The sequence below is a fragment of the Hymenobacter sp. BT188 genome, assembly GCF_014333585.1.
GTDB lineage: Bacteria > Bacteroidota > Bacteroidia > Cytophagales > Hymenobacteraceae > Hymenobacter.
Map to the genome: position 1 here is coordinate 1 of NZ_JACSCW010000003.1, position 57671 is coordinate 57671.

Genomic DNA, 57671 nt, shown 5'->3' on the forward strand with positions numbered 1-57671 from the left:
GGTGGGAGAGTCGGTCGCCGCCAACCTTACTACAACCGCAGCCCCCCAGCGTCCCTCCCCGGATGCGGGGGGCTGTTTGCGTTTATGACCACTTTGACCTATGGGCATGTGTAATAGCCTGGTAATGCAGTACCTCAACCTTTTTTGTTGTGTGGTCTCGTATGCTTTATCACTTAATGATCAAATTAGTGGCGCATAATAAAAGCCCCTGAATAATAGCTTCAGGGGCTTTTGTTATCTATTAATATACTGTAAGCTTTGGTTTTGCAGATATAAGAATTGAGGAAATCTTTATCCAATTGGTCCAGCCACAACTTCTATCATATGTTCGGGAGATAGGTATGTGTGAGCTAATTCCAATAAGTCATCTGAGCTGACTGAATTAACTTGTGTTAAGAACTCCGAATAGTAGGTGCTTGGCAAACCAAGTAATACGACTGTCTTATACTTATCACATTGCTCGAAAACTGTGCTTAGCTCGTTAGCAAACTTTCCAGCCATATACGTTTTCACTGTTTGTAATTCATCAAGTGGAACTGGCTCCTGCTGTAAGCGGCGTAATTCATTGTATACCTCTGCAATTGCTGCATCGGAACTTGCCGCATTCACATCAGTACCAATGACAAACATACTTGCATGCTCACGTGGAGCTACGCTTGAATAAATGCCATACGTAAACCCTTTATCCTCTCTAATATTTTTCATTAACCTGGACCCAAAATAGCCCCCCAGCACTTTGACTAATACTTGTAAGTGGTGCGCGTCAGGGTGGGTAGGGCTTGGCCACAGCCGCCCGATTCGTAGAGATGCCTGTAAGCTATGCGATACAGTAACATAATCGTGTTGAGCAACCGCCAAGAGTTTATGTTCAGCCTGCTCTACTGATTCTTGATGATTAGTGGAACCTTGGCCGAGGGTTTGAGCAACGAGTCGTTCATGCTGGTCTGAAATGTCGCCGCATAGGAATATTTCTGCGGAGCAAACCCTATAAGCCTCACGATAAAACGTTTTAACTTTCTCGGTAGTGAGCTTCTCAAATGAAGTTTCATCGAACGTTACCCCATAAGGATAGTCATTGCCAAACAGATTGTGAGAGAAACGCTCCGCAGCTAAATAACCGGTTTTTTGCCGCTCGATTCGTACGTTCTGAATAGTGCGTGACTTTAGTAACTCAAATTCTGTCGTTGGAAAAGTTGCCTCCGTAGCTACGTCCAATACAAGTGGTAAGAGCGCTTCAAGGTGGCGAGTGAGGCAATACAGAGTTAGCGTAGCTCGATCAAAGCCCTGCTCACACTCAAGCGAAGCACCATAGAAAGCTATAGTGTCGGCGATTTGACGAGCTGTGCGGCTTTTAGTACCTTCCAGTAGCATACGCGCAGCAAGGAGTGATACACCGGGTAATGGTTCATACCATTTTCCCGCCGGAAACACTATTTGCAACCGAATGACGGGTTGGGCATCGTTGCACAGTACGTGCAGACGGGCGCCATTGGGGAGTGAAAACACGTCAGCCGCGGGCAGTGTAACACTGGCCAGCGGCTGAACGGGAGGTGCGACTTGACGGTCGAGCATGGAAGCGGATTAGTTGACAGAGGAGGCGTCGTTGCCAAAAGCTTCCTCTAGCTTATTGAAGTTAAAGTGTAATGACACTCGAATAGTTTGTGCTAAAGGATTCGCACGGGAGTTTGGCACCAAGTAAGCACCATCAATTCCGAAAACTTGGAAGCGACCACCTAGACCTAAGCTTAAGTAGCGACGGTCACCTTTATCAGGGTTTTCGTAAAAGTATCCTACACGAGCCATCAGCAAATCTTTGTACGTGTACTCTAGACCAGCGGAAAGGTTAATTTCTTGAATTTCTTCTGAAAAGCCGCCTGGCGCATCGGTAAAGGAATTAATGATGCCACTAACAACACCTGCGCGTCTTCTCTCCTCGTTTTCAGCATCACGGCGCTCTAGGTACGCTTGCTGACTGGCAGCATCAGTGGCTACATTATCCTCGTAATAAGGGCTGGGCACCAATAGTTTAGTGCCATCGATGGTTAGCGTAAGCTTATTGTAAGGATCAAGCTCGCGGGTGAAGGCAGTACCTAGCTTAATACTCATAGGCAGGAAATCCGCCTGATTGGCATCGGTATAGGTCATCTTGTTGCCAATGTTAGCAATAGAGGCCCCCAGCGCCAAATTATACGCACCACCACCGATGCTAAGGTCGCGGTTATAATAGGTGCCTAAATCAACAGCGAGCGCATTGCCAGGCTTAGAGTCGCCACCGCTAGTAGGGCCGACAAGGTTGGAGCGAATGTAACGCGCTGTAACGCCCACCCCTAGGTATTCACTGAGCTTCTGTCCGTAGGATAAAGCAAAGGCATATTCCTTCGGGTTAAATTCTCCTTCTGGCTGATTAGCTGCCGAGCGCAGAGCAATGCTTCCTAAGTCGAAATACAGAAGTGAGGCCGAGATAGCCGCACGCTGGTTGAGTTTAGCATAGCCCGATAAGTAGGCCAAGCCCATATCATCGGTGATGGAGCGCAACCATGGCGTGTACGAGGGCGATACACTATATTGATTGGGTACAAAGCCCAGCTTGCCCGCATTGTAGTAAGCTGAGTTCGCGTCGGGTGAAGTTGCTACACCAGCTTCGCCAAGAGCAGCACCCCGTGAGTCGGGGCTGAGGGTGAGAACTGGAACTGCGGTAGTAATGACTTTCGAGTTAGTGATTTGGGCCGTAGCCGCAATTGACAAACCCAGCAAACCGGGGAGAAGCGCATAGCGCAGTGGCAGCTTCGACAAGAGCATATAATCGGGAAAAGATGGGCTGAAAGATAAACGTGAGGCCAGTAAGTTAATTCAGAAGAACTAGTTTTTCGTATTTCGAAGCAGTAGAGCCATCACGTGGAGAACGTACGCTGACTCGGTAGACGTACACACCGCGGGCTAATTGATCATTGAATTCATCCCGACCGTCCCAAATAACATCGCTAAGGTGCGAGCTACTGCCGATAGCTGTTGTGCGCAAAGTGCGAACCAATTTGCCCGACACCGTAAAGATCTGTACCTGAATGTCCAGATCATCGCCGGTGCGATTGTGATCAAAGTGAAACGTAGTGGCGCTTGAAAACGGGTTAGGGTAATTTAATACATGATTGAGCGCTAACTTTTCGGTACGGGCCGCAATAAATTCGATTTCTTTTTCAGCAGAATTATTAAACGTATCCCAAGCCTTAACGCGCAGCAAATGAGGACCGGGAGTTAGGTCTTTGAATAAATAACGAACCCGCCCGACCTGAAAGCTATCAACCTCGGCTGTATAGTAATCGTTTAGAACGACGAGTTTACTTACATCGTTATCCAGGGTAGCCGTTATTTCGTGGCCAATGCCTGAACCCGCCGTATTAATACCGTTATCGTCGCGCAAACGACTTATAAGCGTGGTGGAGGTACTGGTAAGTCCGCCAAACACAAATGACTCGGTATCCATGAACAGACGTATGTCTGGTGGGATTGTGTCAGCGGCCGCGTTATCTAAAACGCCCCCCACAACTAGGTTCGTGGCACCGCTGGCATCGGCTCGCCGAACGGTGTCGGCGGCATAAAGGCTGATTTTACCTTGGCCGAAGCTGTAGTTAATATCCTTCGGTACGACAAAAGTGAGCTTGAACTCCCCGTTGCGCACGCTGGCTTGGCCATCATAAATAATATCACGCTGCACAGCTATCGTGGGTCGGCCATCATTTATTTCATTGCCAAGCAGCGTAATGGTAGAAGGCTTCTCAAATACTGTGACCTGCACTTTGCCACTAAAACCAGCGTCGATAGTGCCAGCGGCTGTTGTTACGTCGCCGGTCAGGTCTACGCGGGAGAGTGCGCGGAGGGTATCGTTGGCTGTAGCAATGGGTTTTCCATTCAGCTGACGAATAGCCGCCGACTGCTCGGGGTAAGCCAAGCGCGCAGACGGATCACCGAGAAGAGAGAAGTTTCGATTGTTATCGCCAGCTTGACTACTGTTTTTGGTAAGCGCCATCACATCGCCCAAACGAGGCATACGACCATTTACAGGCGCAAAAACAACGGCAAAGAAACGCTCATTCAAAAAGCGGTTGAACGTGGAGATAACCACACGGGTAGTCGTCAGCAAGCCGATAGCGCCACCCGTTACATTGGTGAGCGCAACTTCCCCAGCCGAATCGAATTCGGGGTCATCGTAAGTGCTAAAGTCACAGGTAGCCGTGAGCATGAAGGTCGGCCGCGTCACGTTTTCTAAATTTAGAACGTCAGATTTCGTGAAAATTTGTTCATCGGTCCAGCCGCGCACCCCGCCGTGGCCCGCATAATTGACGATAAGCGACCCTTGCTCAATAGCTTCATCGATGGTGCGGCTGGCGCCGGGCGAATTTTGCCCCCCAGCACCGGCTACCTGCGGATACATGTCGAGGTACACTTTGTGCACGTTGTATGCTGGTCGGCGCGTGATTAAGTCATTCGCCAACGGCTCCGTAGAGGACAACACGTGCTCATTCGCGTCGCCATCGTCGGCAACGAACGTGACGCGGTTGCGCCATTTGCCATACGCGGCCGGCGAATCATAAGTAATAAGCTTATCAACAACCAGCTTGGCCTGGGCAGTAGAGCGGGGCTGGTCGGTGGGCGTGCGCACGGGCAAACGACCAATACCAATATCGAGACCTTCACTAGTAGGGCGACCGCCTTCATCCCAGCGGCCTTCGTCGTCATCTAGAAGGCCGAAATAATCGTCGGAAGAGTAGGAGAGAGCCGGGGCGCCAGGACGAGGGAATACGCGGTTGAATGACTCGCGCGACTCATATACCGGTACGAAGTTCTGATTGATTCTGTCGATGTCAGGCGAGCCGCTTTCGGACAGTCGCCGCTGTTTCCACCAAGCCGGAACTTTGGTCAGATCATTTGTGGGGTCTGATTTATAATCGTAGGAAGCGTCGCCGAAGAGCAGAAGCATGGTGCGTTTGCCAGCCGGGGTGCGGTCATAAATCATTTTCATGAAGTCGCGGATGGCTGTTACATCCTGACCGCCAGAGCTGAATTCGTTATATATCTGCTCAGTCGTGACCACCGCTACGTTCAGCTTGTCGACGGAGCGGGCAGGGTTTCGCCGATAATCAGCCAAGCGCTCAGCCTCGGCCCGAAACAACGGGTGCGTAACGATGACAAAGTCAAGTCGGCCATCAAGATTCAGAGCGTGCAGATTTTGAGGTGCTATCCGACCAAAGTTGCGTGGGGCTTCAAAGCTGGACCCTGAGAAGGCAATGAATTCGCGCAGGGAATCGGTGGGGGCTACAAAAGCGCCCCCAGCATCAAGCGGGCGAGCTACCGGCCGACGCGGATTGGTGACATCCCACACGGTAACGCCAGTTGCATTCGCTACGGTGAATCGACTGACAGCATTCAAACCAATATTATCGAAGGAACGAAACTCGAGTTGAGGCGCTACGAAGCGCAACTGCCGTTGCGCATTCAGCTCCAAATAATCGAGGTAGCCGGCAGCGGAAGGACTATTAGCACTGTAGGTCAGCAAAACACGCAAATCAGCGGTGCCCGGCGCTGGCACTGCTGCTGTGAGCAGGCTGGTATTGGCTATCTCCGGGAAGAAATTTGAGCTGTAGCCGGCTACCGATTGGGAAACCACATTTTGCCCCCCAACACTTATTTGAAAATTAGAAGCACTACTTGACGCTGCCGCGACCAAAGAAGTAAGCTGCACCGCTGAGCCAGGTACGAGGTCGGGAATGGTAAAGGGAATTTCCAGACGAGTGCCTGACTCAAACTTCTCACCCAGCCATTGTCGCCCCGATTTTAGCAGGTTGATCAGATCAATTTCATGAAATTTTCGCTCTGCAAAGGTTGTAATGGTGGCTGAGGGAGATGCCGTTACGGCCGGCGCCGGGGCTATGCGCTTGCCCGCTGCGGTGCCAACTGTTAAAAAGTAGTAGGCTGTATCGGTGTACAGATGGTAGGAATGGCGAAAACGGTTGACTGTGGGCGCTTCTCGTTCCCACGTATGCGGGCCACGAGCGTAGAACAGCACATATTCGTTGTCGTTGAAGGTGGCATCGTTGTTATCGTTGGCCACAAACACGGCATTTTCAATCAGGTCATCGGGCCGATAAGTGCTGTTGGGCTGCGGTAGCATACCCGTGGCATTGCCGTAAAGTTGAAGGCGGCGCGGATCAAGGGTCTGTGGATTGAGGCCCATAGCTGTCAAAGCAGCTTTATCCAGCTTATATATTCCGCTGGTAGGCACGCCGATCTTAAACCAGTCGCCTTGCTGAAGTACCGAAGCGCTCGGATGAGGGCGACCGCCCCGAGCGGCCGTAGCGGGTGCCGCTACATAGGTGTATTCGAAGGATACCAATCGCTCAGCCTGCCCGCTCTGCGTATTGCGTCGTACAGGCTGGAGTGAAAGAAAACTCACGGGTGCACGCAACTCTGTAGTGGTGCGCAAGCTTAACGCGGGCTCGGGGGGCAAATTTGCCCCCACAAGAAGTGCAGCGTCGGTGGCAGGAAAAGGCTCATAGACGGCATTGCGAAGCTGGCCGCTAACTACCCTGCCATTAAGGCGCAACGTATAGGTGCCGACGCGGTCGGTAGGAATATAGGTGGCGCCTCGGAACGAGGGAGTCCGGCTGGCTTGCCCGGTGCGCGTGTACACAGTTTCGTAGCCCTGCCACTCCACGGAGGCTTGCACTGTTTGCTCGGTGGCCTGGGCTTGCGCAGTATTCGCAAATCCCGCCAACCCCCCAATGAGCAGCAGAAGCCAAAAAAAGCGCATAAACGTGTAAAGCGATAGAGAGCGGATAAGCGGGAGATAATAATCGGGAGCGCGCCGGCCAACTACATAACTACCAGCTGATACAAATATTGTGGTAAGGAATTGCGCGCCAGAAAATCACCCAAAAGACGGTCGGAACAAGGAAAGCAGCACGTACAGCAAAATGATAAGCGGAATGGCTGCTGCCTGCAAAACCAAAAGCAGAATCAGCGATACGATTAGAAACAGGAAACGCACCGAATTGTCCTGCCAGCTTAGGTTCTTAAACTTCAGAGCAAATAACGGCAGCTCCGCCACCAGCAAGCCTGACAGTAATAGGGTCAAGCCAAGCAGCACCCACGGGTTCAGAATAATTGACGTGAGATGGTAGGTGTCGTACGTTAGAATCAGAGGAAGTGAAGCCACAACTAGCGTGCAGGCCGGCGTGGGCAACCCGATAAAGGAGGTAGTCTGGCGGGTGTCATTGTTGAACTTCGCTAAGCGCAGTGCCGAGAATACAGTCAGGATGAAACCAGCGTAGGGAAGCCAGTCGGGTAGTGAATTTGCCCCCTGGCCCAGCAAATGATACAGCATAGCGCCCGGCACCACGCCAAATGAAACCATATCGGCCAGCGAATCGAGGTCTTTGCCAATAGGCGAACTGGCATGCAATGCGCGAGCTACCAAGCCATCGGCGAAGTCAAAAAGGGCAGCCAGACCTACTAGGTAGGATGCCAACTCCAGGCGTCCGGCAAAAACGCTGCAAATCGCCAGACAGCCTGCAAATAAATTGAGACAGGTAATCGCGTTGGGCAAATGATTCTTCATGAAGACGTAAAAACGACGTTAGCGCAAAAACGGATTGGAACGCCGTTCGGCCCCAATAGTAGTAGCGGGGCCATGCCCAGGATACACGGTTACCGAATCTGGGAGTGTAAGTAGTTGGGTGCGAATGCTTTCAATAAGCGTATCATAATTGCCCCCCGGCAAATCGGTGCGGCCGATGCTGCCCTGGAATAGTACGTCGCCACCAATGACGGTTTCGGTAGGTTCGTGGTAGAACACAACGTGGCCCGGCGCATGACCTGGCGCGAAGCGTACTTCTAAGGTGGTTTCACCAAAAGTGACGGGCTCACCGGGCGTCAAAAACCCAGTAGGCTCGGCTGGGTTATAGAGGGGAAAGCCGTAGCTGGGCGCGTAAGTTGGCACCGCGCGTAGTACGCTCAGGTCGGCTTCGTGAATCAGAAAAGGAACCTGATAGGTGTCAATAATAAACTGGTTGCCAAATACATGGTCGATGTGACAATGGGTGTTCAGTAGCAACACAACCTGTAGGCCTTCGGCTTCAATAAAAGCTTTCAGCGCTTGTTGCTCGGCCTTCTCATAGCAACCAGGGTCAATGACGACGCATTGCTTGGTGGCATCATGCAGCAGATAAGTGTTTTCGGAAAAAGCGTTGAAAGTGAAACCAGATACGGTCATAGAGCTACTAAATGGGAACCGGCACGAGCCGAATATAATTGGGATGGTAAGTTACGATGACTAGTTTGAAGTTGCGCGCGCACGGCAATAGACACTTGCTTTATACCGCTGCCATTTTCGCCTTACCTTGCCCCCAATGACCTCTTACGACTACCTTATTCTCGGTCACGGCCTGGCCGGCGCTACCTTCGCTTACGAACTGCGGCAGCGCGGACACTCAGTAGTAGTGCTCGACGAACCCCGTGCCGATTCGGCCTCCAACGTAGCCGCTGGCCTGATGAACCCCGTAACCGGTCAGCGTTTCGTTCTGACTTGGCTAGCCGACGAGCTGTTACCAGCGGCAGCCGAGTTTTACCGGAAGATTGAAGCTGAATTTAAACAGCAGTTTTTCTTCGAGACGCCTATTCTCAAGCTGTTTTCCTCCGTGAAGGAACAGAACTACATTCTCGCCCGCAGCGCAGATCAGCCTTGGGGGGCTTTTGTGGATGAAATATGCGCGGATTTACCACCCATAACCGGCGTGAAAACAGGACTGGGGGGCATTTTTATTCGTCGCTGTGGCTATGTAGCCGTGCGCGAAATGCTGGCTGCCCTAGCCGCCGATGGACTGCAAAATGGCTGGCTGCGGCACGAAACTTTTGCCTGGAATGACCTTGTTATCGGCCCGGCTGGCGTGATATATAAAGGCGCAATTCAAGCGCGCCATTTTGTGTGTTGCGAAGGCGCCGCCGCCATGCAAAATCCGTACTTTAACTGGCTGCCGATTACGGCCAACCAAGGGGAGGTGTTGGACGTGCAGTGCAATGGTTTATCGACAGAGCAGGTGCTGAACAAAGGTGGCTACGTGGTACCGCTCGGCGACGGGCAGTTTCGTGTAGGGGCTACCTACCGTTGGCCGCCGCTGCCGTTGGGCACCACTGCGGAGGCGCTTACGGAGCTTGGTCAGCGCTTTAGCGAAATGTCCGATCAGCCGTTTACAGTCGTTGATCAGCGGGCCGGTTTTCGGCCCGCCGTACGCGACCGAAAACCCGTGCTGGGCATGCATCCGGCTTGGCCAGTTTTGAGTATATTTAATGGCTTCGGTTCCAAGGGCGTCATGCTGGCTCCGCGGCTGGCAACCCATTTTGCCAACGTGCTGGAAGGCACCGAAGCTCTTTGGCCTGAGGTCAATATTTCGCGGTATCATTCGTTGTATATTTCCGTACCTACCGAGGTCGGCGTTTCCTCCTGATTTTCTGCCCTTTTGCTATCTATATGAAGCACTTATCCTTTTCTATAACGCGTCGGCTTTGGGTGGTTGGGGCGCTGCTGGGAGTACTGCTGGCGGCTGGTGAAGCCCAGGGCCAAACGGCCCAAGAGCAGTTTGGGCGCGTGCGGATCCAGTACAAGGACTTTGACTGGCAGTTGTTCAGCACCCAAAACTTCAACATTTACTACTACGCCAGCGGCGAAACCACTGCCCGCCGGGCCGCCGAGTACGCCGAAAAAGAGCTGCAGCGCGTTTCTTCCCTCATCGGTTACTATCCATACTCCAAGACTACGCTCATGCTCTACAACTCCGTGGGCGACCTGCGGCAGAGCAATATTGGCTTGTATAGCGACAAGTATCAAACCGGTGGCGAAACCTCGCTGCTGCGCATGAATAAGGTGCAAATAGCCTTTCAGGGTCAGCAAACGTTGTTTAAGCGTGATGTAAGCTCCCAAATTACCCGCGTGCTGCTTAACGATATGATGTATGGCGGCTCGCTGAAAGAAGTTATTCAGAGCACCTACTTATTACAGTTGCCCGAGTGGTTTATTGCCGGCGCATCCTCTTATGCAGCTGAAGGTTGGAGCGTGGAGATGGATGACTACATGCGCGACATGACTCAGCAGTATGAAGGCACCAAAACGGCTCCTTTCTTCCTGCGCAATCCGCAGTTGGCGGGCCAGAGCGTTTGGAATTACATCGCGGAGCGCTATGGCTACACCACCATCCAGAATATTCTCAACCTCACCCGCATTACCCGCGACGTAGAAGTAGGCATTAGCAGTTCGCTGAATGTGCCTTATAAAGTATTCCTGCGCGATTGGCTGGCTTATTACCGTCAGTTGAATGCGCAGCCGATAGTGCCATTGGTGCAGCCCGATGAGAAAAACCAGATAGTAAGCAATAACCGCAAAGCGGTATTGTATTCGCAGCCGGTGCTGAGTCCTAACGGGCAGCGGCTGGCATACGTGTCCCTCGACCGTGGCCGCTACCGCGTGATGACCGTCAATCGCAACGGCTCTGGCCGCAACACCATTCACAGAAGCGGCTACAAAACGCCTGACCAGCAGGTAGAAAACCGGCTGCCGGTGCTGGCCTGGCGCGGCAACGGGCAGGTAGCTGTAGCTGAGATGGATAAAGGCTATATGACGCTTCGCTTGCGCCCCGCCGATGCTGGTGTGGTGAATAGCGTGGTAACCAATCTGCGTGAAATCCTACCTTTCAGTAAAGGCGGCTCGTCTATTTTCAAACCGTTCTCCCAGGTGCTCGATCTGGCGTATTCACCCGATGGGAAGTCGTTGGTATTTAGTGGTACGCGTGGGGGGCAAAATGACCTGTATCTGCTGCGGGCCGGCAGCCGCACGCCCGAGCGCATCACCAACGATCTGTTCGACGACGTGCAGCCAACTTTTCTGCCCAACGGCGCGGGCATTGTATTCAGCTCCAACCGGTGGTCGGACGGCACGGCGGAAGGCAACTTTGCCAGCGTCGTGAATAACTACGATTTGTTTCTCTATCACCTCGATGGGCGCGAGCAGCCGGTGGAGTCGTTGGTGAGCACTATTTCCAATGAAGGCCGGCCCCGGGCCGTGTCCGACACCGAGATTCTGTACTTGGGCGAAGAAAGCGGCATCCGCAGCTTGTACCGCTACTCGCTCACTACTCGTCGGCGGACGGCCGCCAGTAACTTCTCAACCAACATTAAAGACTTTGATTTCAATACTGGTACCGGCACGCTGGGCTTTATAGCCGCCGACCGTGCCCGCGATATGGTGTATGTGTATCCCACGTATGCTCTGCCAGAGAATATGACGCTGGCTAAAACTGCACGTCAGGAAATTCTGGAAGAGAGGTCGGCGCCGCCGCCGCCAGCACCCGCCGCGCCAGCTCCGGTTCAAGAGCCCGTGCCTGCGCCGGTTGCTGACTCCACTTCTACTATTGTAGGGCAGCCTGGGGGGCAAATTACTACTGATTCGACGGCGACGCGGCCTCAGGTGGCTCAGAAGCAAACAGAGGAGCCCATCAATACCAGCAACTATGAGTTTGATGAGGATGCGCCCACGCGAACTAATGCGCGGCGACGCTCGGCTACGGCGGCTAACCTACCTACCGCTCCACCGGCCGATGCCTTCGCTTTGACTGGTCCATATCGTTATACTCCACAGTTCAGCATCGATAACGTCGTGTCGTCGCTGTACGTCGATCCGTTGTTGGGATTTGGCTTGATCGGGCAGGCCAACATGACCGATCTGTTTGAAAACCAACGCATACAGGCAGGTATTTTTGGTCTTACTGATTTAAAAACCAGCAGTATATACGCGGAGTACACCGACTTGCGCCGCCGCTACGACTGGAGCATACGTTACCAGAAACAGGCTTACTTCTTCGACCTGACCGGCTTGGGCCGTACCCGCTATGGGCGTCACGAGGTGGCTCCTACCATAGCTTACCCGCTTACGCACAACCTGAGCTTACGCGGTGGGCCACGCTTTGTGAACGTGAACCGGACGCTGATCAACGTGTTCGACGACTCGCTGGATATAAGCCGCAACTATCTGGGCCTAACCGGCGAGCTGGTATATGATAACTCCATTGCTACTGGGGTCAATATGCTGCAGGGTACGCGCATGAAAGTGGGGGTGATGAAGCTGAACAGCCTGAATGACAAGTCGCAGAACTTCGGTAAGATCTATGTGGACCTACGTCACTATCAGAAGATTCACCGGCAGATCATCTGGGCTAACCGCGCCAGCTATGGCCAGTTCTTCGGCGATACCCGGCAGCAGTTCCGCCTCGGTGGCATGGACAATTGGCTCAACAATGACTACCAGGACGACCAGCGCATTCTGCCCTCCACCTACGACCCCACGCAGATGTTCTACCAGGAGTTTGTGACCAACCTGCGTGGGTTCGACTACAGCAAGCGCATCGGTCCGAAATATGTGTTGTTCAACTCGGAGCTGCGGGTGCCTATTATCCAGTACCTCACGCGCAAACCCGTTGAGTCAGGCTTCTTCCGCAACCTGCAGCTGACCGCTTTTGCTGATGCTGGCTCGGCTTATTCCGGCCCGAACCCATTCAACGAAAACAACTCCTTTAATACCAACATAATAGGAGGAAATGGCAACTCTTTCTCGGCTACCGTTGTGAACTTTCGCAACCCCTTGCTCGTGGGCTACGGCTTCGGAATTCGGACAACCTTGCTGGGCTTCTACGGAAAAGGAGATATTGCCTGGGGTCAGGAAGACTTCGAACAACTGAGCCCTAAACTATACTTTACGCTCGGCTACGACTTCTAAAGTTTAGATCTAAAACCTCTTTTTGGGTCCGAAATCCATTGTGAAAAGCCCCCCGGGAAATATCCGGGGGGCTTTTTTATGGCTGGTATAGTTCAGCTGCCCTTAAAGCCTACACCTTAAACATCAGGCCCGAAGCAGTAAAAACCAACGGCCAGCGACTATCTTTGTGGTCCCATTCACTAGTCCCGTGGCCGTGTTGCTCCTTCGTGAGATTTGGTATTTAATGCAGAAGGATTTTCGTCTGGAATGGCGGCAGCGGGCAGCGCTGAATGGGATGTTGCTGTACGTAGGCAGCACCGTATTTGTGTGTTATCTCAGCTTTGCGCTACGTGGGGGGCAATTACCAGCGCCAGCCTGGAACGCGCTGTTTTGGATCATCCTGCTTTTTACTGCCGTAAATGCGGCTGCTAAAGGCTTTTTGCAGGAGAGTCGGGGGCGTTTGCTTTACTACTATACGCTGGTGCGGCCGCAGGCCGTAATTCTGGCCAAAATTGCCTACAACGCGGTGCTGTTGCTGGGCTTGGCGCTGGTTGGGTTTGCGCTGTATGCCGTAGTGCTGGGTAATCCGGTGCAGGATGTGCCGCTTTTTGTTGGCAACGTTGGTTTGGGCGCGGTAGGCTTTGCCACCACGCTTACACTGGTGTCGGGTATTGCGTCCAAAGCCACCAATAGCAGCACACTTATGGCCGTGCTCGGCTTCCCTATCATGATTCCGATGCTGTTGCTGCTCATCAAAGTTTCCAAAAATGCCCTTGATGGGCTGGAGTTTGAAGCGAGCAGCGGCTCTCTGCTGACGTTGTTGGCTCTCAATCTGATTGTGACGGCTGTGTCTTATTTGCTGTTTCCTTTTTTGTGGCGCGGCTAATTTTCAAAGCACCTGAAAATGAGTGATAAGAGTCAAGAAAAAGCCTCCCGCAAGTCGTCACAAATCACGGTGTCAGCTTGTTGTTTTGCAGAAGGATTAGTTGACAAGTCCTCGGGCTTGTTTTTCCATTCACCGTTTTGCTTCTCATGTCTATAAAAAGAAACTGGTGGAAAGTGCTCGCTATCGTGTTGGTATTGTACACGGTAGTAGCAGGGTTATTGGTGCCGGTGCCGCGGTTGGATATCGTGAACGAAAGCATTCGCAACCTCTATTTCCACGTGCCGATGTGGTTCGGCATGACCATCATTCTAACCACGTCCGTCGTTTATTCTATCCGGTACCTGCGCACGCCAACGGCTCGCCTGGACACCCTGGCGCACGAGTCAGCCAAGACTGGTATAGTGATGGGATTGCTGGGGCTAGCAACGGGCAGCATGTGGGCGCGCTATACCTGGGGCGCCTGGTGGACCTCCGACCCACGCCTTAATGGGGCCGCTATTGCGATGCTTATCTACGGAGCTTATATTGTACTACGCTCTTCTTTTACCGATGAGCAGCAGCGGGCGCGCATCAGCGCCGTGTACAATATCTTTGCATTCGCGGCGGCCATTCCGCTGCTTTTCGTGTTGCCGCGCCTCACCGATTCGCTGCATCCTGGTGCGGGCGGCAACCCCGGCTTTAGCAATTATGACCTGGATAGCAACATGCGCATGGTATTCTATCCCGCCGTCATTGGCTGGACGCTCATTGGCTTTTGGATTACCCAAGTGAGCAGCCGCCTCGAATTTCTCAAACAGAAGATTTATGAAAAACAGCTGGCGTAACGCCTTTTTGCTCCTGCTGACGCTGCTGGCCTCCATAGGGCAAGCCGTTGCGCAAACTGCCGACACTCCTGAAATGGCGGATGCTTTGCGCCAAAGCGGTAAGATCTACGTGGTCGTAGCCGTGATTTTGATTGTAGTCATTGGCCTGATCGGCTACCTCATTTCCCTCGACCGCAAAGTGAGCCGGTTGGAGAAAGAGATTCGCTAGCCGAAATACTCACCTAAAATTGCCCCCCAAGGATTTTTCAGTCCACTTTAGTTGTTCCGAATAACCGACCCGCACTCTTCGCAACATGAAAAAAACTCACGTTCTCGCCATCGCCGTTATTGCCATCGCCATTGGTATTATTATGAGCGCGGCCGGCGATGCCAGCGTCTATGTATCCTTTAAGGAAGCCCGCGAGCGTGCCGCCGAGGGCAACATGACCAAAGTACACGTGGTAGGTCGCCTGCCCCGCGACAATCAGAAGAACATTACGGGCCTGGAGTATAACCCCACGCTCGATCCTAACTACTTCGCTTTCACGCTAGTTGATACTAATCGGATTGCGCAGCGGGTTATCTACTTCAATCCGAAGCCTCAGGATTTTGACAAGTCAGAGCAGGTAGTAATTACCGGCGCCATGCGCAACGACATCTTCGTGGCCGACAAGATTCTGTTAAAGTGCCCCTCCAAGTACGTGGAGACCGAAGTGAAAGGCGCAACGGCTGCCGTTAACTAATAAGTAGTATCTCAACGAGCAGAAATGAAGAGTAGACGGCAATTTTCTGCATGCAGCATTGAGGCAAACAATTGCTTTAGGCTGTGGGGGTGCCGTTCTTTTTATCCTTTTTGCTCGGCTCTGGTTTATAAGCGGTGGCGTGAGTAGAAGGGGCTAAAGCTCATCTACTCACGCCGCAAGGCAAACTAAAGATTGGGCCCTGACAAGCCAATTCCTGTCAGTTGCCCCTACATTATACCCGATAAACATGCTTAATACTTTCATTGGCGACCTCGGACACTTAAGTGTCATTATAGCGTTTGTGGCCGCCATTGTTGCGGCGTATGCCTATTACATGGCTACCAACCGCCGCCCCTTAGGCGACGACGACGTGGCTTGGCGGCGCTTGGGCCGGGGGGCTTTTTTAGTGCACGGCGTGGCAGTGCTGTCCATTATCGGCTGCTTGTTTAGCCTGATTTATGGTCACCGATACGAGTATTACTACGTGTGGAGCCACTCCAGCAACCATTTGCCGGTGTACTACATGATTTCCTGCTTCTGGGAAGGGCAGGAGGGTAGCTTCTTGCTTTGGATATTCTGGCACGTAGTGTTGGGCTTAGCCATAATTCGCTACAATAAGAAGTGGGAAGCGCCTGTAATGACTGTGTTTGCCGGCGTGCAGCTTTTCCTGACCTCGATGATTCTGGGCGTTGTAATAGGAGAGCTGAAGATCGGTTCGTCGCCATTTATTCTGCTGCGCGATTTTCTGACTGATCTGCCCGTCTGGAAAACGGACCCCAACTTCGTTCCCAAAGACGGTACCGGCCTGAACCCCCTGCTCCAGAACTACTGGATGGTGATTCACCCCCCAACTCTCTTCCTTGGGTTTGCGCTTACCCTCGTGCCGTTTGCTTTTGCCATTGCTGGCCTTTGGAAAGGTGAGCTGAGCAAATGGGTAAAGCCTGCTCTGCCCTGGACGTTGCTTGGCGCGCTAGTGCTGGGCGTGGGGGTAATGATGGGTGCTTATTGGGCCTACGAAACCCTAAACTTTGGCGGCTATTGGAACTGGGACCCGGTTGAAAATGCCGTGTATATTCCTTGGCTGGTGCTGGTGGCTTCCATCCACGGCATGATCTTATGGAAGCGCAGCCGCTTGGGTTTGCGCACTTCCTTCGTGCTCGTTATTGCTTCGTTCCTGCTCATCCTATATGCTACCTTCCTGACCCGTAGTGGCGTGTTGGGCAATGCCTCGGTGCACTCGTTCACCGATTTGGGCCTGTCTGGTCAGCTACTGATTTACATGGGCTTCTTCTTTGTAGTCGCCATTAGCATGCTGGTGTGGCGCTGGAAGACGATTCCTATTTCCGAAAAAGAGCTGACTACTTACAATGCTGAACTGTGGGTATTTGTGGGCGCTACGGTGCTGTGCTTGGGGGCTTTCCAGGTGCTGGTAACTACCAGTATTCCGGTTTATAATGCTTTCCTAGGCTTCCTAGGTGTCAAATCCAATCTGGCGCTGCCTGCCGACCAGATTGCGCACTACACCAAAATCCAGCTTTATGTAGGCGTAGGTGTGGCCCTGCTCTCCGGCTTGGCGCAGGTGATGTGGTGGCAGAAGAACGACAAGCAAAGCTTGATGAACTCTCTGGCTGTGCCTGGCATCCTGACCTTGTTGGGTTCGGCGCTGGTTATTCTGCTGGTGCGATACAACAAGCTGCAAATGGAGCCGACATACATTCTGCTGCTCACGGCGGCGCTGTTTGGGGTGCTGGCCAATCTGGGCATGGTGCTCAGCCTGATCATGCGGCGCGTAAGCATATCAGGGGGCGGTGTGGCTCATATTGGTGTGGCGCTGATGCTGTTGGGTATTTTGGCTTCGGCTGGCTACTCCAATATTATTTCCGCAAACGTATCGGGTCTTGTGTATTCCCGCGAGTTTCCGGAGGAAATAAACCGCGACAACGTATTGCTCTGGCGCAACGAGATAGCGCCTATGGGCAAGTACGATGTGAGCTACACCGGCCAGTATTTTGAAGTGCCCGGCATGCCCGAGTACGTCAATAAAGAGCTTATCTATCGCACCGATGATGAGTATAAGGTAATTGCTCGGGGCGATATTAAAATTAAGGACAAGACTTATTATAAGGTGGGCGATACGCTCGAAATCCGGCCCGAGAACACCTACTACCGTGTTGAGTACAAAAACCGCGAGACGCAGGAAGCCTTCACGCTTTTCCCGCGGGCACAGGTGAACGAGGAGATGGGCTTGCTGGCTTCACCAGCTCTCAAGCAGTTCGTCGACCACGATATTTATTCTCACATCAGCACCGTGCCCGACCCGAGCAAGGAGAAGGACTGGACGGAAGTGAAGGAGCACGAGATTACCGTAGGCGACACCATTTTCCTGAATGATTACTTCGCGGTGCTGCGCGCCATTGAACCGGCTCATCAAACGGCTGGCTTGGGCCTAAAGCCCGGCGATTTAGCTATTCAAGGCGATTTCATTGTACATGGCGAGAAGAAAAAGTACCATGTACACCCCATGTTCGTGGTGCGCGACCGGCTTATCGGCCGTGTTCCCGATGAGGTAGAAGACTTGGGCTTGCGTCTGTCTTTCATAAACGTAGATCCTGAGAAGGGCAAATTTACCTTCGGCGTAAGCACCACAGCTAAGGATTATATCATCTTGAAAGCCGTGGAAAAACCCTTCATCAATCTGCTCTGGAGCGGCACACTGCTCATGACGATTGGGTTTGGAATGGCCTTCGCAAAGCGCCGCCGCGAGTTGCGCGAAAATGCTGTTCAACCTGCTCCCGCAGACACAAGCACCATTAGAAAGGCTCCGGCACCACGTCGCGCGGAATCAGTGGCTTAAAACATAGCTTGCCCACAAAAAAGCCCCCCAGAATCTATCTGGGGGCTTTTTTGTGATGCTAATTTGTTATTTCTGATTAATTATCCTCTTGACGCCTAATTGGCCGTCCATCAAGTTTAACTATCCTGTTAAGAGGGCGTTTTACCGGCGGCACGATAAAATCAGAGGATTAAGCACTTCCTTGCGCTCGATGAGATTACTCCAATCCACATTTGCCCCCCAGCGTATCGCCTTACTTGGCTCGGGCCGCGTAGCCTCTCAGCTAGGTCCCGCCCTGCTGAAAGCCGGTCATCAGGTTGTCTCGGTTTGGAGCCGGACCACAGCCAGCGCCCAAAGTTTAGCGGCCGAACTACCAAGTGCAGTGGTCAGTCCCAGCCTCAGTTTCGCCTCCCAACCGCCCGCTGATATATACATAATCTCGGTGCCTGATGCAGCTATAGAAGAAGTGTTGGCAGCCGCTCGTTTTCCGGTTGGTGCCTTAGTAGCTCACACAGCTGGTGCTTTGCCACTGAGTTTATTTGAGGCTTACCCTAAAGTGCGAGGCGGTGTTTTTTATCCGCTGCAAACTTTCAGTCCCGGCCGCATGATAGACTGGGCTACCGTGCCGCTCTGCATTGAAGCTGCTGATGAAACCGGGCAAGCAGTGTTGATGGCCTTGGGACATAGTCTGAGCAATTTGGTGCAGCCGGTGGCTACGCTTCAGCGCCAGCGCCTGCACGTAGCGGCCGTATTTGCCAGCAATTTTACCAATCACCTGTTGGGCATCAGCCATGCCCTACTATCAGAGGCGAATCTGCCCTTCGAGCTACTGGCGCCCTTACTGCGCGAAACCGTAGAAAAAGCCATAGCTGCCCCGCCCTTTAGTGTACAAACTGGGCCCGCCGCCCGCCGTGACGGGCCTACGCTGGCTCGCCATCAGGCGGAGCTAACCGCTCATCCGGCCTGGATGTCTTTATATAAGTCGTTGAGCGACAGTATCCAGCAACAATTGCCCCCCGTGGTGCCAAACAACGAGACAGGGTTGTAGCTTTGATTAGGGAGCGGTGGTGCGTACCTTCGTGCCCGCAATTGCCCCCCAGAACCCTACTTTGTGAATACCATTAACATCACCTTCCAGTTTCAGGATGGCCAGCCCGCGCAGACTCACGTAGCAGCCCAAGGCGAGTCGGTGCTGGACGTGGCCCTCAACAACGACATTCAGCTTCAGCACAACTGCGGCGGTGTGTGTGGTTGCAGTACCTGCCACGTGTACGTACTCCAGGGCGAAGATGAGCTACCCGAAATTTCTGATAAAGAGGAGGATTTCATCGACCGCGCCGTAAATCCACGCATCAACTCTCGTCTGGCCTGCCAATGCGTTGTGCAGGCTGAGGGCAATGATCTGGTTATCCTTATTCCACCCCAAGATTTCTTAGGTCACTAAGGCTCCGTTTGAAGTTCGGGAATGAAAGAGCCAGCAAGTGGAAAGCTGCAATATGTCAAGCGCAGCTAGCTTTTTCTCTTCTCAACTCGTAAACCCTCGCCATCAACCCTCTGAATTTTCCAACACCCAGATATGAATCATTTCGAGCCCCCCATTAAGTGGAGCGACCACGAGGATATCGCCATTGCACTCTACGAAAAGTTTGGCGATGATTTTACGGAGGCAAAAATTTATCGCATCCGCTTCACCGAACTGCTGGAATGGGTGCTCACATTGCCTAACTTCGAGGGCACCCGTGAACAAGCCAACGAAGGTCACCTGGAACAGATTCAGGCCAAATGGGTGTACGAATGGCGTGATAATCAATAAAGATTTCTACCAGGTTACGTGGTTGGATAAGTAAATGGCTGGTCGTTTTACGGATGCCATCTACCTATCCAACCATTCTTATTATACGATGGATACAACCATTATTCCTTCTAATTTGCTTGCTATTCAAGCTTTTATTCTTGACGTAGACGGCGTGCTTACCGACGGTACCATGCTGGCTCTGAACTCAGGCGAGCAGGCGCGGGCTTTCCACATCCGCGATGGCTACGCTATTCGCTATGCCTTGACAAAAGGCTATCGGATCGTGGTTATTTCGGGCCGCGAGGAAGAAGGCGTCCGCAAGCGGTTGGAGTCGTTGGACGTGCGCGACATCTATCTGGGTGTGGATGACAAGATGAAGATCTTTAACACCTACATCAATCTGCACCGCCTCGACCCGGCCCACATTGCCTACATGGGCGACGACCGCCCCGACGTGGAAGTGATGCGCCGGTGCGCCATTGCAGCCTGCCCCGCCGACGCCGCCACCGATGTGCGCGAGATCAGTAACTACGTGTCGGAACTGCCCGGTGGCCACGGCGCCGTCCGCGAGCTGATCGAAGCGGTGATGCGGGCTCAGCAAACTTGGTAGTGTCTGGTAATGCAGGCGTTACGGCTGAGTAAGCGGGCAGTTATTTAGTTTGGACTGTTGATGGGGACGAGTTGTGTTTTTCTAAAATCCATTTATATTTACCCCATCATCCATTCAACCCATTTTTTATTTTTTGCATGAAAACAGGAACCGTAAAATTCTTTAATGAGTCGAAGGGCTACGGCTTCATTACAGATGACAATACGAAGGAGGACTTCTTCGTACACATTACCGGTCTTAACGGGGGCCAAATCCAACAGAACGACCGCGTTGAGTTTGAAACGCAGGAAGGCCGCAAAGGAGTAAATGCGGTAAACGTAAAGCGCGTGTAGGTTTTCCTACTTGAATTTTACTTTCCAGAAAGCCTCTTCGTTTATGAAGAGGCTTTCTTTTTGGGTGCTTGGGGAAGATATTTGCCGGTTTACTTTGTGGGGGGCATTTTTACCATGCCTCTCTGTTTTTATAGCTATGCAGTCTTCCGCTGGGTCCGCCGCATTTGCAACCGCACCAGGGGCTACTGAGCCGCGTGGGTGGCGTCCGGTCATGCGGCTCGTGCGCTTGCCCAACCTGCTACTCATGGGGCTGTGTCTGCTGCTGGTGCGGGCCTGCCTGCTCCAGTCGCCGCTGCCGCTCCTTACGTCCTCGTTTGGCCTACTCATTCTGGCCTCTTTGTGCGTAGCGGCCGCTGGCTATATCATCAACGATTACTACGACGTCAAGATCGACAGCATCAACCGGCCGGGGCGCTTAGTGGTCGGGCGCGTCATCAACCGCCGTCATGCGATGATGGCCCACCTGGTGCTAACAGGAATCGGCGTGTTGGTGGCCGGGGCACTGTCTCCGCTATTGGGGCTGGTGCATCTGGGTTCGGCGCTGCTGCTGTGGGGCTATTCAGCTCGGTTTAAGCGGTTGCCACTGGTTGGCAATGTGAGCATTGCCACGCTTACAGGCGCTTTGGTGCTGCTACCAGAACTGCAACTACGCACTGGCCAATCGGCAGTGTGGGTGTACGCGTTGGCAGCTTTCTTACTCACAGTGGTGCGCGAAATCATTAAGGACGTGGAGGATATGCGCGGTGATGCTGCGCACAAATGCCTGACGCTTCCCATTGTGTGGGGGGTAGCGCGCACCAAGTGGGTAGCCGGGTTCTTTCTGCTCAACTTACTGGTGCTGATTGGCGCGGCCAGCGCACAGGCCTTGTTTTTAGGGCAAGCCCAATGGCTCGGTTCATGGTTGGTGCTCACTGTGTTTGTGCCATTGCTGGGGCTGGCGTGGCGCCTGTTGCGCGCTGATCGTAGGTTGCATTTTACTGCGCTAAGTGCTTGGTGTAAGTGGATTATGCTCGCGGGTGTGCTTTCTATGCTATGGGTGGCAGGTGGCATCTAAAACCGTTTGGCTAGCTAAACCGTTAGCGATGAAAACTGAATGACATTTACTACCTTTTTGGTGGGTTTGTGCTGGAGTTCGGTTTATCCATACTTTCTACCAAGCCATTTTATGCGCTTCCTCTATTCACTGCTGACTCTGAGTGTGTTGGCAGCCCCCAGCGCCTTCGCGCAAGTAACTCCCACAACCGATTCAACCACTACTACTGCTCCAGCGCCCGGCCTTAGTCAGCCGCGCAAACTAGCCAGCGACAAGCCCAGCTTTATTCCGGTGCCGATAGCGTTTTATCAGCAGGAAACCGGCTTTGCAGCCGGCGCAGCCATTTTGCCAGTGTGGCGCTTTGGCACCGATACCACGGTTCGCAAGTCTAATGCCCGCCTGATTGCTTGGTTTAGCCAGGAAAAGCAAAGTACTATTCAGCTTACCCACACCATCTTTACGCCCGGCGAAAAGCTGTTCTTATCAGGTGAGTTGAGCCGCTACGATCAGAAGCTGTTTTACTACGGTATTGGCAACGACAACAGCGAGGACGCCGAGTCGGATCTGGAGTTTAAGCTGATTGTGTTCGACGAAAAAGTAATGCCGCGCATCGCCCCCAATCTGTTCGTGGGCCTGCGCTACCGCCTCACCAGCCTAACCGATATATCAGCTTCTGATGGCGCCGAAGATGGTGGAGCCAATTACTTTCTGCGTGACCCGCGCATCGACCCACGCGAGCGGGAAAACACCGTTAGCTCCGGCATAGGCCCATCCTTGCTTTATGATGGTCGCGACAACGTGCTGGCCACCTATAGCGGCAACTTTATAGATGCCCACGTGCTGGTAAATGGTGGCGCCTTGGGTAGCGATTTTAAGTTTACACGCTACCAGCTGGATGCTCGCCACTTTCAGCCTTTGTTTGGCTCCAACAATACGATTCTGGCCCTACAATACCTCACCCAACTCCATACCGGCGACGTGCCGTTTCGGGAAATGGGCGGTCTGGGGGCCAATTTGGGCGGTGCTATCTACAACAACGCCAACCTGATGCGTGGTCTGTACGAGACCCGCTTCCGCGACCGGCAGATGATGACTTTCCAAGCGGAGATTCGTCAAAAACTGTTCTGGCGCATCGACGCTGCCGCTTTCCTGAGCGCCGGGCAGGTTGGGTATAAGCTTTCTGATTACACCTTCGATGGCACCAAGTTCGCTGGCGGCGGCGGCCTGCGCTTCCGCTTCAATCGTCGCGACCGCCTCAACGTCCGCCTCGATTATGCGGGCGGCACTGATACGGCACCGAGCATTTACTTCGCAGTGGGCGAAGCGTTCTAAGGTCTCTCTTTTGTTGAAAAAAAGCCCCCAGTCGTTATTTGGCTGGGGGCTTTTATGTGCCTTATAGATTTAATTAAAAGCAAAGTGCTACCACCCAATGAAGCTCGGCATAGAGTAAGTTTCGGCGCGAAATCCAGATTATTAATCCAACGCGTATCTTCCGACGCTGCGGCTTGCTCTGGCCGTTTTTTGTTCTGGATATGCGCTTTTTCTACGTCTGTTTGCTGGTCAGTCTTATTACCAGTTCCGCCACCGCCCAACCTACACCGGTGGCTCCCGATTCGGTTGTGGCCACCACTGAAAAAGCCCCCCAGCCCAAGCGCGACAAGCCTAGCTTCATACCTTTCCCCATCATTTTCTCTCAACCCGAAACCGGCCTTGGCTATGGAGCCGCCGTGTTACCGGTGTGGCGCTTCGGCTCCGATACCACCGTGCGCAAGTCCAACGCTCGCCTTATCGCTTGGCGCACCCAGAAGAAGCAGAGCTTGGTACAACTCTCCCAAACCATTTTTACGCCCGGCGAGCGGTTTTTGCTTAATGGCGAGCTAAGCTATTACTACAAGTTTCCCATTAACTACTACGGCTTTGGCCCTGCTACCGACATTGATGATGAGTCAGTTATTGAGTATAAGGTGTTGATTTTCAATCAGCGTGTACTCAAGAAAATAGCTCCCAACCTGTTTGTGGGCCTCCAATACCGTCTCACCGACCTGCGCGATATACAGGTGAATGCGGATATCAACGAGGGCAGCCCCACGGAGGAGCGCCCTAGCCGCCTGTATGAGCGCGATGCGCGCGAACGGCAGAACACGTTGAACTCTGGCCTCGGCCCATCCATCCTCTACGATGGGCGCGACAATGTGCTTAGCACGTTCCAGGGCAACTATTTGGAACTGAGCAGCTATTTCAACGGCGGCTTATTAAACAGCGACTTTCGCTTTAGCCGCTTCCTACTCGATGCTCGTCATTTTCAACCTCTCACCAAGGATAATAAAACCATTCTGGCTACCCAACTCGTGGGGCAGTTTCATGTCGGCCGCGTGCCATTCCGCGAGCTTGCCAACTTAGGAGGTGAGAAGATTTTGCGAGGCTATTATGAAGGCCGCTACCGTGACCGGCAACTAGTAGCCTTGCAGGCCGAAGTACGCCGTCATTTGTTTTGGCGCTTTAATGGGGTCGTATTTGGTGGCGTGGGGCAGGTCGGAAATACGCTTTCCTCATTCGACGAAGGCGGCCTAAAGGCAACGGGTGGGGCAGGGGTGCGCTTTCAGTTCAATCGCCAAGACCGCCTCAACGTCCGCTTCGATTATGGTGTAGGCAGTGGTGGCTCTTCCGGCTTCTATTTTAGCATTGGTGAGGCATTTTAATTCGCCTGACCAGGTTGACAAAATAGAATAGTTTGCTGTACTTTATTAATCTGACGGTGAGTTTGATACGTTAAAATAGTAGGTATTATGTAATTCAGTAAAACCGCATGTTGTCTGGCCCGTAAGCTCGACAGATGGAGCACAGTTCACCCGCCCGTTTTCACGCCGCCCAAGAGGCCACAGCCGCTCCTCCACTCATCCGGCTAGTAGCGGTGCCACCCACGTCTGAGCTATTCGTCTCGGTTATTATTCCGGCCAAAGACGAAGCGGAAAACCTGCCTTTGGCCTTGGCAGCGTTGGCAGACCAAATTGATTTGCAAGGCCGGCCCCTGCCGATGCGCAGCTATGAGGTTATTGTGCTGGCCAATAACTGCCACGACCAGACTGCAGCCGTAGCGCGGGCTTTTGCCCGGCTCCATCCCCAGTTTAACCTGCACGTAGTCACCGTAACGCTGCCACCGGCTCAAGCGCACGTGGGAGGCGCCCGTCGCCTGCTCATGGATGAAGCTTGCCACCGGCTGGAGGCCGTAGGGCAGCCAATGGGCCTAATTGCCAGCACCGACGCTGATACGCAAGTGAGTAAGACCTGGCTTGCGGCTATGATGGCCGAAGCCGCTGTCGGAGCCGAAGCAGTTGGGGGCCGTATTCTGACTACGCCTTCCGCAAGCCTTGAAGCCTCAGTACGCCGCTATCACTTGCGCGATGCTTCCTATCAGCTATTACGCACCCAGTTGGAGCATTTGCTTGATCCTGATGCGGCTGACCCTTGGCCGCGCCACCATCAGCACTTCGGCGCAAGCTTAGCGCTTACGGCTCGGGCGTACCGCCGCGTGGGCGGGCTGCCAGCTGTTAATTTTTTGGAAGATGAAGCCCTGGTGCGGGCCCTGCGCCGCCACGATATCAGCGTGCGCCACAGCCCGCAGGTGCGCGTGTTTACTTCTGATCGGCAGGATGGGCGGGTGGACGTGGGCCTTTCGTGGCAGCTGCGCGTGTGGGCCACGATGAGCGCAGAGCAGCATGAGCCCCTAGTTGAAAGCGGCTCCTACTTATTTACGCTATGGCAGGCCCGGCAAGCGTTACGCACTCATTGGCAGGCTAGCCGCACTAGTTTGCCCGCCGCTATTGGAAATCACGGCTTTAGCAATGAGTTGGCAACTACGCTCCACGTGCCGGTAGTTGGGTTGATAAAAGCGTTTTATCGGGTCTCCACCTTCGGAGAGCTATGGGAATGGGTGCAGATGCAGCAACACAAAACAGCACGCTGGACTCGCCGTTGGCCTTTGGTCCCCTTGAGCCAGGCCCGCATTGAGCTACGGCAGCTTATTGGGCAGCTGGGGGGCTAAATTTTCTCCAGCAAATCCAGCCGGTACTGCTCGTGGCGCTGGCCGTGTAGATGGTGCAAGGGGCCATTATTCGAGGATTTTTGCAGAAAGAAAGCGTGTACCTCATCTCCTGTGAGTGGGTAATCATGCACAGGTGGAGTCCAATGCACAAGCAATAATTGCCCCCCAGACGCTAAGCCAGCCACTATTTGGTCGGTGGCACGTGTCAGATCAGCTGATGACCAGTAGTAGCCGACTTCGGATACCACAATTAAATCGAACATGGACGGCGCTGGAAATTCTTCGGGTACACGCAGCAGCCGAAACTCTACCTGCGGCAAGTGCGCGCACCGCTGGCGGGCACGTAGCAAGGGCGCTTCCGCAACATCTACCGCCAACAAATGCCCACATCGAGCCGCCAACTGTTCGGTGAGCACTCCCAAAGAGCAGCCAATTTCAAAGGCCCGCGCGTATTGCGAATGGGGCAGAGCAGCTAGCGTTGTAGCGTATTTCTCCCGCTCGTAAGTGCTAGTTTCAAATCCCCACGGGTCTTCGTTGGCCCGATACACGTCGTCGAAGTAGGCTGGGGGCAGGGTATTAGGCTGATTTGGGTTCATAGCAATGCAGAACTATTCTCCGATTTGAATTCGAGATAGACTTCAAATGGCTGGGCAAAATGTGCCAGCATAGAAGGCGAAAGCTGAAAGCCAGTGGGGTCGTCGTCAATCAGATCGGTAAGCTGGGAACGGTGGGCAGCTATGGCTTGCTGTTTTTGATATAGGACTGAAGTGATGTCCAGACGCCAGCCGGCTACCTCACCCGGTCGGGGCAAATCGGTCGGCTTGGCGCGCTCCCATGCCCATACTACGTATTCTAAGAGGCGAGGTGGCGTGGCTAGTTGAGCTAAAGCGGCCTGCAGGAGCTGACTAGTAGCGCGGTGGTCGGGGTGCGGGTCGCGCCGCCAGGGGGCCAGTACGGTAGTGGGAGAGAATTGACTGATACGCATCAATAGCTGCTCCGCGGCTGCTTCAAAGCCTGCTGCGCCCGCAGTTGGTATGTTCCCATCGGCCAAGCCCAAGTAGTGCGGAGCCGTTGTGATACCCAAGGCAACTAACGCTGCCTCAAACTCCGCTTCCCGTAACTGCCGACGAGCCGCCGGCGGGTATTTCTGCGAATTGGGGTGCGACATGGTGCCATCCGTAACTAGAATGGCCATAACCGGCACTTGGGCTTGGCGCAAAAGGGCCAGCAAGCCGCCGCAACCCAAGGATTCATCATCGGGGTGGGGGGCAATAACTATTGTTGAACCGAGTTGGGGGGCAAATTCTGCCGGGCGCAGGGGCAAGTCGGCAAAAGAGAACGGTGAGATTTCGAGCATATGCGAAGCGGCGACCCGCGCAACTAGCGCCAAAGCCGGTGAGCGGGTTCCGTTTGAGCTAACGCAAAACGGCCGGCATCAGCTATAGCCGCGTCGGGGGCGGGCTGGCGCAGATAGTGAGTCAGGTCGCGGTGAAGGCGTTCAAAGGGCTCAGGACGAAGCAGACCACGAGCACCCACGCAGCGCTCCGCTATTTGCAGCACCCGCAGGCAGATGTCTTCAATGGCCGTACGTACCAAGTTGGCGTACGCCACGGTAGCTGTGGCGTCGAGGGAAGCCGTAGCGCGAGCAGCATGGTCAGCGGCGCCGCGCAGCCACAGATTGCCGCCTTCTATAAGCCCTGCCAACTCGCCTAGGCGCATTTGCTGATAGGGGTCATCAGTGCGGTTAAGTTCCTGTAAAAAGCGTCTGGTCTCGTTGAAAACCGCCTCAGCCGCGCCTAGCTGCACTGCCGCAAACCGAATGGCGCCCCCACTGAAATCGGGCTGCTGATAATAGTTTCCGGGCTGGCCCACCAAATCTTCTGTACTGATTTCCAGTCCGGTCAAATCGACCCGAAAGCTGGCAGTGGCCCGCATGCCCAGCGGCTGCCAGAAGCTAGCGTCGAGCGTGGGGGGCATTTCGTCGGTTGGCAGAATAAACATCTGCCAGCCACCATCGGGCAAAGCACCGGTAATGAGGGGGCGCGTCACGTGGCCCGCACCCGAGCCAAACGTTTTGCTGCCTACCAAACGAAAATGCCCCCCAGCCTGCGGCTCTAGGCGCACGCCATCATTGGCCTGCGTATTCCAGACGCCAAATAGGTGGCCGGCGTGGGCATCTTCTGCCCAGCGTCCGACCTGTTTGGGTTGGGCGTAGCGCTGCATCAATTGCAACGCGTTCACATGGCCTTCATACACGCGCCCAACGGCTAAGTTGCCGCGGCCGATATGCTTCAGGGTTCTGAGTAATGTAAGGGTGTGTAGAGGCAAGTGCAGATTGGCGCCACCAAGCGCTTCGCTTAGAGGCGCCGTGAGTAGGTTTGCTGCGCGCAGCCAAGTGAATTCTGTCACCGGAAAGCCGCCTTCCTGATCCGACGCTGACGCCTGTGCTGCCAAGCGGGCCGCTAATTCGGCCGCAGCTTCCTCGGGTGCTAGTGAGCCAGCCGGAGCCGCAGCAACTGGCAAAATACGCTCTGTAACCTGTTCAGCTAGCATACACAACAGTAAAGTAGAGTTAGCTCAACTGTTTTAGGCTCGTTTAGGTTTGGTATATGTTGAAAAAAAGGTAGTTATGAGAAGCCAGTACTTCTATAAAAGGGTGGTATCATAATTCCCTACCCGAAAGAATTTGGTAGGGGCAAAGGCGGGGACCTACCTTCGTACTGTCATTCTTTCAGCCCAAGCCCCTTTGCCATGTCGTCTCAGCCCATTCGCTCCGCGCTTATTTCTGTTTATTACAAAGACCGTTTAGAGCCGCTGGTAGCGGTGCTAAAGCAGCACGGTGTAAAACTGTACTCTACGGGCGGAACACAGCAGTTTTTGGAAGATCAAGGCGCTGATGTAACAGCGGTTGAAAGCCTGACCGGCTTTCCCGCCGTGTTCGGTGGCCGCGTCAAAACGCTGCATCCGAAAGTGTTCGGTGGCATTTTGCAGCGTCGCCACGAAGCCGGTGATACCAAGGAGGCGGAGCAGCACGAAATCCCGCCCATCGATCTGGTGATAGTGGACCTGTACCCGTTCGAGGAAACGGTGGCTTCGGGCGCGCCGGAGGCCGATGTGATTGAAAAAATTGACATCGGCGGCATTTCTTTGCTTCGAGCCGCCGCCAAAAACTTCCGCGACGTACTCGTCGTCAGTGGCCGCGACCAGTATGAATCTGTAGCCCAACTGCTCACTGAGAAAAATGGCGCTACCGATCTAGAAGACCGTCGGCAATACGCCGCCGCCGCTTTCGCTGCTACCTCGCATTACGACACTCAGATTTTCAATTACATAAGCCAAGGAACCGACCTGGGGGGCAAATCTTTGCGCGTAAGTCAGCAGCCGGCTACGCCCCTGCGCTACGGCGAGAACCCGCATCAGGCAGGCACGTTCTACGGTGACTTGTCGGCTCTCTTCGATCAGCTGCATGGCAAGCAGCTTAGCTACAATAACTTAGTAGACGTAGATGCTGCTGTGGCTCTGATGGCTGAATTTGAGGATGGCCAACCTGCCTGCGCTATTCTCAAGCACACCAATGCCTGTGGCGTAGCCCAAGCCAACACGCTCCACGACGCCTATCTGCAAGCTCTTGCCTGTGACCCGGTGTCGGCTTTCGGAGGCGTTATCATTGTGAATAAACCTGTTGACGAAGCTACGGCTGAAGAGCTAAACAAGCTGTTCTTCGAAGTGCTCATTGCACCGGAGTTTGGCGAGGCGGCGCTGCCCATTCTGCAAAGCAAGAAAAACCGGATTCTACTGCGCCAAAAGCCAGTTGCATTGCCTGTTAAGCAGATTAAAACCCTGCTCAACGGCATTGTAGAGCAGGACTTTGACCGCCAAACGGAATCCGCCGCTGATTTCAAGATCGTTACTAAATCAGCGCCTACGGCCGAAGAAACCGAGGCGCTCGTATTCGCGGCCAAAGTTTGCAAGCACACCAAGAGCAATACCATCGTGCTGGCGCGGCCGGGCCAACTGCTGGCTTCCGGTGTAGGCCAGACCTCGCGGGTAGATGCCCTCAAACAGGCTATCGAGAAAGCCAAAGCGTTCGGCTTCGATCTACAAGGCGCTGTTATGGCCTCCGACGCCTTCTTTCCCTTCCCTGACTGTGTGGAAATTGCGGGTCAGGCTGGCATTCGGGCGGTGGTGCAGCCCGGCGGCTCCATCAAAGATCAAGACAGCATTGCCGCCTGCGACCAACTCGGCATGGCCATGGTCATGACGGGCGTACGGCATTTCAAGCATTAAAGACTTGAAATATAGGGAGTCACGCAGAAAAATTTGCGTGACTCTTTAAGTAGGCATCACCGTACTACTGTGAATGCTGGGGGGCTTTTTTGCCACAATTCTGGCGCTCTTTTTTCGTTAGAGGGCCGGTTTAACTACGGCGTGTCGTAATTTTTACTGGTAGCGCTTCCGTCAAACTTCCGTACTTTTGCCCCCTATTTGCGTGGCGCAACCCGCGCATTATCTTCTAATTGCCGTAAAAATCAATGGGTTTTTTTAACTTCCTCACCAGCGATATCGCCATTGACCTGGGAACGGCCAATACCCTCATCATTCACAACGACAAAATCGTGGTGGATGAGCCGAGCATCATCGCCAAAGACCGCACAACCAATAAAGTAATTGCCGTGGGCCGGCAAGCGCAGCAAATGCACGAAAAGACTCACGACAACATTCGCACCATCCGGCCTTTGAAGGACGGCGTAATTGCCGATTTCCACGCCGCCGAGGAAATGATTAAGGGCATGATTAAGATGATTGACACGCGCAATCGTCTGTTTCAACCCTCGCACCGCATGGTGATTTGCATTCCTTCAGGTATTACCGAAGTAGAGAAACGCGCCGTACGTGACTCCGCTGAGCACGCCGGGGCTAAGGAAGTCTGGATGATTCAGGAGCCGATGGCCGCCGCTATCGGTATTGGCATTGACGTGGAGCAACCCGTGGGTTCCATGATTATTGACATCGGGGGCGGTACTACTGAAATTGCGGTAATTGCCCTTTCCGGTATCGTATGCGACCAGTCAATCAAGACGGCCGGTGACGTATTCAATCAGGATATTCTGGATTATATGCGCCGCCAGCACAACCTGCTGATCGGTGAGCGCTCAGCCGAGAAAATCAAAATTGAAGTAGGCGCGGCCCTCACTGAGCTGGACGTGACGCCGCCCGACTACGAAATCCGGGGCCGCGACCTGATGACGGGTATTCCAAAGGTGATTAAAGTAACGTCTTCTGAAATCGCCATCGCCTTGGATAAGTCGGTAGCCAAAATTGAGGAAGCAGTACTAAAAGCCCTGGAAATTAGCCCCCCAGAGCTATCGGCCGACATTTACGACAACGGAATTCACCTTACCGGTGGTGGTGCGCTGCTCCGCGGCCTCGATAAACGCCTAGCTGCCAAAACCAAGCTCGCGATTCACATCGCCGAAGACCCGCTGCGCGCTGTAGTGCGCGGTACGGGCGCCACAATTAAGAACTTGCAGGGTTTCCGTAGTGTTCTTCTTTCATAGGCAGCTAAACAAGTAAATGGCTGGGGATTAAGTGGTTGCTTGTTCTGCTTTTGAACAGCCAGTCATTTAGTCTCCAGCCTTTTGCTACATTAAGCTCAACCATTTAACTCTTTGCTTCTTTTCCTGTGCGTAATCTTTTCACCTTCATTTTCCGCTACCGGGGCATCCTGGTGTTCGGGCTATTGGAGGTGCTTAGTTTGTACTTGTTGATCAGAAATAGCTCGTATCAGCGGGCCGCATTCTTCAATTCTGCTAATGCCTACGCCGGCCGAGTGCTGGAGATGCGCACCCAGGTGCTGGATTATTTTCGGCTAGTCGATGTGAACCGGGGCTTGGTGGCCGAGAACGCAGCCTTACGCCAGCAGCTGTACCGCCCCGACCTAGCAGGCCGCTTACCCGATAGTCTCGCGCCCGTGGAGCCCCTGCGCCCAGCCCGCCGCGATTCTATTCTGCTCGGTTTGCGCCAGCTGCCCGCCACCGATCCTGATTACCCGCTCATCCCGGCCCGCGTGATCAGTAACACCCGCCGACGAGTTGATAACTATATAACTATCAATGCCGGCACCCGTGAGGGCGTGCGGCCGGGGATGGGCATACTGTCAGCCGATGGGGTAGTGGGCCGGGTGAAAGTAGCCAGCGAGCACTATGCTACGGCCACCTCCGTATTGCATTCTAAAACAGTTATTTCAGCCAAGATAAAGCGCGACGGTACCGAAGGCGGCATTAAGTGGTTGGGCGACGACGCGGCCCACGTGCTTCTAGACCAGATTCCGCGGCAGAATGAGCTAGTGCGTGGCGACACTGTCTTGACTTCCGGCTACAATGCTGTATTTCCGGAGGGGGTGATGATTGGTACAATTGACGCCTTCAGCAAGGAGCCAGACAAAGACTTCTGGACGATACGCGTGCGGCTGGCTGTGGACTTTTCGCGCCTGACCTACGTGTACGTGGTAAATAGCCGCCCCAAAGCGGAGCGTGACACGCTGCAAGCTAGGGCCGGAGCCAAACCAGAAGAGGAAGAGGAGATTTTAAAGCCATGAGAGAAGCCGGCGGACTAGTACTACACCTGATTTTGCTGGTTCTGTATGTGCTGTTGCACGTACTGGTGGCGAGCAAGCTGGTGCTATTTGATCTGGGCTGGTGCTTTTTCTACTTGGGCTTTTTGCTGTTTCTACCTATCACCACGCCTATCGTCGTGCAGCTGCTTTTGGGTTTTACGGTGGGCATCACCATGGATATTTTCTACGATACGGGTGGGGTGCACGCTGCCGCTGCGGTGCTAGTGATGTACTTGAGACCGTGGGTATTGCGCTTGCTTACACCCCGTGATGGCTATGATGCCGCCGACGCGGTAAATGTGCACTTAATGGGGTGGCAATGGTTTCTGGTTTACCTGATTTTACTGGTCAGTATACACCACCTCGCATTTTTTCTGTTAGAACTGGGAAGTTTTCAAATTATTGGTGTTACGCTGATTAAAGTGGTAGTAAGCACCTTGTTCACGGGCATCACGCTGCTGATTGTACAGATGCTGTTCTTTCCGTCGCGCCGAAGCAAAAGGTAGGAGCTGGGGTGGGCCACTCGTCTTACAGACTAGATAGTGAGCCTTTGTGTTGTGTACCTTTGTAAACCCAGATAATAGGCTGGGGGGCTTTTTATCCAGTTTCTTTCGCTTTGCAATACCTTGAAGGTCGTAAGTATGTGGTGCAGACCATTTTCGTGGTCGTAGCCCTACTGTTTGCGGCGCGCTTATTCTACATTCAGGTGCTCGACGGCAGCTATAAGCTGGCCGCCGACCGCAATTCCTTGCAGCGCATCGTGCAGGTGCCCTACCGTGGCCTCATCTTCGACCGCAACGGGAAGCTGATGGTGCAGAATACACCGGTGTATGATCTGATGGTAGTGCCTCGCGAAATAAAGCAGCTCGATACCGTCCGCTTATGCGAGCTCCTTCAGCTGCCCATCGAGGAGTTTCGCCTCGCCCTAACGGCTGCCAAAACCTATTCGCGGGTAAAAGCCTCGCCTCTGATTCAGAATCTAAGCACGCCGGAGCTGGCTGCTATTCAGGATAACCTGATTGATTTTCCGGGTTTCAGTATTAGGGCGCACATGGCCCGTTCCTACAAAACGGAGAATCTGGCGCACGCCTTGGGCTATGTAGGCGCCATTACCCCTAAACTGTTAGAAAGTCCTAAATACGCCAAGTACATTGCCGGTGATAACTTGGGAATCACAGGCTTAGAGTCTTTCTACGAGAAAACGCTGATGGGGCGCCGCGGGGTGCAATATCGCATGGTAAATGTGCGCGGTATTGAGAAGGGCGCCTTTCGGGATGGGGAGTACGACACGCTTTCCATAGCTGGGCTAGACCTACATACCAGCATCGATAGCGAACTGCAACAGTACGGCGAGATGCTCATGGCCCAAAAGCGGGGCTCTATCGTAGCCCTCGACCCTAAAACGGGCGAAATTCTCGCCTTCGTTTCGGCCCCGTACTTCGAGCCCGCTCGGCTCAGCGGTAAGGGCATGGGCAACCGCTATATGGACCTGCTCAACAACCCCGACCGGCCCCTTTTCAACCGGCCCCTGATGGCGACTTACCCGCCGGGTTCGGTGTTTAAGCTAGTTAACGAGCTGGTTGCCTTGCAAATGGGAGTAGTAACCCCCTACACTAGTTTTCCGTGCAATCAGCGGTTAGTGAAATGCACTCACCGCCACGAGCCTCCGACCAATGTGGGCATCGCCATTAAGCAGAGCTGCAACCCTTATTTCTATCAAGTGATGCGCACAGCCATCATGCGCGGCCGCTCCAGCAACCCCAAGGAAGATGCTCGCTTGGGCCTGGCCGAGTGGCGCCGACAGGTGATGTCATTCGGGCTGGGCCAGCAGCTAGGTGTCGATCTGGGCTCGGAGCGGAAGGGCTCTATTCCATCGCCGGAACTTTACGACAAGATGTACGGCCGCCACGGCTGGAACTTCCGCACGATTTACTCTTTAAGCATCGGGCAGGGCGAAATTGGTATTACGGGTCTGCAGATGGCCAACATTATGGCTACTATCGCCAACCGCGGCTATTATTATACACCTCATTTCGTGCGTGGTATAGGTCAGGGTGGGCCTTTGCCGGAGTATAAGGAGCGCCATTATACCAACGTTGACCCCCAGCACTTCGACGCCATTATTCCGGGTATGCAGGCGGTGGTAGAAGGCCGCGGTGGCACCGGCAATCTGGCTAGTCTGGCACAATTCGGTATTTCGGTAGCCGGCAAAACAGGTACTGTGCAAAATGCTCACGGTCCCGACCACGCTACCTTCGCAGCCTTCGCGCCCGCCGAAGACCCCCAGATTGCCATTGCTGTGTTTATCGAAAACGCCGGTTTTGGAGGTAGCTCTGCGGCCCCTATGGCAGCCTTGATGATGGAAAAATACCTGCGTGGCAAAGTGGAGCGCACCCAGTGGGAAACCTGGTTAGAGGGCGATGCTTCCAAGTTTATCAGAAAGCGCTGACGAAACCACAAGGTAGTCAGCGCCAGATACAGTCGTTTTTGAATAACCAAAATGCCCTCTTCACCCGCCAGATACAGTCGCAGCCTTGATTGGGTAACCATCGGCATTTATGCCCTGATGGTGGGCTTAGGCTGGCTGAATGTGTACGCTGCCAGCTACTCGCCAGATGCACCCGCCGGCTTTGCCGGCCAGAGCTTTCAGGAACTGATGGCCAATAACTGGTTTAAGCAGATTGTCTGGATCGGGACGGCCGTGGTGCTGATGGTCATCTTGGTGGTAGTCGACTACAAGGCTTACGATACGTTCGCCTACGTTTTCTACGCCGTGGTGGTCTTGCTGCTGCTCGTTACGCTGTTTATTGCGCGGCCTATTGCGGGTTCCCGGTCGTGGCTGGAACTGGGCCCGGTACGCTTGCAGCCGGCCGAGTTTGCCAAATTTGCCACCGCCCTGGCCGTCTCGCGCTTTATGGCGGGCATCAATCTGCGTCACCAGAACTGGCGCGACCAGGCCGTGCTAGCCGGCATGACCCTGTTGCCGCCGCTGCTGATCATCGCCTCCAACGAAACCGGTCAGGCGCTCGTGTTTGGCGCGTTTCTGCTGGCTTACTTTCGCGAGGGAATGTCCCCGCTAATTCTCATTATTCTAGCTGCTGCGGGCGTCATTCTGATTCTGGCTTTGCTGATTCCCAAACTCTGGCTCATTGGGGGTATCACCCTTATTCTGGGGGGCGTTTTTTTAGTTAATTCGCGGGTGATGCGTCACCATTTGCCCTTAGCGTTGAGTGTGTGGGCGGTAGTAGTCGGGATGGTTTTCGGTGTCGACTTTTTCTTTAATCAGGTGCTCCAGCCCCACCAGCGTAAGCGCATCGAAGTCCTTATCAATCCGTCGGCCGACCCGCTGGGCGTGGGCTGGAACGTGACCCAATCCAAAATTGCCATCGGCTCAGGTGGTCTGATGGGTAAAGGCTTTCTGGAAGGCACTCAAACAAAATTCGATTTTGTGCCCGAGCAAAGCACCGATTTTATCTTTTGCACCGTAGGCGAGGAGTGGGGCTGGATGGGCAGCATAGTGGTTATCATCCTGTTCATGGCTCTGCTGATGCGCCTGGTATACGTGGCGGAGCGTCAGAAATCGGTGTTTGGGCGAACCTACGGCTACTGCGTAGCCAGTATTTTCTTCTTCCACTTCGCCGTCAACGTCGGCATGACCATCGGTTTGGCGCCAGTAGTAGGTATTCCGCTCCCGCTGTTCAGCTACGGGGGCTCCTCGCTCTGGTCGTTTACTATTCTGCTGTTTATCATGCTGGCAATTGATGCCTACCGCAAGCAGGACTTGGTGCGCTAAACATGAGCGATAGAGCCTTATAAATAGCCATACAGAAGCATAAAAAATCCCCCTAGCAATTTGCTAGGGGGATTTTTTATGCTTCTCTACGCAAACTTGCGGTCAATGAGCTTTAGGAGCCGGCCGACGTGCTCCTCCTTGCGCGTCCAGTCGTATTTGGCGGACAGGTCTTGGGTCACGTAGCGTTTAGCCGATTCCGGATCATTGAATGTATCAAGGTGCTGGATGGCAGTATGATACTCCATATTTTCCCCATTAAACAGCTCGTTGATAAAGCCAAACCGCTGATTAATAGATATCGCCTCGCGGAGCGATTCCACTCTGGGGGGCTTTTCCGCCAATGTAGCTCCGGCTTTTTCCGGTCGCAGTGTTTCGCTGAGCGGCGCAGTAGCGGAGCGCTCCGCTTTCAACTTTTCGTACAGTGGTACACTTGTAGGGCTCGCTTCCGTGAGCGGACGGCGAGGCGCTACAATCGGCTCATGAACCGGCTTGGGTTCAGGGGTTGGTGCTGGCGTGGGTACGAAAGCTGGTGTGGGCACAAAAGTAGGCGCAGCTACAGACGGCTGGGGGGCATTTTGCACCGGAATAGGTGTCGGGGCTACTGCAACTGGAGCGACTACTGGTTCTGGAGTGTTCGCTGGCTCATTAGGGCGCGCTGGCTCTGCTACTTGTACTGGTTCTGGCTTAGGCGCAGGCTGCGGCTGAACCGGGTGAGGTGTTTCCGCAATGGGTGCAGCGGGTGCACGCACGGGGCCATCAGCCCATAAATCAGCCTCAGTTAGCGGAAGCAAAGCGCTGAATTCTGCTACCAGTTTTTCCATTAACTGATGGCCTTTATAAGTAGCCTCCTGATGCAGCCGAAAGCGCTCCAGCAGAAATTCGCGCTCCAATGGCGCTTCTGGCGAGAGGCTGTCGATAAACTCCTCGAACAAGTCTTTATTCAAATCCAGATACCGCAAAGCATCACGCAGTTGCGCCGCCGTAGCAGTCGGTTGATCACCCAGCAACTTCTCTTCAAACGTCAGCACCGGATCGGTTACAACGCCCAGTGTGTCGGCTACGGCACGAGCTAATAATGGCTCAAAAGCTCCCCGCGTCAGCCGGATGCGGCGCGAAAGCGTGTTCATAAACTGGGTGAGAGCCTGCCGCACGTCGGGAGCCTCAAAGTCGAAGTAGGGGCTACGCAATCGAGCCATTTCGGCCGTCCACTGGGCCAGCAATTGCTGTACAACCAACAAATTTACCTGCCGAATAGGGGTGAAACGCAGCACTGCGGGGCCATCGAGAGTGCCAGTGGGCTGGGGGCCAAAATGCTGGTCGCAGAGGTGAGCGGCCAGCCGGCGGCCATAGTGTTCGCGCTTGGCGTGGCTATATTTGTCCTTCATTTTAGATCCTGATTCAATCGGCAATTTAGGGAAAGATGCCTAGTCTAACCGTGCAAAACTTGTCAGGCGCTGTAGTGGCGGTGCCCACTGGCTCCACCTTGCTGGCTGCCTTGCAAGCCGCCGGCCACGACTGGATGCACGCCTGTGGCGGCAAAGGCCGCTGCACCACCTGCCGTTTGGAGGTACTTAGCGGCGCGAAAAACCTAACGCCCGATACCGATGCAGAATTGCGTTATCGTCGTGCCGGTCGTCTGCTGCCGCATGAACGGCTCACGTGTCAAACGCGTTTGCTTGAGGGTGAATTAACGGCCCGAGTGCCCGAAGCTACCAAGCTGCCGCACGTAACATACAGTTCCAAATAAAACCCAAGAATCACCGGCACGGCGCGGACTTAGGAAGTGCATAACGCACAGCCGACTAGCGCTGCATAGAATATATTTCCAGATTGTAGTCCTTGAAGCTACACGCTGAAAGCCTTACTTTAGAGGTTTAAAGCAAAGCCAGATCATTCGCTGCTGGCTGTTCATAGCAAGACCTTATGTTTCTAGAACCCCGCGTTGGCACCAACCGCGAGGCCCCTCGCCGGGGCTGGATCGAGGTGGTGTGCGGCTCCATGTTTTCGGGCAAAACCGAGGAATTAATTCGTCGCTTAAACCGGGCCACCATTGCCCGGCAGCGCGTTGAAATCTTCAAGCCCGCCCTTGATACCCGCTACCACGAGCACGATGTAGTATCGCACAACGCGAACAGCATCCGCTCTACGCCCGTGGCTTTGGCCCAGGAAATCCTGCTCATGACCAGCGGCTGTGATGTAGTGGGGATCGACGAAGCGCAGTTTTTCGACGAGTCGCTGGTGGAAGTGTGCGTGCAGCTTGCTAACCGGGGCACCCGCGTCATCGTAGCCGGCCTCGATATGGACTACGCCGGTAAGCCTTTCGGTCCGGTGCCCGCCCTCATGGCCGTGGCCGAGTACGTGACCAAGGTGCACGCCGTGTGTATGTGCTGCGGCGAACTGGCTTCCTACTCATTTCGCATTGCTGCTTCTCAGGATAAGATTTTGCTCGGCGAAACTGATTCGTACGAAGCGCGCTGCCGCCCTTGCTTTTTGGAGGGAATGAAGGAAAAAAGTTCTCCAACGCGCGTTACCGCCAGCCACGACTCTCTGTAGCCCAAAGCCAGCATTAGGCCAACTACAGACGAGGTCTGGGGGACTTTTTGTAGCTGTATCTTTCTGCTGCGTCGCGCCAAGCTAGGCTTTGTGTATCTTCAGTTTTCGCCAATGACCTATCTGCTCCGTACCTGCCGTTGGCTCAGCTTTGTTGCTATCTGGCTTTGTAGCCTGACCTCAGCTGTCGCTCAGGGACCCGTAGGCTTTGGTGACTGGCAACTGCATTTGCCCACCAACCAGGCCAAAGCCGTAACCGATACGGATAAGCGGGTGTATGTGGCCACCGAAAACTCTTTCTTCTACTTCGATAAGGAACTAAACACAACCCGCCTGCTTTCCCACCGCGACGGGCTCAACGACGTAGGCGTCAGTACGGTAGCCTACGATTCGGTTAGTCAACAACTGCTGATAGCTTATAATAGCGGCAACCTGGATGTACTGCGGGCCAATGGCTCTATTCAGAACATAACAGATATTCTGAGGGCCCAGATTACTCAAGCCAAAACCGTTAATCACATAAATTTTAGCGGTCCCCGCGCTTACCTGGCATGTAGTATCGGCTTGGTCGTGCTTGATATGACGCGGCTGGAAGTGCGTGATACTTATGTCAATATCGGCCCCGGCGGGCAGGCAGTGCAGGTATACGCCAGCGCCGTGCTCCGCGACTCTGTGTATGCCGCTACTTCAGCGGGCCTGTTGCGGGGCCGTCTGACCGATAACCTCGCCAACTTCCGCAGCTGGACCATCGACCTGCCTGCGCGGGCTGGCAATCCGTTTCGTACGCTCGCTACCTATAACGAGAAAGTATACGCGGGTGTCAATGGCGACCAGCTATACCGATTTGTGGGCGGCCCCGGAGCAGGCAGAGGCTGGCAGCCGGTAGCTGGCTTCGCTGGGGGGCAATTTCGTCAGCTCACAGCCTCGCGGGCTGGCTTATTGGTAGTTGGGCTAGATAACCTGTCAGTGCTTGACCGCCCAGGCGGTACAATTCGTACCTATCGTAATGCGCTGCTGCGTGATACGCGGGCTGCGGTTCGCTCCCGCGACGGCGCGTTTTACGTGGCCGATTTTCATAATGGCTTAGTAAAAACAACCGGCGCTCAGCAGTTCGAGAACTTTGTATCGAACGCGCCAGCCAGCGCCCGATCTTTCAGTGTGTACAGCGATGCAAGAACGGGGATTACTGATGTCTTCAGCGGCGGTTTTTCCGACAGATTTCTGCAAAATGGCTCTTTCGGCGGCTTCTTTGAATACAAGGAAGGGCAGTGGACCAATATTACGCCCCAAACGCTGCCTGACCGCACCCAGTACCCTAATTTTCAGGACCCTTCGCATGGTGTGCGAACCCCCGACGGCACGCTGTACATTGGCAGCTACGGCAATGGCATATTGGAGTGGAAGGGGCCCGGCAGTTTTCGTCAGTTCACCTTTGGAAGCGGCAGCAACCCGTTAAGGACGGCGCTGGCTCCGCCTAAATTCTCCAACGTCGACCCGAACTATACTCGCATCACTGACCTAACCGCTGATGCGGAAGGAAATGTGTGGGTAGTAAACCGGCATGAGTTTGCAGGCGTGCCTGGGGTGCATGTTTTCAACCCCATAACTACCACCTGGCGCTCATTGCCATATTTTGCCGGAGTCGAGAATCTCAACGGCATTGTGCTCGACAATAATGGGTACGTATGGCTGTCTACCTCGCGCCAGCCTACGGGCAACGGTGTTATAGCTTACGACGAAAACACGCGCACTCCACGTTATTTTTCTACTGCCAACGGCCTGCCTTCCAACGATATCTATGATATGGTGAAGGACCGGCAAGGAAGCATCTGGGTGACAACCAGTGCCGGTGTAGCCGTGCTTACCGACCCTAGTCAGACCTTTGTAGCTGGTTCGGAGGAGGTGTTCCTAAAGCCTGTTATTCAGCGCGGACCGCAGGCCAGCCTCAACTTTCCGGCGTTGAATAGCGATGTAGTGCGTTGCGTGGCCGTGGATGGCGCCAACCGTAAGTGGTTTGGTACTGACCGCGGATTGTGGCTATTCACTGAAAGCGTAAATGAGGCGCTGCTCAATTTTACCACCGACAACAGCCCTTTGCCTTCCAATCGTATTCTGGATGTAGCCGTGAACGACCGCACGGGGGAGGTATTTGTCGTAACGGATGCTGGTGTTGTGTCTTATCGAGGTTCGGCAACCGTCACGGAAGGCAAGCCCTCGTGTGCCAAAGTATTCCCCAATCCTGTACGCACCGACTTTACGGGCCAGGTGGGTATTTCGGGCTTGGCAAATAATGCGGTCATCAAAATCACGGACGTAACGGGCAAACTCGTTTACCAGACCCGCGCCAACGGCGGCACTCTTACCTGGAACCTAGCCGACTATAACGGCCGCAAAGTGCAATCGGGAGTGTATATGGTATTGTCTTCTGATGCTGATGGCAGAAACGCCTGCATAAGCAAAATAGCCGTAGTAGCTCGGTGATTTATTGCCGTGTTTTGGTGTTAAGAAGCTACCTAATCATTTATTATTCGTAGCTCGTCTATCTATTCAGAAGAGTAGCCAAAACCAATACTTTCTAATGCTTATCAAAACGCGTGGCTTGGTTCTGAGCTACATTAAGTACCGCGAAACCAGCATTATTGCGCGGGTGTATACCGAGCGATTGGGCTTGCAAACCTACATAGTGAACGGGGTGCGCAAGGCCAAGCCGCCGGGGCGTATTGCTTTATTTCAGCCTTTTACTCTGCTTGATCTGGTAGCGTATACCTCGCGGGCGGGCGGTATTACACGCTTATCGGAGTTTCGCTGCGCCGAGCAGTTTGCCAGCATTCCTTATGATGTGCGCAAGGGCAGCGTCGTACTGTTTTTGTCGGAAGTTGTCAGCCGTACGGTGTTTGAGGAAGAAGAAAACGAGCCCTTGTTTACTTTTCTTCACGATTCTATTCTCGCTTTCGATAAGCAGAGCGCTGGCTACGAGAACTTTGCCCTCGTTTTTCTGCTCCAGCTGGCGTCTTATCTGGGCTTCGGCATCTTATCCGGTGAGCAGGTAACGACACAGGTTGCTTTCGCCGGAGAAGCCAGCAACCCCGCTACGAGTAGCAGCGGCCCCACGATACTGCGTTTCCGTGAGTTCGACCATTACTTCGACGAGTTGCTCCGCGACCCCGCCACGGCTACCGTGCCCAATGGCCGCGTCCGTCGTGAGCTGCTGGCTGTGCTCATTCGCTATTATCAGCTCCACATCGAAAAGCTCGGCGACATTCGGTCCCTGGCGGTTCTATCGGAAGTGCTGGGAGAATAGCGTTGGATTCCTTCATAAAAAAGCCCCCCAGGGTTGCTGGGGGGCTTTTTTATTTGTTTACTCTCACCATTTCCAGTTCGAATATGAGATCGGTATTCGGTGGAACAATGTAGCGGTTATCATCGTCGGGGTTGCGGGCACCTTTAACTCCGTAGGCCAGCGCGGCCGGTATCCAGACGCGGGCGCGGCTGCCGGCAGGTAATAGCTGTAATACTTCCTCCCAGCCTTCTATTACTTCGCCTCGACCCACGCGGCAGCGCAGCGGGCGCCCATTCAAAGCGGATGAGTCGAAGAGCTTACCATTGGGCAAAAAGCCCGTGTAGTTCACCGTCACCTTGTCGCCTACCTTGGCGGTAGCACCATTGCCGGGCTGATGAATGTAGTAGCGCACACCGGAGGTGGTACGGACCGTATCGGCTGGCGCTTGTGCCTGGCTATGCCCTGCACTGCTCAGGAGCAGTATAAGCAACGCGAGGCGCCAATAGCGAAGTGGGGTGGGGGGCTTTTTCACCGGATGTCGGTGATTTCGACGTCAAAAACGAGTACTTGGTTGGGTAGAATGTCATAGGAACCGGCTGCATTAGGCTTGCCAGTTGGCCCATACGCTAAATAGGAAGGAATAATCAACATTTTGCGGTCGCCTTTCTTCATTTCCACGAAGGCCTGATCCCAGCCTTTAATTACCTCGCCGCTTCCGATCAGAAACTCGCCGCAGTCGCAGGGAATCCGGCGGTCGAAGGAGCTATCGAACACAACGCCATTTTCCAGAAACGTACCCCGATATTTCACCGACACCCGGTTGCCAGCCTTTACCTGCGGTCCAGTGCCATTTACAATAGGAATTATAAACAGGCCCGAAGGCATGCGAGTGAATTCCGTAATATTATTTCTGGTCAGGTAAGCCTGAATCAGGGTCTCATCGATTCCCTTATATTCTTCTTCCTGCGCACGCAGCCGCTTGGCATACTTTTCCGTTTCAGTATCGCCGCAAGCAGCCAAAAAGGGCCCAACAGCCAGCAACAGCAACAATAGGCGGTTAAGCAGAGAGTAGGTAGAAAAAGTCTTCATCATCGTATCGCCTTTATTTTTAGAAGTAGCCAGCTAAGCTTATAACGTATTACCGCGCCCAGTTATTTAACGCTCACAAGCTCCACATCAAAGCGCAATACTGCGTTTGGCGGAATAGAACCACCAGCGCCGCGCGGACCATAGGCTTGAGCCGAAGGAATCAGCAAAATAGCCTTACCACCTTGGTTCATCAGCGAAATGCCTTCGTCCCAGCCAGCAATAACTTGACCTACACCCAGTTGAAAATCAATTGGCTTGCCGCGCTTTACTGAGTTGTCAAACTCCTGGCCGTTAAGCAGTGTGCCTACATAATGCACGGATACCGTTTGTCCGGGCTTGGCCTTGGCGCCGGTGCCCACTACAGTAGGCACATAGTAGAGACCCGATTCCTGACGCTGAGCGCCGGCAATATTATTCTGCGCTATGTATTCCTGAATGATTTTCTCATCCTCCTGTACATAGTCTGTTTCTTTCTCGCAAGCCGTGAGCAACGGTACGCTGGCTAACAGCAGAACGGCGAGTCGGGAGAAGAGGGAGCGCTTGAGCAACTGAATCATAAAGGCAAAAAATGGATGATAAAAAAAACCGTCGTGGCCGACCCAAAGGCCCGCACACGACGGCTAGGGGGCTTTTTACTTTACGTCAACCAACTCCACATCGAAGCGGAGCACAGCATCAGCAGGAATGTCGGCGCCAGCACCGCGCTGGCCATAGCCTAGCGTGGAAGGAATGAGCAGCGTAGCCTGGGTGCCTTTGTTGAGCAGGGCAATACCCTGGTCCCAACCTGGAATTACCTGACCTACGCCCAAGGGAAACTCAATTGGCTTACCACCCTGCTTCTCCGACGAGTCGAATACTTTGCCGTCGAGCAGTGAGCCTTTATAGGTAACCGCCACCGTCTGGCCCTGCTTGGGCTTGGCGCCGGTGCCGGCCTTATTTACTACGTAGTAAATGCCAGAAGGAGATTTCTCGGCCTTCAGGTTATTCTTCTTGATGTAGTCCTGCAGAATGACGTCGTCTTTTTTTATCTGCTCTTCAGCATACGCCATCATTTTCTTCTGCTGCTCCTCCATCATCTTCTGCTGGTCGGCCATAGCCTCCTGCTCGCTTTGGAGCTTGTCGGCCTTCACGAACATGGTCATCGTGTTGCCGGCTTTCTTCATAAAAGGCGGTACGGGAGCCTTAAAAGACTTAGCGAAAATGGTGTCCACGTTGAAGCGGAATACGGCGCTGTCGCCGGGCTGAAGCATCGAAAGCGCTTCTTCCAAGCCACCTTTCGTCTTCAGCTCTTCCAGCTTGATGCGCATCGGCACGCCCATTTGGGCTTTGCGCGAGTTGAAGAGGACCGAGTCTTTAGCGGTGCGATACTCTACGTTGAGGGCCAGAATCTTGCCCAAACGGTCTTTATAAGTTGGGTCGCCGGTGGGGGCTACTTCCCGCTCGGAGTACTTGCCTTTTTCACTTTTGAAAAGTTTGTACTCAAAGCCGGATTTGGCCTTTGTGAAATCACCGCCGCCCTTGTTGCAGGAAGCGAGGCCCAAAATGCCGGCGGCAAGCGCCAAGCCTAGGAAATTGCGTTGAAAAAGCATGAAAAGGAAAAGAAGGTGAAAGTAAAATCGAGGCAAGTTACGCCGCAGGCGGCGCAACCGCTAGCGGGGCCGTCACTAGCTTGGTTTGATACTGAGGCAATAAGCTCAGGAAGCGTTGCACGGTGTCGTCTAAAGACTCGTAGCTAATGCCCCCCGATGCGTTGAGGTGACCACCGCCCTGGAAGTGCTGACGAGCGAATTCATTGACCGAAAAGCCACCCACCGAGCGGAAAGAGATTTTTACCGCCTGCCCACGGTCGATGAGCACAGCCGCAAATACCACGCCTTCAATGCTTAGCGCAAAGTTGACCAATCCTTCCGTGTCGCCCGTCTTGGACTGGTACTGGCGCAGCTCATCCTGGGTAATGGCGATGTAGGCCGTGTTGTATTCGGGCAGCACTACCAGCTTATCCTTGAGCACAAAGCCTAGGAAGCGCAAACGCATTTCGGAGTGCGAGTCATAAATACGGCGGTGTACGGAGCTCAGGTCGATGCCAGCGTCGAGCAGCTCGGCAATAATCAAGTGCACATTGCGCGAGGTGCTGGGGTGGCGAAACGAGCCCGTATCGGTCATAATACCCGCGTAGAGGCTCTCGCCGATGCCCACGTCGATCATGTCCTGGTCGCCCAGGTCGCGGATTACTTCGAACACCAGCTCGGCCGTGGCGGCCGCTTTCGGATTGGAGAAATCCAGGTCGGCGAAGTTCTCCGGCTCTAGATGGTGGTCGATGAGAACCTTGATGCCGGGCGCGTTGCGGATATAAGTGCCGAGCTCATTAATTCGGCCTAAACAGCTGAAATCGAGGCAGAAGATAACCTCAGCCGTGCCGATGATCTCGCGTACCTGCGCATCGTTGCGGCGCGCATCATACACTATAACATCTTCATTGCCAGGCATCCAGGCTAGAAAGTCGGGGTAATCGGAGGGGGTGACGACGGTGACGTGGTGACCCTTTTTGCGGAGATAACCGGCTAAGCCCAGAGAAGAGCCCAGCGCGTCAGCGTCGGGTTTGTGGTGTGTTGTGATAAAAATCTGTCGGGGCTGCGCGAGCAACTCCTTCAGAGCGGAGATTGTGGACATTGCCTACTGATAGGTGGCTGAAATTCGGAGGTTTAGGCCGGAAGCAAGGCGGCAAAATTCGGAAATAATCCGTAAATAATTTTTGCTCTAACAATAGAGCGTTGGGTTTAGGTTCGGTTAAGGCGTTGTGAGATGTAACCAGTTGAGGAAAAGCAGGTTCTATTTTTTTAATAAGTTTCAACAAGTCATTCTACTGAACGTCATGCCGAGGCGGAGCCGAAGCATCTGGTGTGCTGATGAGAAGTTAGTACTCCAGCTAAACACGCTGGATACTTCGGCTCCGCCTCAGCATGACGTTCTGAGTTTGATGTGGATAAGGCACACTTTCATTAAAGCCTAATCTAGCGCACTGACACGAAGCTGGGGGGCTTTTTTAGGGAGGATTTCAACTTGCCTACTGCTCAGATTCTCAACCCAACCAACTTTCGGCTACTTTTGCGGCCGCAATCTGCCACGGATTTGCGCTTCGCAAGTCTTCCTACACTTACCACTTTACAACTACAGAATGGCCACTAACCGCACATTCACGATGATTAAGCCCGACGCGGTACAGGAAAACCACATTGGTGGTATCCTGCACATGATCGAAGAGGGTGGCTTCCGCATCGTTTCGCTCAAAAAAGTACGCCTGACGCCCGAGCGCGCCGGCAAATTCTATGAAGTACACAAGGAGCGTCCTTTCTACCAGGACCTAGTAAAATACATGTCGTCGGGCCCGATTGTGGCGGCTATCCTAGAGAAAGACAACGCCGTTGCTGACTTCCGCACATTGATTGGTGCTACCAACCCAGCCCAAGCTGAAGAAGGTACCATCCGGAAGAAGTACGCCAAGAGCATCGAAGCTAACGCCGTGCACGGCTCCGACTCTGATGAGAACGCGCAGATTGAAGGCGACTTCTATTTCAGTGCCGACGAGCGATTCTAAGCTATCCAGCGTTAAATTCAACAAAAAACCCGCCCTGCACGATGCAGAGCGGGTTTTTTGTTAGACTACATTTAGACTTATTTTATACTACTTATATACTTTCAAACCGTGATGCTTCTGATTATAGTTCATTAGCGGCCAGAAGAGGTCCAGAGTGTTCCACTGCTTCTTCAGACACTGTTTCGTGCTTGTGCTTGAATAGAATGAGAAACAGCACGGCCACAACCAGAGCGTAGCCAGCAAAAGACAGCCAGATGCTTTGCCAGTCCTTGGTAACGCCATCAGCAGCGGTGAAATACTGCTCGATAACTAGGCCGCTCACCAGACTGCCGAACACGGCACCAAAGCCATTAGTCATCATCATGAACAATCCTTGCGCGCTGGCCCGGATAGACGGCGCGGTCTGCGTTTCGACGAACAGGGAGCCGGAAATATTGAAGAAGTCGAAGGCCATACCGTACACGATGCACGAGAGTATAATCATCCACAGGCCGTCCGCGGGATTAGCGAAGGCGAATAAACCGAACCGCAAAACCCAGGCAATCATGCTAAAAACCATCACCTGCTTAATACCGAAGCGGCGTAGAAAGAAGGGAATAGCCAGAATGAACAGCGTCTCCGATATCTGCGAAATGGACATGATGATGGCCGGATACTTCACGGCTAGGGTATTCTGATAGGCCGGTACTTTATCGAAGTCGTGCAGGAACGTGTCGCCATAGGCGTTGGTAAGCTGCAACGCCGCGCCCAGCAGCATAGCGAAGAGGAAGAAGGTGAGCATCTTGGTGTCGCGTAGCAAGGCAAACGACTTCAAGCCTAGCACATCGATCAGGGAACGGCTCGGCGTGTCTTTCGCGGTAGGAGGGCACTTGGGCAACGTAAACGAGTAGAGACCCAGCAGAATAGCCGCGCCGGCGGCCACATAAAACTGATTAGCCGATTTTTCGAAGCCCAGCAAACTAACTGTCCACATGGCTACAATAAAGCCTACGGTGCCCCACACCCGAATAGGCGGATAGTCGCGCACTACGTCGCCGCCTCTGCTTTTGAGTACATAGTAAGATACCGCAATGGAGAGAGCCAGCGTAGGCATGTAAAAAATCATGTTCAGCAGCATGACCCAGAACATAGTGCCCGGTTCGGTGACTAGTGGCACTGTGAATAGCACAATGCCCCCCAGAATGTGCAGGATGCCATACAGTTTCTCGGCATTCACATACTTATCGGCGATGATGCCCATGATGGAAGGCATGAAGATGGACGCAATGCCCATCGTCGAGAAGATAGCCCCGAACTGCGCCCCTGACCATTGCTTGGTCTGAAACCAGTATGCCCCGATGGTTATCAGCCACGAACCCCAGATAAAAAACTGTAAGAAGCTCAGGATAATGAGACGCAGCTTGGTACTCATGTAGAATCAGGTTAAAAAGCAGAGGCTCTTTGGTGTAGGAGAAGGCTGGGCAGCTTAGTGCGGCTGAGCACCGTCAGGATCTGCGAAGCCGGGACTATGCCGATGAGCTAGGCTTCGGAAAAAGGTGAGAAAGGAAGAAAAAAAGAACAACCCGGCCACTTGCGCAGACCGGGCATTCAAAGATAGAAAAAAACGAAAACGAAGCGGGTGGGAACAGCGCTACTTTAGAGAATAAAAAGGTTTGTGATCTGATTTGGTTTATAAGTGGCGCTACCTCTATGACGATGGGGAAAGGTCAGCATCTAATAACGACTCAAATCCCATTGGCAATCATTCACATACCAATGCAGCCAATAACCTTATTCAAGGTTATTGGCTGAATGCTCAAAGTTGCGGGCTGCTTGGTTAACTTTTTATGGACTGCCTCGAAAAACAATGTCGTCTGCCAATAGCGGGTGGGATGCGAAGTCTAACTTTCTGAAATAGAAGACAGGAGCCACGGCGGGCAATCTGAGCACCCTGATCAGTAAGTTCAAAGACGCCGGCTACTTCACCATGACCAAGGAGTTTGGCGGCAGTTACCCGCTCACGCGCTGCGCCATCACACCCCAAGGTGTTACGGCCTTCGAGAACTACCTACAGAGCCTACAACGCTACCTCAAGCCTGAGTAAACGCCTTTTGGTATCATTTTACCACATAAAAAAGCCCCCAGTCATGACTGGGGGCTTTTTTATGTGGTAATGTAGGATAAGTAGTTCCGAGATTTAGAATCTAAGCGGCTTGGAAGCGCTTATTTACCTCGTCCCAATTGATGAGGTTGTAAAAGGCGGCGATATAGTCGGGGCGCCTGTTCTGATACTTCAGATAGTAGGCGTGCTCCCACACGTCGAGGCCCAAAACGGGGATGCCTTTGCAGCCAGCATCGGGCATAAGGGGATTATCTTGGTTGGGGGTAGAGCAGATTTGCAACGAGCCGTCAGACTGTTTGCAGAGCCATGCCCAGCCTGAGCCAAAGCGCGTGGTAGCGGCTTTGGTAAATTCCTCTTTGAACTTCTCGTAGCTGCCGAACGACTGCGTAATGGCCTCACCGATAGCGCCCGTAGGCTCGCCGCCACCATTTGGCTTCAGGATTTGCCAGAACATGGAGTGATTCCAGTGACCACCGCCGTTGTTGCGAACCGGAGCTGGAGCAGCAGCAATATTTTGCAGAATATCCTCGATGGACTGGTTCTCCATATCGGTGCCCTGAATGGCATTGTTCAGGTTGGTAACGTAGGCCTGATGGTGCTTGGTGTGGTGAATTTCCATCGTCTGCGCATCGAAATGCGGTTCGAGGGCGTCGTAGGCGTAAGGGAGTTGGGGCAGTTCGAAGGCCATGGGAAAGATAGGTTTGGAGGTGAAAGGAAACGCGTAAGGCTGCCCGGCGTTCGGGCAGCTACTATACTTCTTTAACTGACAAAGCTGCCGAAGGGTTAGAATTTGCCCCCCAGCGGCCATCAAAAGTAATTATTTCCGCTTGCGGGCAAAAAACTCCTGTATCAGCTCGGCGCATTCCATGGACATAATGCCCGTAACCAGCTCCGTGCGCCGATGCAGCAAGTTACCGTGCCGCCGAAACCCGTGTTTCTCCTCGGGGGCACCATACACCACGCGCCGCATCTGAGCCCAAGCACTGGCGCCCGCGCACATCACGCAAGGCTCTATCGTCACGTACAAAGTGCAGTCAGTTAAATACTTGTTGCCCAGAAAGTTGGCGGCGGCCGTGATAGCCAGCATTTCGGCGTGGGCGGTAACGTCGTTTAGCTTTTCCGTTTGGTTGTAGGCTCGCGCAATAATCTGTCGCTCCAGCACGACCACCGCCCCAATCGGAATCTCATCTTCTTCTAGAGCGTAGCGCGCCTGCTTCAAGGCTTCGCGCATGTAGCTTTCGTCGCTATAGAGGGAAAGGGTCATAAGTTAATGAATAGTTCTTAGTCTAAACTTAAAAGGAGGTCATGCAGAGGCGGAGCCGAAGCATCTCGAGTGTTTAGCGGAATTACTAATCTTAACTACCGCGAGCGAGATGCTTCGCTGCGCTCTGCATGACGTTCTGCTTTACTTATTCATGCAATTATTTCAACACAATGCTCTGCATCATGGCTTGGGCGGTAGGTTGCCATTGAGCCTGCTCTTCGGCGGGGCAGTTAAAGGTGAAAACCATAAGCTGGTCGCCCTCAATGGCATACTGCACGAGCTGGTAGCGACGAATGGGCGCCAAATTGCCCCCCCGACGCGTATCTGCCACTGACGACACAAACTCCAGCACTACAAAATCGCGCTTGTTGATGGTGCGGATGTCTTCGGCCAGGAAGTCTACTTTGGTGTAGGCATTCTGAATGCTGGCTTTATAAATCTTGAGCAGAATACCGTAATCCTTACTGGTGAAGGTGCTGGGCTTCTGGGCCACGCTGAAATCGACGCGGCCGCTGGGGTTGGTAAATACGGCCAGCGGCTTGCGCGGCGCGGGGTATTTGGCGGCAATGCCATCATCGGGCAGGGCCGTGAAGCCCTCAGGAATACCGACGGTGAGATTTTTGGTGATGGGTGTTTTCTTGAGTTTAGGCTTGGGCGCAGCAAAAGCGACCAGCATGAGCAGAAACAAGGTGTAAGGAGCAAATCGGAGCAAACGCAAAGAAACTTTCATAGAAACGAGAGAAAATAAGAGGCGCAACTTTCCGCCAGCGCCACAACAAAAAAACAAATAAAAAAACCCCCGCAGCCGAAACGACTACGGAGGTAAAAAAGCTAACTAAATAGGCGGATTTAGCGTCGCTTCTTTTTTTTACTTGCCACCGGAACCGATGGATACTTAATGCGCACCTTTTTCCAGTACACATAATTGCCGGTTTTAGCCTCTACCAAATATGTGCCAGCTGGTATGCGACCTAGGTCAACGGGCTGACCCGTGTTGTTCGCGGGGTCGAGGGCGGCAGTGTAAACGGGGGCATTTTTGTAGTTGGTCATCACCAGCGTACCGGGCTTGGTAAACTGCTGCGTGAAGCTCAGGAAGATGGTATTCGTGTTGGGGTCAGGGTACACATCAATGCCCGAGAGCGTTTCGACGCGCTTGATCGGGCCGTCGAGTGTAACGGGTTCGGCACCGGTCTTCGACTTAACGGTGGTGCCGTTGACCTGCGTTTTGGTCTTGCCTTTGGTGGAGGTTTGAGCTTGGGCAGATGCCACGGTGAGGAGGGCCGCGGCGAGAAGAGCAGTATATTTCATAGGAAGAATAGACAAAAGGCCGGAAAACAAGAGTGTCTTCCGGCCCTTTGCACAATCCGGGCCAAACCCGAAAAGCCCCCTAGCTAGCTGCGAGGTAAGTTTTTGACGTTGTCGTCTGGGTCGCGGTCAATTAATTCATTAAATGGGTCAATACCAGCCTTTACCGGTTTCTCGGACACGAGTATCTCCAGTTTATTGGTGCCCGCTTTTAATCGGGTTTTGCGGCGGTACAGCGGCTCATCGCGCCACTTGCCGTTTACTTTACGCTCCGTGAGCACGGCAATGTCAACCCAGTCATTCATCGGAGCGGGTTTTTCGTTGCCGAGGCTGTCGGCGTAGAATTTCTTGCTGTTCAGGTTCAGCGTGACCTGATATTTGCCACCCGATAGCTTTTTGTAAGAAACCGAATCGACCCGGTTTTCATACAGCGTGATGCGCTCAAACATATCCGTAATCAGGTACTGCAAAGAGTCGGGCGTAACTTGGCGTAGGTGGCGTATTAAATCCGGCGAGGTAGTGTAGGGCGGTTGCTGAAACTTCACCTCTTTGATATAAGATGCCAGCGCTTGGTTTACCTTGTCTTCGCCCACGTAGTCCTGCAAGGCATACATCGCCACGGAGCCCTTACGATAGTGGATATACTGCTGATTCTCTACTTTATACAGCGGCTGTTCCTTGCTTTGTTCCGTGGCCCGGCCGGTGAGGTAGCGGTCCATTTCGTGCTTCAGGAACTTGCGCATGCGCGCCTCGCCGTAGAGCTGTTTCATCACCATCAGGGCCGCATACTGCGACAAGGTTTCCGACATCATCGTGGAGCCCTGCACGTTGGCCCCAATTACTTGGTGAGCCCACCACTGGTGCGCTACCTCGTGGGCCGTCACGTAGTAGGGATAATCCACATCCTCGGGGTCGGTGGAGTCGATTTTGGCGATAAAGCCAATGTTTTCCGAGTACGGAATGGTATTGGGAAAGCTTTGGGCAAACGACTGATAGCCAGGAAACTCCACAATGCGCACCTGCCGATGCTGATAAGGGCCAAAGTTTTTGGTGAAGTAAGTCAGGCCATCCTGCACGCCGCGCACCATGCGGTCGAGGTTGTACTCGTGGCCGGGCTGGTAGTAAATGGCGATATCCACGTCGTTCCATTTCGCCTTCCGCACCGCATAGCGCGCCGACTGGAAAGAGTAAAAGTTGAGAATAGGCGCGTCCATTTCGTAGCGGAAATAGCGGCGGCCGTTCTCGGTCCATTCCTTCTTCAAATAGCCGGGCGCCAGCGCTAGCTGGTCGGGCTCGGTGCTGACGGTGGCGGCAAAGCGCACCCAGTCCGCGTCGTGGCTGATGTAGGTGTTGCGGCGGGCTGCCGTATCGGTTAGCGACGCCATGCGCGGCTTGGGGGGCAAATTATAGTCTTTGCGCGTTTCCTCGTCGCTGATTTCGGCCTGTGGGTTATAACCAATGTTGGGTAGGAGCTGGCTGTTGATAAACGTACCGTTGTAGACCACGCTGGTGCGGTTCGTCACGTTCTCGAAACCCGGCGCGGCGTAATACAAATCGAAGCGCAGCGGTAGGGAGTCGCCGGGAGCCAGCGGCTTGGCTAAGCGCTGCACATAGAAGCCCAGCAGCGAATCGGAGAGTACCGTGCGAGCGGGCGCCGCGCCCGCTGCGCCGAGCGCCAGTAGCCGAATTCGAGCCTCTTGCGGCAGGTTTAGCTGTACTGAATCGATGGGTTGACCGGTTTTGTTGCGCAGCCAATACTGGCCCCGCAGGCGCACTTCCTGCCGGCTCGGAAACAGGTCAGCCTGCACTTCCACGGCCGTAATGCGTGGTTGGGGACGCTTACCCAGACGGCTGTATTTTTTCTCAAACTCTACGGTTAGCTTCTCCTGGGTTTTGGAGCCCTGGTAGCGGTTGAGCATGTTGGTATTGTAGTAAATAAAGCCCCCCAAAACCAGAAATGTGAGCAGACCCGCGCCCATCGCCAGCCGGGCAGGGCCAGTAAAGCGGCTGCCTGCCAGTTTTTGGCGCACGTTGCCGCTAGTTTCGGTGCCGCGCACCCAGAGCAAATTGGCCCCCACGGCCAGCACCAGCGCCAACCCCGCCCAGTACAACTTAAACCACAAAAACGGCCCAATAAAGTGACCAAACTTGTTCAACGCAGAGTACTGTATGCCGGGGTCGGAGCCGTAAATCGCCAGGTTGTGCTCTATACCAATTTGGCTCGCGAAAAGCGTGAACATGTAATACAGTAGCATCACGAAGTGGCCCAGATACTTGTGATTTACAAGCACATGCACGGCTATCGCCAACACTACCAACAGCCAGTAATCGATAAGCCGCAGCCCAAACAGAAATTTGATATAAACCCCTAACTCAAATTGGTAGTAGCCGGAGAAAATCTGCGTCAGTAGGCCACAAACCAGTACTATGACTTGCAATACCACCGGGACAAGCAGCAAGGCTGCCAGCTTGGAGGTCAAGGGCACCCAGTTAGGCAGCGGCAGGGCATCATAAATCTGATTTAGATGAGCATCCCGTTCCCGCCACACCAACTCGCCAGCGTAGAAGGTGATAATTGCCAGCGCGAACAAACTAAATGACCCCGACAAAATGATGGCTACTTGTGCTGTAACCGGGAAGGTTTTGGTGTCGTAGATTTTACCAACTTGTAGGGCCGCCGCCAACAAAAAGGCCAGACCCGCTACCACAATAGCAATGAAATAGGGACTGCGGACAATATCCAGAAACTCTAGTTTGGTCAGGCGGGCCCACTGGCGCAGGTATTGGCTGGTGCCAAATTGCTGGTGTACGCGCGGTAACACGACGCTGGCAGTGGTAGGCACAACGTCTAAGCCGGGCCGCTCGGCACGGCGCCGTACGGTACCTTCGGCGGCACTTTGAGCGAAGCGAAAACGCCAGAAGCAGAAGCCCAGTAGCGCGAAACCCACTCCCAGCCACAGCAGGCGGTTGCCGAGTAGCAGGCCAGTGAGGGGTACGAGTTGGGTGTTTTTCTCAGCTGTTGTCCAGTATTTGGTGAGCTGGCGGGTGGCCCCGCTGCCCATCGGGTCGAGCAGGCTGCCGATGGTTTTATTATCGAGGTCGGAGAGCTGGCTTTGGGCCACAAAATACAGCACCAAAAACACGATGCTGCCCACATACGTAGCCAGCGCCTTGCGCGTGAGAGTGCCCAAGGCAAAGAAAATGCCTCCCATCAGCACTACGTTCGGCAGTACCACCGTGAGATAAGGATTCAGGTAATTCATCAGCCGCTGCGGCCCAATTCGGTCGGCCGGCATACCCGGGATCAGCGTGCCAATAAACAAGCCCACGGCAATACCGCTGAGCACCAGCATGGTAATGACGAGTGTGCCAGCGAAGCGCCCGCCCAGATACCCAACCCGCGAGATGGGCGTAGTAAATAGCAGGGGATGCATGCGGGTTTCAAAATCGCGCAGGATAGCCGGCCCGAACATGGCCGAAATCAGCAGCACGCCCGGCACCAGGGTAAGCACCGTGGTGTAGCCATTCAGGGAGAAGGGCGAATTTACGAACACCTTACTGCCCACACTCACTGCCAGCCCCTTAAAAAAGCCCCCCGACGTGAGCATCAGGAGAAAAGCCAGCAGCAGCAGAATGCCGAAATAGATATAGGTAGCTGGTCGCCGCAGTCGGTACCACAGCTCAAAGCGAAATATTTGGAGAAACATAAGAAGGAAGATGTTTTGCTTGTGAAAAGAGAAGTGAAGCGCTAAGCCACTACTGCCGCACCCCTTTCTGCCTCCGCGATACGAGCGAAATACACATCCTCCAGCGATGGTATCACCGGCTCATAATCCGAACCCGGCGATCCGTCACTGACCACGTGCACAATAGTTTGACCAGCATACAAGCGGGAGGAAATCACCTGCTGCTCCTGCTGCAGCGCCGGCAACTGATCCTTGGCTATGGCGCGGCGCCACACTTGGCCCTGTAGCTCATTCATGACCACCAGCGGGTCGCCGGTGAGCAGCACCTGGCCTTTGTTAATGATGGCCATGTTGCGACACAAGTCGCTGACATCCGACACGATGTGGGTGCTCAGAATGACAATGATGTTCTCGCCAATCTCGCTCAGCAGGTTGTGAAAGCGGTTGCGCTCGGCCGGGTCGAGGCCGGCCGTGGGCTCATCCACAATGATCAGGCGCGGATTGCCGAGCAACGCCTGCGCAATACCGAAGCGCTGCTTCATGCCCCCGGAATAGCCCCCCAGGTTCTTGCGACGCACCTCGTAGAGGTTGGTTTTGTGCAGTAAGGCCGCCACCGTCGCCTTGCGCTCCTTGCTGTCGGAAAGGCCTTTGAGGACCGCGAAGTGGTCGAGCAAATCCTCGGCTGCTACTTTCGGATACACGCCAAACTCCTGCGGCAAATAGCCTAGAATGCGGCGCACTGCATCTTTTTCGCGCAACACGTCCAGCTCATCAAGGTGAATGCTGCCGCTGTCGGCTTCCTGCAAGGTGGCAATGGTGCGCATCAAGCTCGACTTGCCCGCGCCATTCGGCCCCAGCAGCCCGAACATTCCCGTCGGGATGGTGAGGTTCACGTCGCGCAGGGCCTGCACACCGTTGGAGTAAGTTTTCGACAGGTTTTTGATGACGAGGGCCATGCGTGCGAATGAAGTTAAAGAGGAAGAAAAAAGCAGGAATGTGGAAAAGGCGGAAAGAATCAGCTGAAAGATAGAGAATAGCCTATAAGAGTTGCCCTTTCGGCGGAGAATCTTTGCTGGGGGGCTTTTTAGGATATGAATCGCAGTGCTGGGGTCGGTATTACAGCCCGGAAAAAATAAATAGCTGGACTTACCGCGTTTTTGAGCCCGGCATATCTTCCTACCTTCGCTCTCGAAGTCCCGATTACCTCTTACCGACTCGTTAAGCACATGCTCCGTACCCATACCTGCGGCGAACTTCGCCTCGAACACGCTGGCCAATCTGTTACTCTTTGCGGCTGGGTGCAGCGCACCCGCGACAAAGGTGGCATCCTCTGGATTGACCTGCGCGACCGTTATGGCCTCACTCAATTAGCTCTGGAAGAAGGCGTTGAAACCGCTGAAGTCCGGGAGCAGGCTCGCCAGCTAGGCCGTGAGTTTGTGCTCTGCGTAACGGGAAAAGTGGCGGAGCGCCACTCCAAAAACGATAAGATGCCTACCGGCAACATCGAGATTCGGGTAGAGAAGCTGGACGTGCTGAACCCCGCCAAATTGCCCCCCTTCCTCATCGAAGATGACACCGACGGCGGCGACGACCTGCGCATGAAGTATCGCTACCTCGATTTGCGCCGCTCGCCCGTGCGCCGTAATCTGGAGCTGCGGCACCGCGTGGCCCAGGCCACGCGCCGCTTCCTCGATGGGCAGGAATTCATCGAAGTAGAAACGCCGGTCCTCATCAAAAGCACGCCCGAAGGAGCCCGCGACTTTGTGGTGCCTTCGCGCATGAACCCCGGCGAGTTCTACGCCCTGCCCCAGTCACCCCAGACGTTTAAGCAACTGCTGATGGTGTCGGGCTTCGACCGCTATTTCCAGATCGTGAAGTGCTTCCGCGACGAGGACCTGCGCGCCGACCGCCAGCCCGAATTCACCCAGATTGACTGCGAAATGTCCTTCGTGGAGCAGGAAGACATTCTGCGCACCTTCGAGGGCCTCGTGCAATACCTGTTTAAAGAAGTAAAAGGTCTGGAAATCGGGGAGTTGCCGCGCATGACCTACGCCGACGCCATGCGTTTCTACGGCAATGACAAGCCCGATACGCGCTTCGAAATGAAGTTTGTAGAACTCAAAAACGTCGAGAAAACGCCCCCCACGACTGCTCAAACGCAGGATATCGTATCAGGCTATAACTTTCCGGTATTCGAGAGCGCAGAACTGGTTGTTGGTATCAACGCCTTCAACAGCGCTGTGTACACACGCAAGCAACTCGACGAACTGACTGAGTTTGTGAAGCGCCCTCAGATTGGCGCTACGGGCCTCATTTATGCCCGCATAGAGTCAGATGGCAGCGTAAAATCGTCGGTGGATAAATTCTACTCGCAGGAAGTATTGCAGCAGTGGAAAGCTGCGTTCAATGCTGCGCCGGGCGACTTGCTACTCATTCTAGCTGGCGATGCCAACCGCACGCGTAAAGCGCTTTCGGAACTGCGTCTGGAAATTGGCCAGCGTATGGGCTTGCGGGATAAAGAC

49 protein-coding genes and 1 pseudogene (1 of these 50 running past the window's edge) are annotated in these 57671 nt (G+C 53.8%); 29 read left to right on the plus strand and 21 right to left on the minus strand.

Going from position 1 to position 57671, the window contains the following annotated elements:
• Positions 1–291: 291 nt before the first annotated feature.
• The 5 genes from H8B13_RS08150 to H8B13_RS08170 all read right to left on the minus strand — a co-directional run bounded on the left by H8B13_RS08150 (position 292) and on the right by H8B13_RS08170 (position 8266).
• Positions 292–1572 carry a M16 family metallopeptidase gene (locus tag H8B13_RS08150; RefSeq protein ID WP_187310332.1) on the minus strand — a complete coding sequence of 427 codons (1281 nt, stop codon included), beginning with the start codon at positions 1570–1572 and terminating at the stop codon, positions 292–294.
• 9 nt (positions 1573–1581) lie between these two features.
• Positions 1582–2799: a type IX secretion system outer membrane channel protein PorV gene (gene porV / locus H8B13_RS08155; RefSeq protein WP_187310333.1), complete on the minus strand. Its 1218-nt coding sequence runs from the start codon at positions 2797–2799 to the stop codon at positions 1582–1584.
• 46 nt (positions 2800–2845) lie between these two features.
• Positions 2846–6805: a type IX secretion system sortase PorU gene (gene porU, locus H8B13_RS08160; protein WP_187310334.1), complete on the minus strand. Its 3960-nt coding sequence runs from the start codon at positions 6803–6805 to the stop codon at positions 2846–2848.
• A gap of 117 nt (positions 6806–6922) precedes the next feature.
• Entirely contained in the window at positions 6923–7612 is a 690-nt protein-coding gene (pssA, locus tag H8B13_RS08165) for a CDP-diacylglycerol--serine O-phosphatidyltransferase (RefSeq protein WP_187310335.1), read from the minus strand.
• 18 nt (positions 7613–7630) lie between these two features.
• Positions 7631–8266, minus strand: a complete 636-nt coding sequence (locus H8B13_RS08170; RefSeq protein WP_187310336.1) for an MBL fold metallo-hydrolase — start codon at positions 8264–8266, stop codon at positions 7631–7633.
• 136 nt (positions 8267–8402) lie between these two features.
• Between H8B13_RS08170 and H8B13_RS08175 the strand changes: the two genes are divergently transcribed.
• The 16 genes from H8B13_RS08175 (at position 8403) to H8B13_RS08250 (ending at position 25870) form a co-directional block, all read left to right on the plus strand.
• Positions 8403–9497, plus strand: a complete 1095-nt coding sequence (locus H8B13_RS08175; RefSeq protein ID WP_187310337.1) for an NAD(P)/FAD-dependent oxidoreductase — start codon at positions 8403–8405, stop codon at positions 9495–9497.
• Between the two features lie 23 nt (positions 9498–9520).
• Positions 9521–12814, plus strand: a complete 3294-nt coding sequence (locus H8B13_RS08180) for a PD40 domain-containing protein (protein WP_187310338.1) — start codon at positions 9521–9523, stop codon at positions 12812–12814.
• A gap of 223 nt (positions 12815–13037) precedes the next feature.
• Positions 13038–13679 (plus strand): heme exporter protein CcmB, encoded by a 642-nt coding sequence (locus tag H8B13_RS08185; RefSeq protein WP_133274757.1) that lies wholly within the window; start codon positions 13038–13040, stop codon positions 13677–13679.
• Positions 13680–13831: 152 nt separating this feature from the next.
• Positions 13832–14503, plus strand: a complete 672-nt coding sequence (locus H8B13_RS08190) for a cytochrome c biogenesis protein (RefSeq protein ID WP_187310948.1) — start codon at positions 13832–13834, stop codon at positions 14501–14503.
• Positions 14484–14711, plus strand: a complete 228-nt coding sequence (locus H8B13_RS08195) for a CcmD family protein (RefSeq protein ID WP_222841378.1) — start codon at positions 14484–14486, stop codon at positions 14709–14711. Before H8B13_RS08190 ends, H8B13_RS08195 begins: the two co-directional genes overlap by 20 nt.
• An 85-nt stretch (positions 14712–14796) precedes the next feature.
• Complete coding sequence (locus H8B13_RS08200; protein ID WP_187310339.1) at positions 14797–15225, plus strand: cytochrome c maturation protein CcmE; 429 nt, start codon at positions 14797–14799, stop codon at positions 15223–15225.
• Positions 15226–15472: 247 nt separating this feature from the next.
• Positions 15473–18079: a cytochrome c biogenesis protein CcsA gene (ccsA, locus tag H8B13_RS08205; RefSeq protein ID WP_187310340.1), complete on the plus strand. Its 2607-nt coding sequence runs from the start codon at positions 15473–15475 to the stop codon at positions 18077–18079.
• 190 nt (positions 18080–18269) lie between these two features.
• Positions 18270–19106: a Rossmann-like and DUF2520 domain-containing protein gene (locus H8B13_RS08210; protein ID WP_187310341.1), complete on the plus strand. Its 837-nt coding sequence runs from the start codon at positions 18270–18272 to the stop codon at positions 19104–19106.
• A gap of 63 nt (positions 19107–19169) precedes the next feature.
• Complete coding sequence (locus H8B13_RS08215; RefSeq protein WP_166075151.1) at positions 19170–19502, plus strand: 2Fe-2S iron-sulfur cluster-binding protein; 333 nt, start codon at positions 19170–19172, stop codon at positions 19500–19502.
• A 132-nt stretch (positions 19503–19634) separates the two neighbouring features.
• Entirely contained in the window at positions 19635–19871 is a 237-nt protein-coding gene (iscX, locus tag H8B13_RS08220; RefSeq protein ID WP_133274108.1) for a Fe-S cluster assembly protein IscX, read from the plus strand.
• Between the two features lie 88 nt (positions 19872–19959).
• Positions 19960–20463, plus strand: coding sequence for a KdsC family phosphatase (locus H8B13_RS08225; RefSeq protein WP_187310342.1), 504 nt, complete (start codon positions 19960–19962; stop codon positions 20461–20463).
• Between the two features lie 137 nt (positions 20464–20600).
• Positions 20601–20795 carry a cold-shock protein gene (locus H8B13_RS08230; protein WP_133274106.1) on the plus strand — a complete coding sequence of 65 codons (195 nt, stop codon included), beginning with the start codon at positions 20601–20603 and terminating at the stop codon, positions 20793–20795.
• Between the two features lie 136 nt (positions 20796–20931).
• Complete coding sequence (locus H8B13_RS08235) at positions 20932–21849, plus strand: geranylgeranylglycerol-phosphate geranylgeranyltransferase (RefSeq protein WP_187310343.1); 918 nt, start codon at positions 20932–20934, stop codon at positions 21847–21849.
• 111 nt (positions 21850–21960) lie between these two features.
• Positions 21961–23160: a BamA/TamA family outer membrane protein gene (locus H8B13_RS08240; protein ID WP_187310344.1), complete on the plus strand. Its 1200-nt coding sequence runs from the start codon at positions 21961–21963 to the stop codon at positions 23158–23160.
• Between the two features lie 200 nt (positions 23161–23360).
• Positions 23361–24527 (plus strand): BamA/TamA family outer membrane protein, encoded by a 1167-nt coding sequence (locus H8B13_RS08245; RefSeq protein ID WP_187310345.1) that lies wholly within the window; start codon positions 23361–23363, stop codon positions 24525–24527.
• Between the two features lie 134 nt (positions 24528–24661).
• Positions 24662–25870: a glycosyltransferase gene (locus H8B13_RS08250; protein ID WP_187310346.1), complete on the plus strand. Its 1209-nt coding sequence runs from the start codon at positions 24662–24664 to the stop codon at positions 25868–25870.
• On the opposite strand, the gene H8B13_RS08255 is transcribed toward H8B13_RS08250, so the two are convergent.
• From H8B13_RS08255 to H8B13_RS08265, 3 genes are read right to left on the minus strand one after another with little or no spacing between them, the layout of a single operon-like run.
• Positions 25867–26466 carry a class I SAM-dependent DNA methyltransferase gene (locus H8B13_RS08255; RefSeq protein WP_187310347.1) on the minus strand — a complete coding sequence of 200 codons (600 nt, stop codon included), beginning with the start codon at positions 26464–26466 and terminating at the stop codon, positions 25867–25869. The two genes, H8B13_RS08250 and H8B13_RS08255, sit on opposite strands and share 4 nt — an antisense overlap.
• Positions 26463–27227: a PIG-L deacetylase family protein gene (locus tag H8B13_RS08260; RefSeq protein WP_187310348.1), complete on the minus strand. Its 765-nt coding sequence runs from the start codon at positions 27225–27227 to the stop codon at positions 26463–26465. The genes H8B13_RS08255 and H8B13_RS08260 overlap by 4 nt, the downstream gene beginning before the upstream one ends.
• A 23-nt stretch (positions 27228–27250) precedes the next feature.
• Positions 27251–28423, minus strand: a complete 1173-nt coding sequence (locus H8B13_RS08265; RefSeq protein WP_187310349.1) for an acyl-CoA dehydrogenase family protein — start codon at positions 28421–28423, stop codon at positions 27251–27253.
• Positions 28424–28621: 198 nt separating this feature from the next.
• Between H8B13_RS08265 and purH the strand changes: the two genes are divergently transcribed.
• The 6 genes from purH to rodA all read left to right on the plus strand — a co-directional run bounded on the left by purH (position 28622) and on the right by rodA (position 36279).
• Positions 28622–30157, plus strand: coding sequence for a bifunctional phosphoribosylaminoimidazolecarboxamide formyltransferase/IMP cyclohydrolase (gene purH / locus H8B13_RS08270; protein WP_187310350.1), 1536 nt, complete (start codon positions 28622–28624; stop codon positions 30155–30157).
• A gap of 245 nt (positions 30158–30402) precedes the next feature.
• Positions 30403–31428: a rod shape-determining protein gene (locus H8B13_RS08275; RefSeq protein WP_084444085.1), complete on the plus strand. Its 1026-nt coding sequence runs from the start codon at positions 30403–30405 to the stop codon at positions 31426–31428.
• A gap of 125 nt (positions 31429–31553) precedes the next feature.
• Positions 31554–32468: a rod shape-determining protein MreC gene (gene mreC / locus H8B13_RS08280; protein WP_187310351.1), complete on the plus strand. Its 915-nt coding sequence runs from the start codon at positions 31554–31556 to the stop codon at positions 32466–32468.
• Positions 32465–32992, plus strand: a complete 528-nt coding sequence (locus H8B13_RS08285; protein WP_187310352.1) for a hypothetical protein — start codon at positions 32465–32467, stop codon at positions 32990–32992. The genes mreC and H8B13_RS08285 overlap by 4 nt, the downstream gene beginning before the upstream one ends.
• Before the next feature lie 110 nt (positions 32993–33102).
• On the plus strand, positions 33103–34935 hold the full coding sequence (mrdA, locus tag H8B13_RS08290; protein WP_187310353.1) for a penicillin-binding protein 2: 1833 nt from the start codon (positions 33103–33105) through the stop codon (positions 34933–34935).
• A gap of 51 nt (positions 34936–34986) precedes the next feature.
• A complete protein-coding gene (rodA, locus tag H8B13_RS08295; protein WP_187310354.1) occupies positions 34987–36279 on the plus strand; it encodes a rod shape-determining protein RodA in 1293 nt (430 codons plus the stop codon).
• Positions 36280–36365: 86 nt separating this feature from the next.
• On the opposite strand, the gene H8B13_RS08300 is transcribed toward rodA, so the two are convergent.
• Complete coding sequence (locus tag H8B13_RS08300) at positions 36366–37664, minus strand: hypothetical protein (RefSeq protein ID WP_187310355.1); 1299 nt, start codon at positions 37662–37664, stop codon at positions 36366–36368.
• A 35-nt stretch (positions 37665–37699) separates the two neighbouring features.
• Here H8B13_RS08300 and H8B13_RS08305 point away from each other — a divergent pair, with 35 nt between their 5' ends.
• The 4 genes from H8B13_RS08305 (at position 37700) to recO (ending at position 42130) form a co-directional block, all read left to right on the plus strand.
• Positions 37700–38026 (plus strand): 2Fe-2S iron-sulfur cluster-binding protein, encoded by a 327-nt coding sequence (locus H8B13_RS08305; RefSeq protein WP_187310356.1) that lies wholly within the window; start codon positions 37700–37702, stop codon positions 38024–38026.
• Between the two features lie 176 nt (positions 38027–38202).
• Positions 38203–38832 (plus strand): thymidine kinase, encoded by a 630-nt coding sequence (locus H8B13_RS08310; protein WP_187310357.1) that lies wholly within the window; start codon positions 38203–38205, stop codon positions 38830–38832.
• A gap of 111 nt (positions 38833–38943) precedes the next feature.
• Positions 38944–41310, plus strand: coding sequence for a two-component regulator propeller domain-containing protein (locus H8B13_RS08315; protein WP_187310358.1), 2367 nt, complete (start codon positions 38944–38946; stop codon positions 41308–41310).
• A gap of 97 nt (positions 41311–41407) precedes the next feature.
• A complete protein-coding gene (gene recO / locus H8B13_RS08320) occupies positions 41408–42130 on the plus strand; it encodes a DNA repair protein RecO (protein ID WP_187310359.1) in 723 nt (240 codons plus the stop codon).
• 49 nt (positions 42131–42179) lie between these two features.
• Here recO and H8B13_RS08325 read toward each other — a convergent pair whose 3' ends face one another.
• The 5 genes from H8B13_RS08325 to H8B13_RS08345 all read right to left on the minus strand — a co-directional run bounded on the left by H8B13_RS08325 (position 42180) and on the right by H8B13_RS08345 (position 45868).
• A complete protein-coding gene (locus tag H8B13_RS08325; protein WP_187310360.1) occupies positions 42180–42641 on the minus strand; it encodes an FKBP-type peptidyl-prolyl cis-trans isomerase in 462 nt (153 codons plus the stop codon).
• Positions 42638–43201, minus strand: coding sequence for an FKBP-type peptidyl-prolyl cis-trans isomerase (locus tag H8B13_RS08330; RefSeq protein ID WP_187310361.1), 564 nt, complete (start codon positions 43199–43201; stop codon positions 42638–42640). Before H8B13_RS08330 ends, H8B13_RS08325 begins: the two co-directional genes overlap by 4 nt.
• A 59-nt stretch (positions 43202–43260) precedes the next feature.
• Positions 43261–43755, minus strand: a complete 495-nt coding sequence (locus tag H8B13_RS08335; protein ID WP_187310362.1) for an FKBP-type peptidyl-prolyl cis-trans isomerase — start codon at positions 43753–43755, stop codon at positions 43261–43263.
• A gap of 75 nt (positions 43756–43830) precedes the next feature.
• Positions 43831–44787, minus strand: a complete 957-nt coding sequence (locus tag H8B13_RS08340) for an FKBP-type peptidyl-prolyl cis-trans isomerase (RefSeq protein ID WP_187310363.1) — start codon at positions 44785–44787, stop codon at positions 43831–43833.
• 37 nt (positions 44788–44824) lie between these two features.
• Positions 44825–45868 carry a DHH family phosphoesterase gene (locus H8B13_RS08345; protein ID WP_187310364.1) on the minus strand — a complete coding sequence of 348 codons (1044 nt, stop codon included), beginning with the start codon at positions 45866–45868 and terminating at the stop codon, positions 44825–44827.
• A 505-nt stretch (positions 45869–46373) separates the two neighbouring features.
• On the opposite strand from H8B13_RS08345, the gene H8B13_RS08350 reads away from it, so the two are divergent.
• Positions 46374–46793, plus strand: coding sequence for a nucleoside-diphosphate kinase (locus H8B13_RS08350; protein WP_187310365.1), 420 nt, complete (start codon positions 46374–46376; stop codon positions 46791–46793).
• A 121-nt stretch (positions 46794–46914) separates the two neighbouring features.
• Here H8B13_RS08350 and H8B13_RS08355 read toward each other — a convergent pair whose 3' ends face one another.
• The gene (locus H8B13_RS08355; protein WP_187310366.1) at positions 46915–48204 is read right to left on the minus strand and encodes a nucleoside permease; all 1290 of its coding nucleotides are present in this window, start codon (positions 48202–48204) and stop codon (positions 46915–46917) included.
• A 501-nt stretch (positions 48205–48705) separates the two neighbouring features.
• Between H8B13_RS08355 and H8B13_RS08360 the strand changes: the two are divergent.
• A pseudogene (locus H8B13_RS08360) lies at positions 48706–48876 on the plus strand (transcriptional regulator); the annotation flags it as partial.
• Between the two features lie 100 nt (positions 48877–48976).
• Here H8B13_RS08360 and H8B13_RS08365 read toward each other — a convergent pair.
• The 6 genes from H8B13_RS08365 to H8B13_RS08390 form a co-directional block, all read right to left on the minus strand.
• A complete protein-coding gene (locus H8B13_RS08365) occupies positions 48977–49582 on the minus strand; it encodes a superoxide dismutase (protein ID WP_187310367.1) in 606 nt (201 codons plus the stop codon).
• Between the two features lie 129 nt (positions 49583–49711).
• On the minus strand, positions 49712–50158 hold the full coding sequence (locus H8B13_RS08370; protein ID WP_187310368.1) for a nucleoside deaminase: 447 nt from the start codon (positions 50156–50158) through the stop codon (positions 49712–49714).
• 157 nt (positions 50159–50315) lie between these two features.
• Entirely contained in the window at positions 50316–50888 is a 573-nt protein-coding gene (locus tag H8B13_RS08375) for a hypothetical protein (RefSeq protein WP_187310369.1), read from the minus strand.
• Positions 50889–51007: 119 nt separating this feature from the next.
• Positions 51008–51466: a hypothetical protein gene (locus H8B13_RS08380; protein ID WP_187310370.1), complete on the minus strand. Its 459-nt coding sequence runs from the start codon at positions 51464–51466 to the stop codon at positions 51008–51010.
• Positions 51467–51549: 83 nt separating this feature from the next.
• Positions 51550–55170, minus strand: coding sequence for an ABC transporter permease/M1 family aminopeptidase (locus H8B13_RS08385; RefSeq protein WP_187310371.1), 3621 nt, complete (start codon positions 55168–55170; stop codon positions 51550–51552).
• A 41-nt stretch (positions 55171–55211) separates the two neighbouring features.
• A complete protein-coding gene (locus H8B13_RS08390) occupies positions 55212–56105 on the minus strand; it encodes an ABC transporter ATP-binding protein (RefSeq protein WP_187310372.1) in 894 nt (297 codons plus the stop codon).
• A gap of 270 nt (positions 56106–56375) precedes the next feature.
• Between H8B13_RS08390 and aspS the strand changes: the two genes are divergently transcribed.
• Positions 56376–57671, plus strand: the 5' portion of a protein-coding gene (aspS, locus tag H8B13_RS08395; protein WP_187310373.1) for an aspartate--tRNA ligase. 507 nt of this gene lie beyond the right edge of the window; 1296 of the gene's 1803 nt are visible here — the first part of the coding sequence; its start codon is at positions 56376–56378; the stop codon falls past the right edge of the window.

Coding starts and splice junctions, on each gene's coding strand:
- H8B13_RS08150 (WP_187310332.1), bottom strand. CDS start 1,572: ATGCTCGACCGTCAAGTCGCACCTCCCGTTCAGCCGCTGGCCAGTGTT.
- porV (WP_187310333.1), bottom strand. CDS start 2,799: ATGCTCTTGTCGAAGCTGCCACTGCGCTATGCGCTTCTCCCCGGTTTG.
- porU (WP_187310334.1), bottom strand. CDS start 6,805: ATGCGCTTTTTTTGGCTTCTGCTGCTCATTGGGGGGTTGGCGGGATTT.
- pssA (WP_187310335.1), bottom strand. CDS start 7,612: ATGAAGAATCATTTGCCCAACGCGATTACCTGTCTCAATTTATTTGCA.
- H8B13_RS08170 (WP_187310336.1), bottom strand. CDS start 8,266: ATGACCGTATCTGGTTTCACTTTCAACGCTTTTTCCGAAAACACTTAT.
- H8B13_RS08175 (WP_187310337.1), top strand. CDS start 8,403: ATGACCTCTTACGACTACCTTATTCTCGGTCACGGCCTGGCCGGCGCT.
- H8B13_RS08180 (WP_187310338.1), top strand. CDS start 9,521: ATGAAGCACTTATCCTTTTCTATAACGCGTCGGCTTTGGGTGGTTGGG.
- H8B13_RS08185 (WP_133274757.1), top strand. CDS start 13,038: ATGCAGAAGGATTTTCGTCTGGAATGGCGGCAGCGGGCAGCGCTGAAT.
- H8B13_RS08195 (WP_222841378.1), top strand. CDS start 14,484: ATGAAAAACAGCTGGCGTAACGCCTTTTTGCTCCTGCTGACGCTGCTG.
- H8B13_RS08200 (WP_187310339.1), top strand. CDS start 14,797: ATGAAAAAAACTCACGTTCTCGCCATCGCCGTTATTGCCATCGCCATT.
- ccsA (WP_187310340.1), top strand. CDS start 15,473: ATGCTTAATACTTTCATTGGCGACCTCGGACACTTAAGTGTCATTATA.
- H8B13_RS08210 (WP_187310341.1), top strand. CDS start 18,270: ATGAGATTACTCCAATCCACATTTGCCCCCCAGCGTATCGCCTTACTT.
- iscX (WP_133274108.1), top strand. CDS start 19,635: ATGAATCATTTCGAGCCCCCCATTAAGTGGAGCGACCACGAGGATATC.
- H8B13_RS08225 (WP_187310342.1), top strand. CDS start 19,960: ATGGATACAACCATTATTCCTTCTAATTTGCTTGCTATTCAAGCTTTT.
- H8B13_RS08230 (WP_133274106.1), top strand. CDS start 20,601: ATGAAAACAGGAACCGTAAAATTCTTTAATGAGTCGAAGGGCTACGGC.
- H8B13_RS08235 (WP_187310343.1), top strand. CDS start 20,932: ATGCAGTCTTCCGCTGGGTCCGCCGCATTTGCAACCGCACCAGGGGCT.
- H8B13_RS08240 (WP_187310344.1), top strand. CDS start 21,961: ATGCGCTTCCTCTATTCACTGCTGACTCTGAGTGTGTTGGCAGCCCCC.
- H8B13_RS08245 (WP_187310345.1), top strand. CDS start 23,361: ATGCGCTTTTTCTACGTCTGTTTGCTGGTCAGTCTTATTACCAGTTCC.
- H8B13_RS08250 (WP_187310346.1), top strand. CDS start 24,662: ATGGAGCACAGTTCACCCGCCCGTTTTCACGCCGCCCAAGAGGCCACA.
- H8B13_RS08255 (WP_187310347.1), bottom strand. CDS start 26,466: ATGAACCCAAATCAGCCTAATACCCTGCCCCCAGCCTACTTCGACGAC.
- H8B13_RS08260 (WP_187310348.1), bottom strand. CDS start 27,227: ATGCTCGAAATCTCACCGTTCTCTTTTGCCGACTTGCCCCTGCGCCCG.
- H8B13_RS08265 (WP_187310349.1), bottom strand. CDS start 28,423: ATGCTAGCTGAACAGGTTACAGAGCGTATTTTGCCAGTTGCTGCGGCT.
- purH (WP_187310350.1), top strand. CDS start 28,622: ATGTCGTCTCAGCCCATTCGCTCCGCGCTTATTTCTGTTTATTACAAA.
- H8B13_RS08275 (WP_084444085.1), top strand. CDS start 30,403: ATGGGTTTTTTTAACTTCCTCACCAGCGATATCGCCATTGACCTGGGA.
- H8B13_RS08285 (WP_187310352.1), top strand. CDS start 32,465: ATGAGAGAAGCCGGCGGACTAGTACTACACCTGATTTTGCTGGTTCTG.
- rodA (WP_187310354.1), top strand. CDS start 34,987: ATGCCCTCTTCACCCGCCAGATACAGTCGCAGCCTTGATTGGGTAACC.
- H8B13_RS08300 (WP_187310355.1), bottom strand. CDS start 37,664: ATGAAGGACAAATATAGCCACGCCAAGCGCGAACACTATGGCCGCCGG.
- H8B13_RS08305 (WP_187310356.1), top strand. CDS start 37,700: ATGCCTAGTCTAACCGTGCAAAACTTGTCAGGCGCTGTAGTGGCGGTG.
- H8B13_RS08310 (WP_187310357.1), top strand. CDS start 38,203: ATGTTTCTAGAACCCCGCGTTGGCACCAACCGCGAGGCCCCTCGCCGG.
- H8B13_RS08315 (WP_187310358.1), top strand. CDS start 38,944: ATGACCTATCTGCTCCGTACCTGCCGTTGGCTCAGCTTTGTTGCTATC.
- recO (WP_187310359.1), top strand. CDS start 41,408: ATGCTTATCAAAACGCGTGGCTTGGTTCTGAGCTACATTAAGTACCGC.
- H8B13_RS08330 (WP_187310361.1), bottom strand. CDS start 43,201: ATGATGAAGACTTTTTCTACCTACTCTCTGCTTAACCGCCTATTGTTG.
- H8B13_RS08335 (WP_187310362.1), bottom strand. CDS start 43,755: ATGATTCAGTTGCTCAAGCGCTCCCTCTTCTCCCGACTCGCCGTTCTG.
- H8B13_RS08340 (WP_187310363.1), bottom strand. CDS start 44,787: ATGCTTTTTCAACGCAATTTCCTAGGCTTGGCGCTTGCCGCCGGCATT.
- H8B13_RS08345 (WP_187310364.1), bottom strand. CDS start 45,868: ATGTCCACAATCTCCGCTCTGAAGGAGTTGCTCGCGCAGCCCCGACAG.
- H8B13_RS08350 (WP_187310365.1), top strand. CDS start 46,374: ATGGCCACTAACCGCACATTCACGATGATTAAGCCCGACGCGGTACAG.
- H8B13_RS08355 (WP_187310366.1), bottom strand. CDS start 48,204: ATGAGTACCAAGCTGCGTCTCATTATCCTGAGCTTCTTACAGTTTTTT.
- H8B13_RS08365 (WP_187310367.1), bottom strand. CDS start 49,582: ATGGCCTTCGAACTGCCCCAACTCCCTTACGCCTACGACGCCCTCGAA.
- H8B13_RS08370 (WP_187310368.1), bottom strand. CDS start 50,158: ATGACCCTTTCCCTCTATAGCGACGAAAGCTACATGCGCGAAGCCTTG.
- H8B13_RS08375 (WP_187310369.1), bottom strand. CDS start 50,888: ATGAAAGTTTCTTTGCGTTTGCTCCGATTTGCTCCTTACACCTTGTTT.
- H8B13_RS08380 (WP_187310370.1), bottom strand. CDS start 51,466: ATGAAATATACTGCTCTTCTCGCCGCGGCCCTCCTCACCGTGGCATCT.
- H8B13_RS08385 (WP_187310371.1), bottom strand. CDS start 55,170: ATGTTTCTCCAAATATTTCGCTTTGAGCTGTGGTACCGACTGCGGCGA.
- H8B13_RS08390 (WP_187310372.1), bottom strand. CDS start 56,105: ATGGCCCTCGTCATCAAAAACCTGTCGAAAACTTACTCCAACGGTGTG.